General features: G+C 53.4%; 42 protein-coding genes, 2 tRNA genes and 1 pseudogene. 27 read left to right on the top strand and 18 right to left on the bottom strand.

All coding sequences use genetic code 11. The features are described 5' to 3' along the window. The first annotated feature begins 305 nt into the window (after window positions 1-305). Both WCX19_RS10505 and WCX19_RS10510 read left to right on the top strand, forming a co-directional pair. Window positions 306-959 (top strand): ArsR family transcriptional regulator, encoded by a 654-nt coding sequence (locus tag WCX19_RS10505; RefSeq protein WP_373007875.1) that lies wholly within the window; start codon window positions 306-308, stop codon window positions 957-959. Next, a complete protein-coding gene (locus WCX19_RS10510; RefSeq protein ID WP_373007877.1) occupies window positions 928-1347 on the top strand; it encodes a hypothetical protein in 420 nt (139 codons plus the stop codon). Before WCX19_RS10505 ends, WCX19_RS10510 begins: the two co-directional genes overlap by 32 nt. Window positions 1348-1503: 156 nt before the next feature. On the opposite strand, the gene WCX19_RS10515 is transcribed toward WCX19_RS10510, so the two are convergent. From WCX19_RS10515 to WCX19_RS10525, 3 genes are all read right to left on the bottom strand, one after another. Next, window positions 1504-2451 carry a hypothetical protein gene (locus WCX19_RS10515; protein WP_373007879.1) on the bottom strand — a complete coding sequence of 316 codons (948 nt, stop codon included), beginning with the start codon at window positions 2449-2451 and terminating at the stop codon, window positions 1504-1506. Between the two features lie 236 nt (window positions 2452-2687). After that, window positions 2688-4874 carry an anaerobic ribonucleoside-triphosphate reductase gene (gene nrdD, locus WCX19_RS10520; protein WP_373007881.1) on the bottom strand — a complete coding sequence of 729 codons (2187 nt, stop codon included), beginning with the start codon at window positions 4872-4874 and terminating at the stop codon, window positions 2688-2690. After that, on the bottom strand, window positions 4874-5143 hold the full coding sequence (locus tag WCX19_RS10525) for a glutaredoxin family protein (protein ID WP_373007883.1): 270 nt from the start codon (window positions 5141-5143) through the stop codon (window positions 4874-4876). Before WCX19_RS10525 ends, nrdD begins: the two co-directional genes overlap by 1 nt. Before the next feature lie 121 nt (window positions 5144-5264). Between WCX19_RS10525 and thpR the strand changes: the two genes are divergently transcribed. Together thpR and cca are read left to right on the top strand one after the other, a co-directional pair. Next, window positions 5265-5816, top strand: coding sequence for an RNA 2',3'-cyclic phosphodiesterase (gene thpR / locus WCX19_RS10530; protein WP_373007885.1), 552 nt, complete (start codon window positions 5265-5267; stop codon window positions 5814-5816). After that, window positions 5810-7201 carry a CCA tRNA nucleotidyltransferase gene (gene cca / locus WCX19_RS10535; protein ID WP_373007887.1) on the top strand — a complete coding sequence of 464 codons (1392 nt, stop codon included), beginning with the start codon at window positions 5810-5812 and terminating at the stop codon, window positions 7199-7201. Before thpR ends, cca begins: the two co-directional genes overlap by 7 nt. A gap of 103 nt (window positions 7202-7304) precedes the next feature. On the opposite strand, the gene WCX19_RS10540 is transcribed toward cca, so the two are convergent. The 6 genes from WCX19_RS10540 to WCX19_RS10565 all read right to left on the bottom strand — a co-directional run bounded on the left by WCX19_RS10540 (window position 7305) and on the right by WCX19_RS10565 (window position 12657). Then, on the bottom strand, window positions 7305-7559 hold the full coding sequence (locus WCX19_RS10540; RefSeq protein WP_373007889.1) for a hypothetical protein: 255 nt from the start codon (window positions 7557-7559) through the stop codon (window positions 7305-7307). A gap of 249 nt (window positions 7560-7808) precedes the next feature. Continuing rightward, on the bottom strand, window positions 7809-8147 hold the full coding sequence (locus tag WCX19_RS10545; protein ID WP_373007891.1) for a P-II family nitrogen regulator: 339 nt from the start codon (window positions 8145-8147) through the stop codon (window positions 7809-7811). 178 nt (window positions 8148-8325) lie between these two features. After that, the gene (locus tag WCX19_RS10550) at window positions 8326-9345 is read right to left on the bottom strand and encodes a Coenzyme F420 hydrogenase/dehydrogenase, beta subunit C-terminal domain (protein ID WP_373007893.1); all 1020 of its coding nucleotides are present in this window, start codon (window positions 9343-9345) and stop codon (window positions 8326-8328) included. 5 nt (window positions 9346-9350) lie between these two features. Then, window positions 9351-10094, bottom strand: coding sequence for a hypothetical protein (locus WCX19_RS10555; RefSeq protein WP_373007895.1), 744 nt, complete (start codon window positions 10092-10094; stop codon window positions 9351-9353). 2 nt (window positions 10095-10096) lie between these two features. Beyond that, complete coding sequence (locus tag WCX19_RS10560; RefSeq protein ID WP_373007897.1) at window positions 10097-11611, bottom strand: glutamate synthase-related protein; 1515 nt, start codon at window positions 11609-11611, stop codon at window positions 10097-10099. Then, entirely contained in the window at window positions 11608-12657 is a 1050-nt protein-coding gene (locus WCX19_RS10565) for a glutamine amidotransferase family protein (protein ID WP_373007899.1), read from the bottom strand. The genes WCX19_RS10560 and WCX19_RS10565 overlap by 4 nt, the downstream gene beginning before the upstream one ends. A 148-nt stretch (window positions 12658-12805) precedes the next feature. On the opposite strand from WCX19_RS10565, the gene WCX19_RS10570 reads away from it, so the two are divergent. The 17 genes and pseudogenes from WCX19_RS10570 (at window position 12806) to artA (ending at window position 32003) form a co-directional block, all read left to right on the top strand. After that, the gene (locus WCX19_RS10570) at window positions 12806-14131 is read left to right on the top strand and encodes a glutamine synthetase family protein (RefSeq protein WP_373007901.1); all 1326 of its coding nucleotides are present in this window, start codon (window positions 12806-12808) and stop codon (window positions 14129-14131) included. A gap of 238 nt (window positions 14132-14369) precedes the next feature. Next, window positions 14370-15566: an ammonium transporter gene (locus WCX19_RS10575; protein WP_373007903.1), complete on the top strand. Its 1197-nt coding sequence runs from the start codon at window positions 14370-14372 to the stop codon at window positions 15564-15566. A gap of 423 nt (window positions 15567-15989) precedes the next feature. Beyond that, a complete protein-coding gene (gene glnA / locus WCX19_RS10580; protein ID WP_373007905.1) occupies window positions 15990-17465 on the top strand; it encodes a type I glutamate--ammonia ligase in 1476 nt (491 codons plus the stop codon). 362 nt (window positions 17466-17827) lie between these two features. Further along, window positions 17828-19401, top strand: a pseudogene (locus WCX19_RS10585) (IS1634 family transposase). Between the two features lie 81 nt (window positions 19402-19482). Beyond that, complete coding sequence (locus WCX19_RS10590) at window positions 19483-19668, top strand: hypothetical protein (protein WP_373007907.1); 186 nt, start codon at window positions 19483-19485, stop codon at window positions 19666-19668. A 521-nt stretch (window positions 19669-20189) separates the two neighbouring features. Next, window positions 20190-21020: a nitrogenase iron protein gene (nifH, locus tag WCX19_RS10595; RefSeq protein ID WP_373007909.1), complete on the top strand. Its 831-nt coding sequence runs from the start codon at window positions 20190-20192 to the stop codon at window positions 21018-21020. Window positions 21021-21080: 60 nt separating this feature from the next. Further along, the gene (locus tag WCX19_RS10600) at window positions 21081-21407 is read left to right on the top strand and encodes a P-II family nitrogen regulator (RefSeq protein ID WP_373007911.1); all 327 of its coding nucleotides are present in this window, start codon (window positions 21081-21083) and stop codon (window positions 21405-21407) included. 17 nt (window positions 21408-21424) lie between these two features. Continuing rightward, window positions 21425-21844 carry a P-II family nitrogen regulator gene (locus WCX19_RS10605; RefSeq protein WP_373007913.1) on the top strand — a complete coding sequence of 140 codons (420 nt, stop codon included), beginning with the start codon at window positions 21425-21427 and terminating at the stop codon, window positions 21842-21844. A 16-nt stretch (window positions 21845-21860) separates the two neighbouring features. Beyond that, window positions 21861-23501, top strand: a complete 1641-nt coding sequence (nifD, locus tag WCX19_RS10610; protein WP_373007915.1) for a nitrogenase molybdenum-iron protein alpha chain — start codon at window positions 21861-21863, stop codon at window positions 23499-23501. Then, complete coding sequence (locus WCX19_RS10615; protein ID WP_373007917.1) at window positions 23494-24861, top strand: nitrogenase component 1; 1368 nt, start codon at window positions 23494-23496, stop codon at window positions 24859-24861. The genes nifD and WCX19_RS10615 overlap by 8 nt, the downstream gene beginning before the upstream one ends. A 44-nt stretch (window positions 24862-24905) precedes the next feature. Then, a complete protein-coding gene (nifE, locus tag WCX19_RS10620) occupies window positions 24906-26303 on the top strand; it encodes a nitrogenase iron-molybdenum cofactor biosynthesis protein NifE (RefSeq protein ID WP_373007919.1) in 1398 nt (465 codons plus the stop codon). Further along, window positions 26293-27690 (top strand): nitrogenase component 1, encoded by a 1398-nt coding sequence (locus tag WCX19_RS10625; protein WP_373007921.1) that lies wholly within the window; start codon window positions 26293-26295, stop codon window positions 27688-27690. The genes nifE and WCX19_RS10625 overlap by 11 nt, the downstream gene beginning before the upstream one ends. Window positions 27691-27694: 4 nt before the next feature. Further along, a complete protein-coding gene (locus tag WCX19_RS10630) occupies window positions 27695-28003 on the top strand; it encodes a 2Fe-2S ferredoxin (protein WP_373007923.1) in 309 nt (102 codons plus the stop codon). A gap of 24 nt (window positions 28004-28027) precedes the next feature. Further along, window positions 28028-28654 carry a Fe-only nitrogenase accessory AnfO family protein gene (locus WCX19_RS10635; protein ID WP_373007925.1) on the top strand — a complete coding sequence of 209 codons (627 nt, stop codon included), beginning with the start codon at window positions 28028-28030 and terminating at the stop codon, window positions 28652-28654. Between the two features lie 492 nt (window positions 28655-29146). Beyond that, entirely contained in the window at window positions 29147-30352 is a 1206-nt protein-coding gene (locus tag WCX19_RS10640; RefSeq protein WP_373007927.1) for an ammonium transporter, read from the top strand. Window positions 30353-30370: 18 nt separating this feature from the next. Continuing rightward, window positions 30371-30700: a P-II family nitrogen regulator gene (locus tag WCX19_RS10645; protein ID WP_373007929.1), complete on the top strand. Its 330-nt coding sequence runs from the start codon at window positions 30371-30373 to the stop codon at window positions 30698-30700. Between the two features lie 400 nt (window positions 30701-31100). Further along, a complete protein-coding gene (gene artA, locus WCX19_RS10650) occupies window positions 31101-32003 on the top strand; it encodes an archaeosortase A (RefSeq protein WP_373007957.1) in 903 nt (300 codons plus the stop codon). A gap of 132 nt (window positions 32004-32135) precedes the next feature. On the opposite strand, the gene WCX19_RS10655 is transcribed toward artA, so the two are convergent. The 4 genes from WCX19_RS10655 to WCX19_RS10670 all read right to left on the bottom strand — a co-directional run bounded on the left by WCX19_RS10655 (window position 32136) and on the right by WCX19_RS10670 (window position 36314). Beyond that, window positions 32136-32903: an ABC transporter permease gene (locus WCX19_RS10655; RefSeq protein ID WP_373007931.1), complete on the bottom strand. Its 768-nt coding sequence runs from the start codon at window positions 32901-32903 to the stop codon at window positions 32136-32138. Between the two features lie 187 nt (window positions 32904-33090). Continuing rightward, entirely contained in the window at window positions 33091-34164 is a 1074-nt protein-coding gene (locus WCX19_RS10660) for a glycosyltransferase (RefSeq protein WP_373007933.1), read from the bottom strand. A gap of 22 nt (window positions 34165-34186) precedes the next feature. After that, a complete protein-coding gene (gene gmd / locus WCX19_RS10665) occupies window positions 34187-35239 on the bottom strand; it encodes a GDP-mannose 4,6-dehydratase (protein WP_373007935.1) in 1053 nt (350 codons plus the stop codon). Between the two features lie 79 nt (window positions 35240-35318). Next, window positions 35319-36314, bottom strand: coding sequence for a GDP-mannose 4,6-dehydratase (locus WCX19_RS10670; protein WP_373007937.1), 996 nt, complete (start codon window positions 36312-36314; stop codon window positions 35319-35321). Between the two features lie 217 nt (window positions 36315-36531). On the opposite strand from WCX19_RS10670, the gene WCX19_RS10675 reads away from it, so the two are divergent. Together WCX19_RS10675 and WCX19_RS10680 are read left to right on the top strand one after the other, a co-directional pair. Next, entirely contained in the window at window positions 36532-37689 is a 1158-nt protein-coding gene (locus tag WCX19_RS10675) for a glycosyltransferase family 2 protein (RefSeq protein WP_373007939.1), read from the top strand. Then, on the top strand, window positions 37682-38869 hold the full coding sequence (locus WCX19_RS10680; RefSeq protein ID WP_373007941.1) for a glycosyltransferase family 4 protein: 1188 nt from the start codon (window positions 37682-37684) through the stop codon (window positions 38867-38869). The genes WCX19_RS10675 and WCX19_RS10680 overlap by 8 nt, the downstream gene beginning before the upstream one ends. A 101-nt stretch (window positions 38870-38970) precedes the next feature. Here the strand turns inward: WCX19_RS10680 and WCX19_RS10685 are convergent, their stop codons facing one another. The 5 genes from WCX19_RS10685 to WCX19_RS10705 all read right to left on the bottom strand — a co-directional run bounded on the left by WCX19_RS10685 (window position 38971) and on the right by WCX19_RS10705 (window position 45013). After that, complete coding sequence (locus WCX19_RS10685) at window positions 38971-41640, bottom strand: oligosaccharyl transferase, archaeosortase A system-associated (RefSeq protein ID WP_373007943.1); 2670 nt, start codon at window positions 41638-41640, stop codon at window positions 38971-38973. A 777-nt stretch (window positions 41641-42417) separates the two neighbouring features. Then, on the bottom strand, window positions 42418-43518 hold the full coding sequence (locus WCX19_RS10690) for an SPFH domain-containing protein (RefSeq protein WP_373007945.1): 1101 nt from the start codon (window positions 43516-43518) through the stop codon (window positions 42418-42420). A gap of 3 nt (window positions 43519-43521) precedes the next feature. After that, window positions 43522-43980 (bottom strand): NfeD family protein, encoded by a 459-nt coding sequence (locus WCX19_RS10695; RefSeq protein ID WP_373007947.1) that lies wholly within the window; start codon window positions 43978-43980, stop codon window positions 43522-43524. A gap of 77 nt (window positions 43981-44057) precedes the next feature. Then, window positions 44058-44912, bottom strand: coding sequence for a DUF89 domain-containing protein (locus WCX19_RS10700; RefSeq protein WP_373007949.1), 855 nt, complete (start codon window positions 44910-44912; stop codon window positions 44058-44060). A 27-nt stretch (window positions 44913-44939) separates the two neighbouring features. Continuing rightward, window positions 44940-45013, bottom strand: a tRNA-Pro gene (locus tag WCX19_RS10705). A 333-nt stretch (window positions 45014-45346) separates the two neighbouring features. Here WCX19_RS10705 and WCX19_RS10710 point away from each other — a divergent pair. The 4 genes from WCX19_RS10710 (at window position 45347) to WCX19_RS10725 (ending at window position 47266) form a co-directional block, all read left to right on the top strand. After that, window positions 45347-45706, top strand: coding sequence for a roadblock/LC7 domain-containing protein (locus WCX19_RS10710; RefSeq protein WP_373007951.1), 360 nt, complete (start codon window positions 45347-45349; stop codon window positions 45704-45706). Beyond that, window positions 45707-46336 carry a response regulator gene (locus tag WCX19_RS10715; RefSeq protein ID WP_373007953.1) on the top strand — a complete coding sequence of 210 codons (630 nt, stop codon included), beginning with the start codon at window positions 45707-45709 and terminating at the stop codon, window positions 46334-46336. Between the two features lie 141 nt (window positions 46337-46477). Further along, complete coding sequence (locus WCX19_RS10720) at window positions 46478-47107, top strand: response regulator (protein ID WP_373007955.1); 630 nt, start codon at window positions 46478-46480, stop codon at window positions 47105-47107. 85 nt (window positions 47108-47192) lie between these two features. Then, a tRNA-Lys gene (locus tag WCX19_RS10725) sits at window positions 47193-47266 on the top strand. Window positions 47267-47315: the final 49 nt, after the last annotated feature.

A 47315-nucleotide genomic window follows, 5' to 3' on the forward strand; every position in this document is an offset into this window, starting at 1 on the left:
CGGCTCGTCGATCTCTTTATCGTCTCCTCTTTCTTTGACTTCACATCAAGAAAAGGAGACGATGTACCTTAGATCTTTCGGTCGTCGGTACATTCGTTTTTGGTTTAGGTTTTCTACAGAGCAGAAAATAAAACAGTTTTCCTACAAAATCGGGTGATACGCTGTCGGATTTTGTTATTATAGCCTTCTACCAGGGATGTCAAAATCAATCCAGGAGCCATGCAAAACGTATCAATCAACCGTGATTTTATCAGAACCCCTTCTGCCCTTTCTTTATAAACTCGCAGCACTAACATTAAGTAAATATGGAGGATCTCGCAGAAGTTGCCCGGCTCCTGGATATCCTCGGGAACCGGAACCGGCGGCGTATTATCCGGCTGTTGCGGCAGAAGCCGTGCTTTGTCACCGAAATATCGGAGACGCTCATGATCTCACCTAAGGCAGTCATCGACCATCTCCAGCTCATGGAGCGGGAGGAGATCCTCTCCTTCCAGATGGACGACCGCCGGCGCAAGTATTACTACCTCGCAAACGACATCCTTGTGGACGTCAGCCTCAAGAACCTGCAGATCGTCATGACCGGGCAGGAAGACGCGACACCAACCGCGGCTGACGAGCGGACCCGGAAGGCCGTTGTCATGCTTGCAAAGATGGTCCAGGCCCACGACCAGATGGTCGAACATCTCGAACAGCTCAACCATGATATCGACACGAAAGTTGCTGATCTTGCCCGTAACCATAATGATTTATTCAGGAGCGAGCGAGAACTATCTGTAGCAATTGCCCTCTCCCACGAACCCCTTGCACCCGCTGAACTCGCGGAGGCCACCGGGTACCCTGATGAGGAGCTCGGGCCGATCCTTGCAGAGTTCGAGAAGAGGGGCATTGTATCAAGAAAGAAGAACCGGATACACTTAAGAGGAGTCCATGCAGACGAATCCCAACAACCCCTACGATGAAGTGTTTGGCAACCTCTCAAAGATAGTGGAAGAGATCGTCCGGAATATGCCCGAAGCCGAGCACGCCCGCATCATCGGGTACACCATCGTGACCCGGCACGCTTCCGGCGAACCCGGGGTCTTCCCCGGTGGGGCAGACAACGGAGACGACGATATCCCGTACGAAGTGGTGGAGACCGACACCCAGATCTTTATCACCGCCGCAATCCCCCCCGAAGCCGAGCACGCTCCCTATGCGGATATCCAGACAAACGAAGTCCGGATCTGCGTGGACAACCGCTCTACCACCGTCATGCTCGAAAAGCCCATCGATATTATCCACAGCACCTACCGGGTGCACCGCGGCGTTATGGATATCACGCTCCGGAAAATCCCGGACTATCGATAATTTGATCTTTTTTTGTCGTCCGCGTTTCCTCTATCAAAACCACAAAGGAAGGTAAACGGTCGTAGAGCACAAATCCCGTGGTAGTACTACCCGGAATGTAAGATGATGCCGATGGATGAAATTCTATAGTTGCCGGATTAAAAAAAAATAAGATTTTTATATCGTTGGTACCAGTTCAGCACCCGGGTAATTTGGTGAAGTGATCACCTTATTTATGGGATCATACGTAAACGGAACCGACCACAACCTGTACGACGCCGTGCCCTCCGTGTCATCCGCATCCATCGTGTACAGGAAAGAGATCGTCGGGTAACTGTCAATCGTTGCCGAGCCGGTGTCATCCGGGTAGAGTGTCACGGTGCCGGTATGCGATGAGCCCCGTAGTGTCCAGGTCTGGGGTAATGCCATCGCACCACTCACCGGGTCAGGTACCGTTGGAGAACTTCCCTGAGAATTAAAATTTAATGTACCCACATCAAGCGCCCCATTCACCTCTGTCCCGGTGATAGTTGCAGAATAGATATTCTCGGGCACCAAAGAATTCCACGAGTAGATGTCTGGCACATACAAGGTTTGCCCGGTGGTTGTATAAACGGAATAGTGCCCGTAGGCGCTCGAAGTTGACCGTACCGTAAATTCAAGAACGTAGGGGTATGCTGATCTCTGAACTCCTCCTTTTAACGAGGGGACCGTGATACGCGAGGCAACGCGATTAACCGTTGCGACATCAAGCGCACCGTTCGCCTCTGCCCCGGTGATAGTTGCAGAATATGTGTCCCGCGGGAGCAAATGATTCCACGAATAGAAGTCTGGCATATACAAGGTTTGCCCGGCGGTTGTATACACGGAATAGTGCCCGTTTGCTACCGTCGTTGATAGTACCGTAAATTCAATGATTGTCGGGTACACGGTCTGTGCAACGGTTGGTTCGGGAATTGTATCAGGTGCAGCCTCAGGGATCACGGTCTGTTCTGCCTGCAGGCTGCTGTAACGATCTACGATACTCATCCCCACCATGCACCCGATGATTGCGATGCCTGCGATAGCAAAAAAGTAGAGAACTGCTTTTTTGATCGTGTCCGTTTCTACGACGATTTGGGACATTAATGTACTCCGAACTTTACACCTTATTTGGGTGTAAGTTACTCGCGTTGGCGTTATCTATTCCCTGGATTGTGGTGGTGACCACATTGAACCGCCGGGTTAGTACAATAAAAACAGGAAGAATCTATTGGTTTATGCCGTGTCTCTGTGTGCCCGGACTACGATCAGATGATACCGGATTAAGGTTAACTTTGTACCGGGCTCAGGCAAAAACTGCGCCTGAAAAAAAAAAGGATTTACGCCTTTGCCGGGATATCCGTTGGCACCCACTGGCTGATCGTCTTCTTGTCCGGCCGGTACTCACGGAACTGCCTGAGTGAAACCGTGAGGTCTCGGGTAAACGCGAAGTACCCGATCTGCGTGTTCCGGCAGAGGTTCATCGCCATGTCCATGAGGCCCCGGGGGTCGGGTCGGGCCTCGCCGAGCCAGATATGGAAGATGTTCCCGCCGTCCACGATCGGGAAGAAGACATGCTCGATCTCCATCCTTTTTGTGAGCGGGACGTTTGCGCCCGGCGCGACGTGGGTACCGTTCGTGTAGTAGATGGGCAGATCGCGGGTCTTTCCCAGGTTTTCGAGCGCGTAGTCGAGGTCGCCCTTGATCACCTTTGCGGCAAAGTCGTGGTACCGCTTGTCGATGAGGTCGGCAACCGCAAAGCGCTGGCCGGTCGTCTCGGCCGGGGTACGGGCAAGGGCTATCGTCATGTTGTTCTTTTCCGAGAGTTTTCTCGCGTAGAGTTCCATCTCGGTCATCGCCCGTATGGCAAGCTTGAACGCGGCCTTTGACTCGTGGGTCTGCTGGCCGGTGTGGTGCTGGACCATCTCGTTGACCCCCACCACGCCAATCGTGTACACGAGACCTTCGAGGTCGACGGCAATCGCCCCGCGCTCACCGGTGTTCGGGTCCTTTGGCCGCTGCATCGCGAATGGCATCCGGCCGCTCGCCCGGATATTGTTCATCCACCGGCGCTTGATCTTGAAGAGCTCAATGGCGACATCCATGAGCGCCCGGAGTTCGGCAAAGAGCCGCTCATCGCTCCCTTGTGCCTTGTAAGCCGCACGCGGGCAGTTGACCGAGACCACCTGCCACGAGCCCATCGAGAAATGCTTGCCGTCCTTGAAGATCAGTTTTTTGTCAAAGTCCGAGTCCTTGTCGGCCACGGCCGAGAACTGGTAGGCGCAGCACTGGTAGCAGGAGATGCCCTTCCCTGCGCCACGGTAGGCCGGGAGCTGGTTGTCGTAGTACGGCGTCCCGAACTTGGAGGCGAGCTCGAAGGTCATGAGGTACAGGTCGCGGAATGTCGGCAGGTCCGGGTGGGCCCGGTTGAACTCCTCGCGTTCCTGCATGAAGTCCGGCTCGATACTGATCTCGGGTTTCGGGAAGTTGAATGGCTTCCCCCAGTAATCGCCTTCGATCATAACATCCATGAGCGCCTTGAAAAGCAGCCGGACCTCGCGCTCGAACTCGCCGTACGTGCGGCGCGGGGCCGCTTTCCCGTCCCAGACTTTTCCTTTAAACACGCAGGGCTTGTCCTGCCAGAGTGAGGGGACGCCCGGCGAGAGCTGGACGGATGAGAAGACAAGCTGGCCGCCCCGGGCCACCATCATCTGCGTCATCTCGTAGACAAACATCTGCATGTTCTGCTTGATCTCCCCGTAGTCCATACCCTCCATGTAGGGCGCGAGGAACGTGAGGAAGTTGTAGTAGCCCTGCCCGCCGGCAAAATTCGTCTGGGCACTCCCGAGCGCCTTTACCGCGTGGAGGATCGCAACCTCCGCCCTTTTTGCCGGGCCGGCGACCGAAGCCTTTGTCCCGTTCCCGTCCGGCATGAGGCCGTAGTAGAAGAAGTAGCGCAGGTCCCAGTCCTGGCAGAAGGGTCGCGTCCCGAAATATTCGAGGTCATGGATGTGCATCTCGCCGCAGAGATGGTGGTCGGCAAGTTCCGGGGGGAGCTGGAGCAGGTACTGCTCTTTTGAGATCTTGTCCGCCTTTTTCTTGTGGCTGGTCTCGGCGTTCTCCTGGAGGTTTGCGTTGTCGTGCGCCTCAAAACCCTTCCCCACATCGATCTGGTGGGCATCGTAGACCGGCGTCCCGACCCGGGTGCAGACGTTCCGGTACTGCACCATGCCCTTCTCAAGGAGCGTGATGTTCATGATCTCCCGGATGAGCGGGCCCGAGAGGGATTTTAAGCCAAGGGAATGGATGCGCTGCTCGACAAGCCGGGCGATCTCCTGGGCGGTCGCATCGTCCGCGCCCTCGTACCCGTAGAAGTCCTCGACGAGTTTTGTCTCCTTTTTTATCTGCTCGACAATCCGGTTCCGGTCCCACTCGATGATGTGGCCGTCGGTCGTGCGGACCGGGGGAAGGGCTGGACTAAAGCCGCCGTCAAAGGTCAGCTGCCGGGTCTCCCGCCGCGCCGCCATTATGCACCCGAGAGGACGCTTCCGAGTTTTTTCTCATCAAGCGTTCCTGTCGGGAAGAGGTCAGCGGTGGTGTAGAATTCCTCGCCCCGCTGGAGGACGGGCGCTTCGTTCACAAAGACACCGTTGAGCCGGAGCTCCGTGAGGGCCTCGGCAGTCGAAAGGTCGCGTTCGGAAAATTTGTAGCCGCCTTTTTTCAAAGATTTCTTGAGCATTTCGCAATGCGGGCAGGTATCGAGCGTATACACGATCAACTCAACCGTTTTCGTCATAGAAGGCACCCTCTGCTATCTAGGACTACGCATTTAGTGGATAAAAAAATCGTGGTTTAGTACTATTGCCGACGCATTGCACAGCAGCATCGAGCGATCACCATTTGTAGGTGAATGGACAATGAGTACCCTGATGGTCAGGGCGTTTGTGGCATTCGAGTTGTCCCCTGAAATGCGGCAGGATCTGGCAGCGGCGCAGGGAGTGCTGCGCAAAAGTACTGCCCGGCTCACCTTTGTCGATCCCGCGATCATCCACGTCACGGTCAAGTTCCTTGGCGAGGTGGATGAGAAGAAGGTCCCGCAGCTTGTCGCAGCACTCAAAACCGTGAAGGCTGCACCGTTCCCGGTGACCGGGAACCGGATCACGGTGAACAATCCCCGGAGCCCGCACACGGTCTGGTGCGCACTGGACGATGCAGGAAAAGGCCGTGAGGTATTTGCCGCAGTGGAAGCCGCGCTGGTGCCGCTCGGGTTTCCCCGCGAGACCCGGGGCTTTACTCCCCATGCGACGCTCGCCCGGGTCAAGGAAGCAGACCCGTCGCTCTTCCGGTGCCTTGAAGAACTCAAAGGTGTGCCCTGCGGCGGCTGCACTATTGCCGGCCTGAAACTGAAAAAAAGTACGCTCACGCCCCGGGGGCCGGTGTATGAGGATATCGCGGAGGTGACATGGTGAACGGGAACGGTGAAGGAACCGGCAGGCTGCCGCTTGAAGAGAAGATCCTCGCGGAGCAGCTTCGGCCGTCTGCGGAGGAGCGGGAGTACATCCACAAGGTTGCCGGCCGGCTGCTCGCGGCGATCAAAGAGAGCGGGAAAGCGGAGGGGATGATTGTCGGCTCCATCGCCCGGAACACGTGGGTGAAAGGCGACCGGGACCTCGACGTCTTCATGCTCTTTTCGCCCGACCTGCCCCGTGAGGCGCTTGAAGCGGAAGGACTCGCGCTCGCCCGCAATATTGCGCGGACGTTCACGGATACGTTCTGCGAGAAGTACGCCGAGCACCCGTACATCAACGCGACGATCGATTCTATCGATGTGGATCTCGTGCCCTGCTACAATGTCGCGAGTGCCGCCCATATCCAGAGCGCGGTGGACAGGACACCGTTTCACACCCGGTACATCACGGACAAGATCAACGGTCTTGTTGACGATGTGCTCCTCTTGAAACGGTTCGCAAAGGCCGGGGGGATCTACGGTTCCGACCAGATGACCGAGGGGTTCTCGGGCTATCTCTGCGAACTTTTAGTGCTCCACTATGGCGGGTTTACGCAGCTCCTTCACGCCGCGTCCGCATGGGGCCCGCACCTGAAGATTGATATCGCACACCACGCGGCAAAGGAATTTGACGAGCCGCTGATCGTGATCGACCCGGTTGACCCGCGAAGAAACGTGGCGGCGGCGGTCTCGATGGACCGGATGGCGGAGTTTATCGAACTCGCCCGGGGCTACCTTGATGCGCCATCGGAAGCGTTCTTTACGCTGCCCAAGGAAACGCCGGTGAGCGAAGAGGAACTGGCCGCGCTGCTCGCGTCGCGGGGGACCTCCCTCTACGCGGTCACGTTTGCGACCCCGCCGTTTATCGAGGAGGTCGTGGTGCCCCAGCTGAAACGGAGCACGGGCGCGATAAGCGACCTGCTCACCCGGAGCGGTTTTGTCGTCCACCATGCCCACTACCGGATGGGAAAGGAGCGGTGCATGCTCCTCTTCGAACTCCTGACTGATGACCTCCCGCCTATCCGGCGCCACGAAGGCCCCCCGGTCTGGAACCGGATGAATGCGGAGAAATTCCGGGAAAAGTACCGGGAAGCGACGCTCCCCGGGCCGTTCATCGAGAACGGGCGGTATATGATGGAGGTGCCCCGGGAATTTATGCGTGCGGCAGACCTCCTCTCCTCCCCGGCGCTCTTAAACGTGGGTGTCGGCCGGCATGTCCGGATGTCGCTTGAAAAAGACTGGTGCGTGTTTGAGGGGGTGGACTGCTGGCAGGAAGAGTTTGCGGGATTTATTGCCGGGTTTTTTGACCGGTGTTCGCCGCTGGTCCGGATTTCCCGGGGCCGGTAAGGGCATTTTTTTTAGAGCGCGCTCTTGGGGGCTGTTGCCCCTGCCGCGCTGGCATCCCACAAAGTGTGATGTGCATAGGATCCAGAAAGTCCTGAAATAAATTTTACCACACTGTTGCATTTCCTGATACTGCGATCACTCCCTTGAGTGTAATACAATAAAGATCGTTTGATGGTCCTGCCTTGGTTGAGATGGGAAAAATACCCGCAAAATCGTCTGTTTTGTCGTCCTTAAAAAATACGGGATTATGTTGCCCTGTTTTTAAAAATACGTCTAAATTGAGCTCCATATAATGCCTTTTGCCAAGCCATATTCGCGTTCTGACAGCGGTCATTTTCCCCATCAACAGAAAACCCATACAGACCCGAAATACCCCTTCAAAATGCGTTTATGTGAACCCTTTATTTTGTCCGATTGGCAAAATAAACCGGATTTGAGGTTATTTTTAAATGGATCCCGATACGGGCTTCGTTTTGAGTGTGAAAATGGTGATCGGGGCTCGGATTGAGCCCGGATTTGTGGGAGTCTGTTATGGGGCTCACAGGAAAAACGGCTGTATCAGGCCCGGATTGGGTCTGATCCCAGTACGATAACGGGCACCCGGTTTTTAGATGCCCTTGGAACCCCGTTCCCCGGTCCTGACCCGGATCGAGTCCTCGACCGGGAGCACGAAGATCTGGCCGTCGCCGATCTTGCCGGTGTATGCGGCAGTCTTGACGATCTCAATCACCTTTTCTGCTGCCTCATCCGCAATCACGATCTCGATCTGGCGCTTGGGGATCAGGTCGGTGATATATTCGGCGCCGCGGTACTGCTGCTTGATGCCTTTCTGGATGCCCCTCCCCTCAACATCGAATACAGTCAGTGCTCCGAATCCTGCCTCGTCCAGTGCCGTCTTCACTGCCTCGAACTTCTCGGGACGTATCATTGCCTTAATCATCTTCATGGTAATTCACCGTGTGTCCCGGGATCGCTGTTCGGATCTACCGCACAACAACGTTTCCTGGAACTGTCAGATAATATACAATGAGGAAGCCTTCACTTAAATCCATTCTTAAAAAAACAAAAAACAGGAGTGGTACCGGAGTGTCCGGCATGGAATGCAGGGAAAAAAAGAAAAAATTTTACCGGGAATTTTTCTTAATCTTCGATTCTGCAAGTTTCTCTATTGCAGCAGTATCCACGCTCTTTTCGGTCACAAGTTTGTGGTTGCGGATGGCGCTTTCCACAAATCCCCTGCCGGTCTCGTTCCTTATGAGAAGCGTAGTAAATCCTGCCGGGCTCCCGACTGCTCCAGCCGAGAGATCGGCCGAGAGCGATGAGAAGTCCGTGCAGATCCGGCAGCCCGGCCGGATCGTGTCTTCGAGCTCCGCGAGCGGAATGGAAAGGTGCGTGTCGTCCTGCTTTAAGATATCGAGCTTGCCTTTCACGTCCAGTTTTTTTATCTCGTGGGGCGCGAGCTTGTACTTCTTTTCCAGTTTCCCGTGCACGAGGCCTGCGTAATCGAAGGTCTCTGTGCAGAAGAGGCCGATCACGAGCCGGATCGATTTCGCATACGGGCGCAGGAGGTCGTTCTCGCTTGCCCGGATCCGGGCCGCGGCCTGCACAGCGCAGGGGACACCGATCACGGCAATCTTCGTGTACTTCCGGGTGATCGTGGCATCTTTGAGCGCTGCAAGGAGCGGCACCCACCAGCTGTACCGGCTGCCGGCTTCCCGGATGAGGACATCGGACTTCGTGATAACCACGGATGTGGGTTTGAGCGTCCAGGGATCTTCGGTCACCGTGACCACAGCGTCGATCATTCCCTCGTCAAGGGCATTTGCAAGGATTGCCGTGACCGCCCCGCCGCTCTGCCGGTGCGGGATCTCAAAGGCCGCTTTTGCCGAGAGCAGTTCGAGGTATGCGCCGAGTGTCTCCTTCGGCTGGTCGCCGGTCCGGGGACAGACCGCGTAGCACGCCCCGCAGGGAACATTGTCGGTCGCCTGCTTGCAGTAGCCGTTACTCTTCGGGCTGGCCACCATCTCCCCTTCAGCAAAGGAAAGGGCATCGGCCGGGCAGACGGCGACACATGCGCCGCATCCCGAGCATTTCCCGGTGTCCCAGACCTCGGTTTTTAAATCCTGGTATGTTTTTGCTGCCATCGCCATCACTCCGGTGTATACTTGTTCGCAAACGGCCGTGCGCTCGCTGCCGCGATCCGGGAGTACTGTGCGGAAATCAGGGGCTCGGGATCGATCCCGAACGCCTTTGCAAAATCCTCGATGATGGGGTGAATCATCGCCATCTGTTCGACCGTCGCCGGCAACTGCTTTGCGCCGACCCCGAGGTATTTATCCTCAACCGTTCCCCTGACGAAGATCTCGCCGCCGTGGATGCCGCTCCCGACACCCCTTTCTGCGACCGGTACCTGCCCGTTCATGCCAAGGACAATCAAAAGGCCCCCTGCCATGTACTCGCCGAGGAATGCACGGGCGGAACCGCCGACCACAAGGATCGGGCGCTTCTCCATGTACTGTTTCATGTGGATGCCGCCCCGGTACCCGATGCTGTCCCGGACATAGACCCGGCCGCCCCGCATGGAATGGGCGGTCGCGTCACCGCCGCTCCCATGGATGATCACTTTTCCCTGGTTCATCGTGTTGCCCGGCGCATGGTCCGCGTTCCCGTGGACGATAATAGTCGGGCCGCTCATGAACATCGCGAGGTCGCCGCCCGGGACGCCGTTTACCGTGATCGTCACGTCATCGCCCCGGAGCCCGTCACCAATGAACCGCTGGCCGAGCACGTTGTCGATCACGATATCTTTTGCGCCGTCACAGATGGCTTTCCTGATCTGCTGGTTGAGCGGGGTGTAGTGCAACTCCTTTGCATCGATGCGTACTGCCGCCATCTTCACGCCCCCACGGTCTTTACGTCCAGCACGTTCAGCAGGTTCTCGTCGAGCATGTAGCCCCGGAGCCGGTCCCGGTTGCCCCGCAGGCTCTCGATTGAGTTGATGCCGGCCGCGCCCATAAGTTCAGCGAGTTCGTCGGTCCACGCGTGGATCAGGTTTGCGACCTGCACGGCGTTTGTCTCCGGGTCAAGTCTCTTTGTGAGCTCCGGCTTCTGGGTTGCAATCCCCCAGGCACAGGTGCCCCGGTTGCAGGTGCCGCAGACCCGGCAGCCCATCGCAACAAGTGCCGAAGTACCGATGTAGACTGCGTCGGCACCGAGACAGATGATCTTGGCAATATCGGCGCTCTGCCGGATCCCGCCGCTTGCGATGATCGATACTTCGTTCCTGATCCCCTGCTTGCGGAGCTTTGCATCGACACTCGCAACTGCCGCCTCGACCGGGATGCCCACGTGGTCGCGGAAGACTCTCGGGGCAGCGCCCGTGCCACCCCGGAACCCGTCGACGACCACGGCATCCGCGCCCGAGCGTGCGATCCCGGCCGCGATTGCCGCCGAGTTGTGCACCGCGGCAATCTTCACAAAGACCGGCTTCTTCCACTCGGTTGCCTCCTTGAGGCTGTGCACGAGCTGCTTTAAGTCCTCGATACTGTAGATATCGTGGTGGGGTGCCGGGCTGATCGCGTCGCTCCCCTCCGGGATCATCCGGGTGCAGGAAACATCTGCGCAGACCTTCTCGCCCGGCAGGTGCCCGCCGATCCCGGGCTTTGCTCCCTGACCAATCTTGATCTCGATGGCGGCCCCGCGTTCGAGGTAATTGATATCGACCCCGAACCGGCCGGAGGCGACCTGTACTATCATGTGGCTTTGGTACGGGTAGAGCGACTCGTGCAAGCCACCTTCCCCGGTGCCCATGAACGTCCCCATCTTGGTGACTGCTTTTGCAAGGGCGGTCTGGGCATTGAGGCTGATCGCACCGTAACTCATGTGGCCGATCATGATCGGCGTTTCGATCTTCAGGTTCGGGGCGAGTTTGGTGAGGAGTTCCGTGTCACCGTTCTTATGTTCCTTTACGGAAAGTGCCGCAGGCTTCTTCCCAAGATACGTCCGCAATTCCATGGGTTCCCTGAGCGGGTCGATAGAGGGGTTTGTGACCTGGCAGGCGTCAAGGACGAGCCGGTCGAAGATCATCGGGTAGGGGAGGACGTTTCCCATCCCGGCGACGATAATCTTACCGGACTTTGCCTGGTTGAAGACCGCTTCCCGGATCTCGCGGGTCCAGACCGGGTGGCTCCGGTAGTCCGTGGGCTTCTCGTAGATGTCGATCGCATCGCGGGGACAGAACGCAAGGCAGCGGTGGCAGGCGACGCATGCCCGTGAGTTGGCAACAACAATAGTGTCGCCCTCTTTACGAAAGACGCCATACGAACAATTCTCGACACACCGCCCGCATTTCATGCAGCGTTCGGTGTCAAGGTCGACCTTGAACCGGAGTGGGGTGCTGCCGATGCTCATGCGATAACCCTCCCGATCACGGGCTCGCCGGCTTTCGGCATCCTGACATCCTCGATTGCCGGTTCGATGCGCCGGATCGCGGCCTCTTCACTGGAGATGTAGAGCCGATCGTTGTGTTCACCGGTAACGAGCGGGCGCAGTTTGATCCGGTCTGTGAATCCCACGAGCGTGTCGGCCGTCGCGACGCAGATGGCAAACGGGCCGTTCATGAGCGCCGGGCCGTACGTGAGCCGGAGTGCACGGTTGAGTTCCCGTTCCTTCTCCGGCATAGCATCGATCTCATCCCAGAACGGAGGAGCAAGGGCACGCACCGCAAGCTTTTCGGAAAGACCGTGCTTTCGTACCAGCAGATCGACGAGATACGCGACGACTTCCGTATCAGTGTACATCGAGCAGTCGTACCCGTAGCTCTCAATGTAGCGTCGGTTGGTACCATAGGAGGTGATCTCGCCGTTGTGAACAACGCTCCAGTCAAGGAGATTAAAGGGATGTGCCCCGCCCCACCAGCCGGGCGTGTTCGTGGGGTACCGGTTATGGGCGAGCCAGAGATATCCCTTGTAGTCCTGTATTCGGTAAAGATCAGCAACCTGCTCGGGCCATCCCGCGGCTTTGAAGACACCCATATTCTTTCCCGATGAAAAAATGAGGCTGCCCTTGTGTGCGGAATTTACATTCATGACCAGCCGCATGACAATATCGTCAGCGGTGGTAAGTGGTTCCTGTGCACGGGTAATATCAGGCTTGAAAAAAAAGCGCCACGGAGTATGGACTTTTTTAATCCCTGCTTTGTAGATCGGGATCGCTTCGCAATGGACGATCCGCCCCCATTCTTCAAGATCTTTGACAAGCTCCGGTTTGTTCTCCCGTACATTATCAAAGAAGACATGTATGGCGTAGGAATCTGCAAATTCCGGGTAGATCCCGTAGGCTGCATACCCGGCGCCTTCGCCACTTCCCCGCTCGTCCATTGACGCGAGTGCCTCCCGTATCTTACTGCCGTCCATGCACTGGCGGCGTTTGTCGATGACCCCTATAATTCCGCACATAGTATATCACAATCGGGATGTTCTATAGTAGTAAACTTTATCCTGAACTCTAATGCCGGCATTCGTTCAAAACTGAAACGTGTACCATTGTTTCTAAAGAGTTGGTTGAGAAAATATAAATGTAATTGGTTGGAAACTTATTTCCATTATGTCAGCGGACGTATCAAAACTGCTCAAGAAAATTGAGGCCGACAATGTAAAATTTGTCCGGCTCCAGTTCACCGATGTGCCAGGTATGCCAAAAAATGCGGCAATCCCGGTCGTTCAGGCTGAAAAAGCTTTAACTGAGGGGATCTGGTTCGATGGGTCGTCCATTGAAGGATTTACCCGGATCGAGGAGTCTGATATGCTCCTCAAGCCTGACCCGGCATCGTATACAACCCTGCCCTGGCGGCCCCAGGAGGGAAAGGTCGCCCGGTTCATGTGTGACGTGTATACGTACGGAAACAAGCCCTTTGAGGGTGACCCCCGGTTCGTGTTAAAGAATGTTGAGGCCCAGGCAGCAAAGATGGGATATACCTTCAACACCGGGCCCGAACTTGAGTTCTTCCTTTTCAACCTTGTCGACGGCAAACCGACTACGCAGTTCATCGACCAAGGCTGTTATTTCGATCTGGCCCCCCAGGACCAGGCAGAAGACGTGCGCCGTGACATCGTGCTCGCGCTCAATAGTATGGGATTTGAGATCGAGATGTCCCATCATGAAGTTGCTGCAAGCCAGCACGAGATCGATTTCAAGTACGCGGATGCACTTACGACCGCAGACCGGGTCATGACATTCAAGTTTGCGACCAAAGCAATTGCGCTTAATTACGGCCTGCACGCATCGTTCATGGCAAAGCCGATCGCCGGCATCAACGGAAGCGGTATGCATACCCACGGGTCGCTTGCAAAGAACGGTAAGAATTCATTCTACGATGCAAATGCGCCCGACGGTCTTTCTGATACCGCACTTTACTATATCGGTGGTCTCTTAAAGCACGCTAAGGCGATCACGCGGGTTGCCAATCCGACGATCAACTCCTACAAGCGACTCGTCCCCGGCTACGAAGCACCCTGCTACATTTCGTGGAGTACTACGAACCGGTCTGCTCTGATCCGTGTCCCGGCCGCCCGCGGTAACAGCACCCGTGCCGAATTCCGCAGTCCTGACCCGATGTGTAACCCATACCTTACGTTCGCCTGTATGCTCGCTGCCGGTCTTGACGGTGTGAAGAACAAGATTATGCCGCCTGATTCGACCAACGTCAACATCTATCATCTGAGTGCAAAAGAGCGCAAGAAGATGAAGATCGATATGCTGCCGGGCAGCCTTGCCGAGTCCCACCAGTACCTGTTAAAAGATCAGGTACTTTGCGATGCGCTCGGCCCGCACATTATCGAAACCCTGACAAACATTGCCGAAGCGGAGACCGATGCATTCCGTCTCGCGGTTCACCCGTGGGAACTGGATCGGTATCTCGCTACCTACTAATCTCATAAATTTTTTTAAAAAGGCGACAGGGTACAGTCCGGACTTTTCATCCGGTAACTGCCTCAATATCACTCTGGTTACGGCTGCCGTGGGGTATGTGCGGATAATAACACTGGATGGGTGGGACTGCCCGTCTTGAGATGCGCACTGCAGGGTTTCCTGCTCACTCCCATATCGACGACCAGAGTGGTTGTGGGATACGTGATCGTCCCAAAATCAACAGTTACGGGAGAAAAATATGGCTCTGGATACCGGTGTTACAACTTGGCTCATGGTCTCGGCGCTTCTGGTCATGCTGATGACCCCGGGGGTCGGGTTTTTTTATGGCGGACTTGTCAGAAAGAAGAATTTTATTTCGATGATTGCCCTCTCGTTCGTGGTGCTGTCGCTCGTAAGTATCCAGTGGATCCTGGTCGGGTACTCGCTAGCGTTTGGCCCGGATGTGGGCGGTTTTATCGGCAACCTGCAGTATCTCGGACTTAATGGCGTGAGTGCAGATGCCGGGAGTGCGGCATATCCGCCGCTCATCTACATGGTTTTCCAGCTCTTCTTTGCATCTGTTACGATCACGATTGTAACTTCCGCAGTTGCAGAGAGGATCAAGTTGACGTCTTTTATCGTGTTCGTGCTCGTATGGCTGACGGTTGTTTACTGCCCGCTCGCACACTGGGCATGGGGCGGCGGATGGGCGCAGCAGATGGGGCTCATTGATTTTGCCGGGGGTACCGTTGTCGAAATCTGTTCGGGATTTGCCGCGCTTGCACTGGCACTCGTGATCGGAAAGCGGGCGGGTTTTGGCGAATATTCGCTTGAGCCCCACAATATCCCGATCGCCCTTCTTGGTGCGGCCCTGCTCTGGTTTGGTTGGTTCGGGTTTAATGCGGGAAGCGCCCTTGCGGTGAACGCGAGCGCAGTTACCGCGTTTGTGAACACGAACACCGCAGCGGCAGCCGGTGCGCTTGCGTGGATGTTTGCAAGCTGGTACCACGGCAAACCCAGTTCCCTTGGGATGGTCAGCGGTGCGATCGCGGGCATGGTGGCGATTACTCCTGCGGCTGGCTTTGTCAGCCCACTTGTAGCCATTCTCATTGGTGTGGTTGCCGGTGTGCTCTGCTTTGCAATGATGCTTTGGCGGATTCGCAGACGGCTTGACGAGAGCCTTGACGCGTGGGCAATTCACGGCATGGGGGGTCTCTGGGGGACGCTCGCGACCGGCCTGTTTGCGGCAGCGGCAGTTGCCGGGTTCTCCGGCCTGTTTGAAGGAAATGTCCACCAGTTCCTCGTAAATGCAGTGGGTGCGTTTGCGGCCATGATCTATGCATTTGTTATGACATACGTGATTGCGACCATCCTCGATCGCTGCATGGGCCTGCGGGTTACCCCCGATGAGGAGTACGTGGGCCTGGATATCTGCCAGTATGGCGAGCGGGCTTAAAAGAAAGCCTGCCCGCTTTTTCCTTTTTGTTAAAGATCCCTTGGCGACTGTGAATAGGATTGACTAAAAAATGTGAGAATTTTTCAGTTTTTTTTTCAACGTTGTTGTATCAGGAAATATTTTTCGTGATCCGGGCCGGATCTGGATAACGTACTTTTTGTCCGGTTCACCTGTTGTGGGATATCATACCTGCAAGCATTGATTTTGATTATCCGGTTATCCAAACGAACGATTTTTTTTAAGATCAAATTAATGACTCTGTTTTTCCTCAATAATCTACTAATTTTAAAACAACTCATATTAAATACTATAACTAGGAAACATACTTCCTACCACTCAACAGGCATTTGACACGGTTCACACTGGTTTCCCGGATTATCACGCGTGCATGAACATGCCTGTCGGGTATGAAAAGGTGACTACATGGGACAAAAGAGCAAGAACACCAAGATAACAAGCGTGACAAAAGAGCAAATTAATTCGGTCCACACCCTCATTAAAAAGAACGATATCAAGATCGTGGATTTGAAATTCAACGACCTGCCCGGTCTCTGGCAGCATTTCTCTATTCCAGCAACAGAACTCAGCAGTTCAACCAGCCCCGATGCGGGGATCTGGGCGGAAGGGATCGGGTTTGATGGATCCTCCATCCGCGGGTTTCAGAAGATCCAGGAGTCGGACATGCTCCTGTACCTGGACACCGCGACTGCCGTGGTCGACCCTGTCTGCGAGATCCCCACCGTCAGCATCATCTGTAATGTATATGATCCGGTAAATAAATCTGCATATACCCGCGACCCGCGGTACATTGCACAAAAAGCAGAGGCGTACCTGAAGTCCACGGGTATTGCCGATAAGAGTTTCTGGGGACCTGAGTACGAGTTTTTTATCTTTAACGATGTGAGATATTCCCAGTCCGTCAACCAGGGATTCTACTCGGTCGATTCGATCGAAGGCAGCTGGAACTCGGGCAGGGACGAGCATCCAAACCTCGGGTACAAACCACGGTACAAGGAAGGTTATTTCCCTGTGCCTCCGCACGACTCGCTCCAGGATATCCGCAGCCAGATCATCTTAAAGATGATCGAGACCGGGATCCCGGTCGAAGTCCACCACCACGAAGTCGCTACGGCAGGTCAGTGTGAGATCGATATGCGGTACAGCTCGCTTGTCAACATGGCCGACAATTGCATGATGTACAAGTACATCGTCAAGAACATGGCCCAGCAGTTTGGCATGGTTGCAACGTTCATGCCAAAACCGCTCTTTGGGGACAACGGTTCGGGCATGCACACCCACCAGTCGCTCTGGAAGGGAGACCAGAACCTGTTCTTTGATGCGAAGGGCTACGGCATGATCAGCCAGCTTGCAAAATATTATATCGGTGGTCTGCTCGAACACGCAAACGCGCTCATGGCATTCTGCGCCCCGACTACCAACTCGTACAAGCGCCTCGTGCCGGGATACGAAGCACCGGTCAACCTTGTGTACTCGATGAGGAACCGGTCTGCGGCCGTCAGGATCCCGATGTACACCGAGAATCCGAAAAGCAAGAGAATTGAGTTCCGACCACCAGACCCGATGTGCAACCCATATCTCTCGTTCTCTGCCCTCCTCATGGCAGGTATCGATGGTATCAAAAAGAAGATCGACCCGGGCAAAGCGTTCGAAGGCAACACCTACGATCTCCACGGTAAGGATGCAAAGAAGATCCCGACTGTTCCCGGATCGCTTGAACAGGCAATTGATGCGCTCGAAGCCGATCACAAATTCCTGTTGCAGGGCGACGTCTTCACGCAGGATGTCATTGATGTCTGGATCGATTACAAGCGTGACGAAATGGACGGTGTCCGGCTCCGCCCCCACCCGTGGGAATATCATCTCTATTTCGATATGTAAAGACCGGACAAAATTTTCATTTTGCCATAAAACTCGGATTCTAAAAAAACCCGCATGAAGGCAAAGATTTCGCACCAAAGCAATAAAAATTTTGCACTCCAAACTCGAATTTCCATTTGCCTGTTCTATCGACTGAAGTTTTCAAAATTTTCATGACAAATCCCTGTTATTTTTTAGGATAAATTCTAAAAAATAAAACGGGAACCGACCTTTCGCAGGAAGATTTCCGAATCATGGGAATACCCTCAATACTTAGAAATATATCTTAGTACAGCAATAAGCAAAATATGCCAGATTTTTCTGGATTAACCTCACAGAATTTTACGTCGAAGCAAATAGGACATTTGGGGCTTGTTGCCGGAATGATCGATGAACTCGGTATCACCGGGATTATCGACGAAGCATTACCCAAGACCCGGAACCATGTCCTCCCGCATTCAGCCATAATCAAGGCAATGCTCCTGAACGGATTAGGATTCAACGAACGCCGGCTGTATATTTTTCCCGGTTTTTCAGCAATCTCGCAACCGAACAGTTATTCGGCCCCGGAGTTACGCCAGAGCATCTCAACGATGACGTTCTCCTACGGACATTGGATCGCATCTACGAGTATGGCTCCACCGATCTCTTCAACAAGATCGTCATGGAAGTAATGAAAAAATTCAAGTTCGGCACCCATTTACTCCACGCAGATACCACCAGTTTCAGCGTCTATGGAGACTATGAAGATGAAGACGAGGTAGACTTTCGCACCATCCGGATAACCTATGGCCACAGCAAAGATCACCGGGATGATCTCAAGCAGTTTGTCATGAGCATGGTATCCAATCAACATGGCATACCTCTGTTCACCCAGCCGTATTCCGGCAATGAATCGGATAAGAAAATACTCCTTGAAACGATCCTGAAAGTACGACAAAATCTCAATTTGAAGGACCGGGCTTATTATATCGCGGACAGCGCGTTTTATACCGAGAAGAACCTCCAAACTCTGGGTCGGCATACGTTCTGGATAAGTCACGTACCGGCGACACTATCACCGGCAAAATCTCTTCTATCTGCCGAAATTCCGATGGTGCCGGGACAGGATCCAGGATATTCATTTCACGAATGCGTGATGGATTATGGGGAAATCCCTCAGAAATGGGTGCTGGTCTCTTCGGAAAAAGGCCGACAGCGCCAGGAAAAAACCTTTGAGCGAAACCTGAAGAAACGTATTGAACTTGCTCGGAAATCTTTGAAAAAACTCAAGGCAAAACCGTTCGCATGTGAACCGGATGCTCGCCGGGCGGCTGAACGCTGGTTTGCTGACCATCCCTTCCTGCGTCCTGATGGTATCCGGATCACAACTTCTCAAAAGAAAACCAATAAAAAACGGGGTCGTCCACGTAAAGAGGACATCGTTGAAACCGTTTTTTCATTCGATTCTCCGTTAGAAGTCATTCCTGAAGTTATCGAACGGGAAAAACGCTGTCTTGGCCGGTTTGTTCTGGCAACGAACGACGTGGATCTTGATGCCGATACTATCCTGAAATACTACAAAGGTCAGCAATCCGTTGAGCGCGGATTCCGGTTTCTCAAGGACAAGAGTTTCCGGGTCGCTGAAGTGTTTTTGAAGAAAGAAAGCCGTATCGAAGCCTTATCCATGCTCATGGTACTCTGCTTGTTTGTTTATGCTGCTGCTGAATGGTTCCTCCGCGCCAAACTCAAAGAGTCCGGGGCGACGGTCAAAAACCAGTTGAAGAAACCGGTTCAGAATCCTACCATGAAATGGATCTTTACTGTCTTTATGAGACCGGCTGAAGTTATTCTCTCCGTGAATTCTCAAAGCAAACGGTTTATCGTTAATCTGGAGGACGAAACGCTGGATATCCTCAATGTTATGGGGCCATCGTTTAGAAATTATTATTTCGTGAGGGAGTCCTGCGAAATGTAGGCGGGAAGGCAGTCTCCCTTTTTTTAAGTTCACGCCACTCTCCCAATAATCCCGTCAGGCTCTAATGGCATCCCTAGGATCATGGATGGTGCAAAACAATCCAATCCAAATCCTGTCAATCGCCTGGATAAGAACGATCTTATGAACAGGTCCGGGCATTCTCTTTTTCTTGGAATCGATAATTGGTTATCGGGACATCCGGTTGGGTTGTTTCCCTGCGCCATCGTCATCAAAGACACTTATGCTGTTTTTTCCCGGTATATTTGATCAGTATTTGTACTAAACCAAGATGGAAGGAATTTTCCTACTAATACATATAAATATTTGTGAAACCCATGGTACTGTGTAACAGGAGGAAAGATGCGACAACCAACACATGCGTCAGAGGCGACACCGGGAGACCGGCGGCTGGCTGCGATGCAACATCTTCGGGCAGGGAGGCATTGTCTGTCCCGCCCGTTTGCTGCATTGTACAATCTGAAGCTGCCGATCTAATCCTGGGCGGAATGACACAGAGGCTTAAAAACCGGAACAATTGTCCCGGCAGGCATCAGTTGCATGCAAAGCCAAAAGTCCCGAACCGGGAATTGGATGCGGCAGGCAGTGGGAACAGGGATGAAAAGTATCCCGATTCGTTCCTAAAAAAGATCCCTGCACGATAAAGAACGATCTCTTGGGGATCTCCTGCACTAAACGGATGGCGGATACCGGACTCATGCGACCATGCAGGTCCAGGGCCCGGGAATAATTTCACGAAAAAATAGTGGAACCGAACGAAAAGAGGCTTTTTGATGAAACGACAGGTAGCAATTTACGGAAAAGGCGGTATCGGCAAATCGACCACAACCCAGAACACGGTCGCAGCACTTGCAGAAGCCGGAAAGAAGATCATGGTCGTCGGCTGCGATCCAAAAGCGGATTCAACCCGGCTTTTGCTGCACGGGCTCTGCCAGAAGACCGTGCTTGATACGCTCAGGGACGAAGGAGACGATATCGAGCTCGATGCGATCTTAAAACCCGGGTTCAAGAATACGATGTGTGTGGAATCCGGTGGACCAGAACCCGGTGTCGGGTGTGCCGGCCGCGGGATCATTACCGCTATTAACATGCTCGAATCACTCGGGGCGTACACCGATGATCTCAACTATGTCTTCTACGATGTGCTGGGGGATGTGGTCTGCGGGGGATTTGCGATGCCGATCCGGGAAGGAAAAGCCGAAGAGATCTATATCGTCGCGTCCGGGGAACTCATGGCCCTGTATGCGGCAAATAACATCGCGAAAGGGATCCAGAAATACGCGGTAAACGGCAAAGTCCGGCTCGGCGGCATCATCTGCAACAGCCGCAAGGTCGACAACGAACGGCCCCTCCTTGAGGCATTTGCAAAGGAACTCGGGTCGCAGCTCATCTACTTTGTCCCGCGTGACAACCTTGTCCAGCGTGCCGAGATCAACAAGAAGACGGTCATCGACTTCGACCCCACGTCAAACCAGGCAAACGAGTACCGGAACCTGGCAAAGGCCATTGACGAGAACAAGATGTTCGTCATCCCAAAACCGATGACCCAGGACCGGCTTGAAGAACTCATGATGCAGCACGGGTTCATGGATGCCCTTTAAAAAAAAGTGGGAAAAACCGCAGGTTTACAAAAACAGACTGACGAAAACGAGGCTGGAACAATGTTACTTATGAGGGCAATAGTACGACCGGAAAAGAAAGATGAAGTCCTTGCAAACCTTTCCGCAGCGGGATTTAACGCGGCGACCATGGTGGATGTGGTCGGCCGGGGCAAGCAGAAGGGGATCAGGATCGGCGGGATGGTGTACGATGAGATCCCAAAGGTCCTCATCCTCATGGTCATTCCCGATGAGGAGAAGGACAGGGTTGTAAAGATCGTGCTCGAGACCGGGCGGACCGGGGCAAACGGAACGTTCGGCGATGGGAAGATCTTCGTGAGCCCGGTGGACGAAGTCTACACCATCTCAAGAAACACCAAAGGACTTTAAGAAAGGGGGAACTGGCAATGAAAGAGATCATGGCCATTGTCCGGATGAAAAAGACCGGCGCCACCAAAAAAGCCCTTGTTGAAACCGGCGTTGCCGGCTTTACCGCGGTAAAGGTGCTCGGGCGCGGGAAGCTCATCACGGACCCCGGCGTTCTCGAAGAGTGCCGGCAGAAACTCCTCTCGATGGGAGCAGACGACTTCAGCGATTCATCGGAGACGGAAAAACAGGTCACGTCATTTCTTGACGGATCGCGGTTCTTCCCCCGGCGTCTCTTTACGATCCTCGCGCATGACGAGGATGTCCCGCGGATAGTCGAGGCGATCACAAAAGCCAACAAGACAGAGCACGGAATCGGTGACGGGACGATCTTTGTCCTGCCGGTGTACGATGCGGTCAGGGTCCGCACCGGAGAGACCGGAGAGGCCGCCATCTGGTAAAGGAGGTACGGGACACATGGACGGAATGGATACAACACTGGAAGAGATCTACACGCAGTATCCGGAAACGGTGAAGAAAAACCGGAAAAAACATATTGTCATCAAATCTAAGGCGGACGAGGCCTGTCCCCAGATTGAGGCAAACACGCGTACGATCCCGGGTATCATCTCCCAGCGGGGCTGCGCTTATGCCGGCTGCAAAGGCGTGGTCGTTGCGCCGATCAAGGATATGATCACCATCACCCACGGCCCGGTCGGCTGCGGGTACTACAGCTGGGGAACGCGGCGGAATAAGGCACGGGCTGACAGCACAACGCCAAAAGACAAGATCTATTCGCAGCTCTGCTTTACCACCGACATGCAGGAACCGGATATCGTCTTTGGCGGGGACAAGAAACTCGCGAAGATGATCGACGAACTCGTCGCTGCATTCCACCCCCGGGCCATCAATATCTGTTCGACCTGCCCCATCGGGCTCATCGGCGATGATATCGGTGCGGTTGCAAAAGCGGCAACGGAACGCCACGGGATCCAGGTTCTTGCGTACGCCTGCGAAGGCTACAAAGGGGTCAGCCAGTCGGCAGGCCACCACATCGCGAACAACAACATCATGCAGAACGTGATCGGGAAGGGAAACGAGAGGAAACCCGGAAAACACGTGATAAACATCCTTGGCGAGTACAACATCGGCGGGGACGGCTGGGAGCAGGAGCGCATCCTAAAAGACTGCGGCTACACGGTCAACTGCGTAATGACCGGCGATGCAAGTTACGAGGATATCAAGAACCTCCACCTTGCAGACTTAAACCTCGTCCAGTGTCACCGGTCGATCAACTACATCGCCGAGATGATGGAGACCAGGTACGGTATTCCGTGGCTCAAGGTCAACTTTGTCGGTATCGAAGCAACAAACGAATCCCTGCGCCAGATGGCAAAATGTTTCAACGATCCCGAACTTGAGAAGCAGACCGAGGACGTCATTGCACGGGAGACCGCCCGGATCGAACCGGCGCTCGAACAGTTCAGGAAGATCTGCCTGGGCAAAAAAGCATTTGCCTTTGTCGGCGGGTCCCGCAGCCACCACTACCAGCACCTGTTAAAAGATCTCGGCATGGAGGTCGTCGTTGCCGGCTACGAATTTGCCCACCGCGACGATTACGAAGGCCGGCAGGTCATCCCGACCATCAAAAGCGATGCGGATTCCAAAAACATTCCCGAACTTCACCTCAAGCCCGACGAGAAACTGTTCAGGGAAGGAAACGAGTATCTCAGTCTCTCAAAAGAGCAGTTTGAGGCCCTGAAAAAAGAGGTCCCGCTCAACTACTACGAAGGGATGTACCCGGACATGAAAAACGGGGACATCATGATCGATGACTGCAATCACTACGAGCTTGAGGAGCTCATTAAAAAACTCAAACCCGATCTGATCTTCACCGGCGTCCGCGACAAGTACATTGCAGAGAAAATGGGCATCCCGGCAAAACAGATGCACTCGTACGATTATGCCGGGCCCTATGCCGGGTACAACGGCGCGATCAACTTCGCCCGCGATGTCACCCATGCTTTGTCGACCCCGGCCTGGAAGATGATTGTGCCGCCCTGGGAACGAAAAGAAGAACCCGATGCAGAAAAACAGGAAGGTGCGACCCATGCTTGAATGCGTGCCCGAAGGAAAAATCGAACACACTGTAGGTAAGATCAACCCGGCAAAAACCTGCCAGCCGATCGGGGCCATGTATGCAGCCCTCGGGATCCACGGGTGCCTTCCGCACAGCCACGGCTCACAGGGCTGCTGCGCCTACCACCGTATGCACCTCACCCGGCATTTCCGCGACCAGGTGCTTGCCTCCTCAAGTTCGTTTACCGAAGGGGCATCGGTCTTTGGCGGGGCAAGCAACCTGAAAACCTCCGTCAAAAATATCTTTAAGATCTACAACCCGGACATCATCGCGGTCCACACGACCTGCCTGTCGGAAACGATCGGGGACGATGTCCCAAACATCATCAAACAGTGCGAGATCCCCGAAGGAAAGATCGTCATCCACACAAACACCCCCAGTTACGTCGGCTCGCACATCACGGGTTTCTCCAACATGTGCAAATCGATGGTCGCGTACCTGGCAGTGGCCGAAGGCGAGACCAAGAAAGAGCAGGTCAATGTCATCCCGGGTTTTGTCAACCCCGGCGACATGCGCGAGATCCGGCGGATCGTCACGGCCCTCGGGATCAAGCTCGTCATGTTCCCGGACACCTCCGGTGTCCTTGACGCACCGCTCACCAGCAAGTACCAGATGTACCCCGACGGCGGCGCGACCGTTGCCGAGATCCGGGATTCGGGCAACTCCGAAGTCACCCTTGCCCTTGGTGCGTTTGCATCGAATGCGGCAGCCGATCTCCTCCAGGAGAAATGCGGTGTCACCGGTATCCCGTTAAAACTCCCGATCGGCCTCAAAGCCACTGACGATTTCGTCATGGCGTTGAAAGACTGGTTCGGCGTCGAGATCCCCAAAGAGATCGCCATCGAACGCGGCCAGGTCATCGACACGCTGATCGACACGCACTTCCACTACCAGGGAAAGACCGTCGCGATCTTCGGCGATCCCGATCATGTGATCGCCATGACCGAGTTTGCGATAACGATGGGTATGGTCCCGAAGTATGTCCTTACCGGGACGCCGGGAAAAGAGTTCGAGGCAACGGTCCAGAAGATGCTGGACGAGGCCGGGATCACCGGAAGCAAAGTCAAAGCCGAAGGAGACCTCTTCGAGCTCCACGAGTGGATCCGGGAAGAAAAAGTCGATCTCATGATCGGGACAACCTACGGGAAGTACATCGCGCGAAAAGAGGATATCCCCCTTGTCCGGTTCGGCTTTCCGATCCTTGACCGGGCCGTGCACCCGCTCATGCCGGTGGTCGGCTACCGGGGCTGCCTGCGCCTGATCGAGCAGATCAGCGATGCGCTTCTCGAACGCCGCGACCGCGACGCCCTTGACGAAGATTTCGAACTGGTCCTGTGAGAAAAAAATCTGTGAACAGAACAAAAAGGAGGTGACTATTCACTATGGAAGAATCATGCACGCTTTCGCCGGCTGCGACCGCGTGTATCGCTGAGCGCCAGGACTCCATCCTGACCGCGGGAAAAAGCCGCTCGCGCATCCACTGCACCACCGATAGCCTTGCCGGCTCGGTCAGCCAGCGGGCCTGTGTCTTCTGCGGGGCCCGGGTGGTCTTAAACCCGGTGACCGACGCCGTCCACCTGGTCCACGGCCCGATCGGCTGTGCAACCTATACAATGGACATCCGCGGAAGCCTCTCAAGCGGTTCGGAACTCTTCCGGACCAGCTTTTCGACAGACATGAAAGAAAAAGACGTCATCTTTGGCGGCGAGAAGAAACTGGCGGCGTGTATTGACGAAGTGGTGGAGAAATACCACCCCCCCGCCATCTTTGTCTATGCCACATGCGTCTCCGGTATGATCGGCGACGACATTGTTGCCGTCTGTAAAGCAGCATCCGCCCGGCACCATACCGAGGTGATTCCGGTCGAGTCGAGCGGGTTTATCTCAGGCAACAAGGTTGTCGGATACCGTGCGGCGGCTGAAGCCCTGCTCAAACTGATCCGGCCAAAAGAGGGCGAGATCATCGAGAAGAACCGGAAGGTCAACTTCCTTGGGGAGTACAACCTTGCCGGCGAGATGTGGCTTGCCCGCCGCTACCTTGCCGAGATGGGCATTGAGATCAACGTGGCATTCACCGGTGACTCCTCGGTTGCAGCGCTAAAAAAGGCGCCGTCCTCGTGCCTCAACCTTGTACAGTGTACGGGCTCCATGCACTGGGTGGCGACAAACCTCGAACGCACGTTCGGGACACCCTATATGGACGTGAACTTCTTCGGGCCCGAGAACACGGCCGAGAGCCTGAAAAAGATCGCCGCATTCTACGATGATCCCACGATCACGGAACGGACCGAGGCGCTGATTGCCCGGGAGATGGCCCGTATCCGGCCCGAGATCGAGAAATATCGTAACAAACTCCGGGGCAAACGCGCCGCGATCTACCTGGGCGGTGCCTACAAGGCTATTGCGATCATCCGCCAGCTCCGCGGACTCGGGATGGAGATCGTCCTCTCCGGCACCCAGACCGGAAATGTCGACGAGTACGAGAGCATGAGCCGGATCCTTTCTGAAGGAACAATCATCATCGACGATGCAAACCCGGCGGAACTGGAAAAATTCCTCCTGGAAAAACATGTCGATGTCATGATCGGCGGTGTCAAGGAACGGTTCCTTGCCTACAAACTCGGGATCGGCTTTGTCGATCACAACCATGACCGGAAAGACGGGCTTGCCGGATTTGACGGTGCGGTGCGGTTTGCCCGCGAGGTCTGTCTGACCACCTGTTCGCCGGTCTGGAAATCGCTGCGGACACCGGTCCCGGGAGGCAGTGCCCATGGCCAGTGAAGCAGCCGCCCCTGCCCCGGCACCGGGGCGCGTCAAAGAGGTAAGCGAGAACCAGTGTACCATGTGCATGCCCATAGGTGGTGTTGTCGCGTTTAAAGGGATCGAGAACGCGATGGTGCTCATCCACGGCTCGCAGGGCTGCAGCACGTACATGCGGCTCTTTAATGTCGAGCACTTCAATGAGCCGGTTGACATTGCCTCATCCTCCTTAAACGAGAAACAGACGATTCATGGAGGGGAGGCTAACCTCAAAAAAGCCATGGACAATGTGATTCGGGTGTACCAGCCAAAAGTTCTCGGCGTGCTGACCACCTGCCTTGCCGAGACGATGGGTGAGGATATCGACCGGATCGTTAAGTCCTATATCGAAGAGAAAAAAATTGCCGGGATCGATATTGTCCCGGTTCCGACACCCAGTTACAGCGGCACGCATGCCGAAGGCTACTGGGCCGCTGTACGGGGGATTGTTGCCTACTATGCACGTCCCGCGCAGTCCCACCGGCGTATTAACGTGATAGTACCCAACATCAGCCCGGCCGATCTGCGGGAGATCAAACGGATCCTTGGCCTCATGGGCATTGAGTACACGCTGCTCCCGGATATCTCCATGACGCTCGACCGCCCGTTTGGCGGGAAGTACCAGAAGATCCCGACCGGGGGAACCCCGACCGCAGCGATTGCGGAGATGGCGGGTGCGCCTGTCACGATCCAGTTTGGCTCGACCTGCCCGGACAGTCTTTCGCCCGGGAAATATCTTGAGGATGAGTACCATGTCCCGCTCATAAACCTCCCGCTTCCCATCGGCCTGAAAAATACGGATCTCTTCATGGAGGCCCTTCATACCATCAGCGGGAACCCGGTACCGGACGAGCTTGTGATCGAGCGCGGGTGGCTCATGGATGCCATGGCCGATGCACACAAGTACGATGCGGACGGCGTGCCGGTCGTGTATGGCGAACCTGAGCTCGTGTACGCGCTCACGTCAGTGTTGGCCGAGAACGGTGCAATGCCGGCCGTCATCGCGACCGGTTCGAAATACAGCCTGCTTGCAAAACGGCTGGAGCCCGTCATTGCAGACGCGGACGCTCCCCCGGTGCTCATCGAGGAAGCGGACTTTGCGGCAATTGAGGACGCCGCGATCCGGGCCGGGGCAAATATCGCGATCGGCCATTCGGGAGGAAAAATGCTTTCCGGGCGCCACGACATCCCGCTCCTTCGTATCGGGTATCCCATCCACGACCGTATGGGTGGCCAGAGGATCCTGTCCGCGGGCTACCGGGGCACCTTAGCGTTCCTCGACAGTTTCACCAACACGCTTCTTTCCCACAAATACGCCACGTACCGCCAGAAGATCAAACAACAGTTCTGTACCCCGGAGGGGATGTAAGACCATGCAAAAACCAAAACACCACATCTTTGTCTGTACCAGCTCCCGTGCGAACGGGCAGCAGAAAGGATTCTGCCACTCAAAAGAGGGCGTTGATATCATGTCGCGCTTCATGGAAGAGATCGAAGAACGGGATTGCGGCGGGGAAGTTTTCCTCTCAAACACCGGCTGCTTTGGGATCTGCGACAAGGGACCGATTGTTGTCGTGTACCCGGACAATGTCTGGTATGGCGCCGTGACGCCCGACGATGTGACCGAGATCATGGACGAACACATCGAGGGCGGCAAAATCGTTGAACGGCTGGCGATATAAAAAAAGTAAAAATGGAACGTACGAATGGCAGAAGAGATCGCAGTCATCCTTGGAGATGACGGGACAACGGGAAGGCTGGGTGACCCGGGGACGCTTGAGGTATTTGGCCGCAGCGCCGGTACCTGGTCCCGGGTACGTGGGATGCCTGTTGCTCTCGATCCGTCGCAGGGCCTCAAAGGGATGCGCACGGCAGCTGCCGGCATTGCTGCATTCCTTGGTGACTGCCGGGTCCTGGTGACCCGGTCGGCAAGCGGGGCCCTGTACTTCGAACTGGAAAAAGCAGGGTGCACGCTCTGGGAGATTGCCGGGAAACCCTATGAGTTCCTCGATTCAGTCTGGGCCGATGAGGAAAAGGCAAAGGTCCCGGCCATAAAACCCGTAGCAGCCGATATCCCCCGGCCCAAAGAAAAAACCCCGGGGAACTTCTTTATCTCGATAAAGGACGTCCAGGGAAAACGGCCGGACATGTCGAGCAAGCAGGTCCTCCAGCAGTTTATCCAGAGCGGGGGCTTTCTCGTCCTCGATATCGTATGCAGCCATGTTCCCCCGTGGATAGAAGTCGAGGCGGAACGCCGGGGCTATACCCTTGAGACCGAACAGCAGGACAAGGATACCGTGAAAGTCCGGCTGACAACTAACACCGGTCGGTAATCTTTTTTTATCACTGTGGTAGCATCCTGCCTTTTGTCATGAAAATTTTGAAAACTTCAGACGATGGAGCCGGCAAATGGAAATTCGAGTTTGGAGTGCAAAATTTTCATTGCTTTGGTGAGAAGTCTTTGTCTTCATGCGGGTTTTTTTAGTACCTTTATTTTTTGTTCGTGCGCGTTTTCTCAAGGCAGGTAATCTGGACAATATGTGTGTTCTGTTTCCTTAGCAAGGGGAAGACCAAACAATAAAATTTATAAACGTAGGAATAGAACTTCCTTCCTACAATCTTAGTGAACATTAGTTAATCCAAGGACCTGAAATGATGCAGAAAAACCAGATCACACGACGAGAACCGGACTTCTCATCCGGAACCACTCACGGGTCTTTTGGTACATTACAGTTCCGGGGGAATGATCCTATGTTCGCCCGTATATCCGAAAAATTATATGGGGTATGGCATAAAAGCAGCATTGATCTTATCAGGTGAATTAAATGGTTATGGATTCTGGAGCAATTGCATGGGTACTCGCCTCAACGGCGCTTGTCATGATCATGACGCCGGGAGTCGGGTTCTTCTATGGCGGTCTTGTACGGAAGAAAAACTTTATCGACATGATCACTCTCTCGTTTGTGGCCTTTGCCCTCGTAAGCATCCAGTGGGTGCTGATCGGGTACTCGCTTGCGTTTGGCCCTGACGTGGGAGGATTTATCGGTAACCTGCAGTACCTCGGCTTAAACGGTGTAGGTATGGACCCTGGTCCGTACAGCACGGCAATACCCGGGTTGCTCTACATGGTATTCCAGCTCGTGTTTGCAACGGTTACGATGGCGATCGTCACGTCCGGTTTTGCCGAGCGTATCAAGTTCAGTGCGTACCTTGTCTTTGCACTGCTCTGGACAACGATCGTCTATGACCCGCTCGCTCACTGGGTATGGGGCGGCGGCTGGACAGCACAGTTCGGCTCGATCGATTTCGCCGGCGGCACTGTCGTTCATATCAGTTCAGGGTTTGCAGCGCTTGCGCTTGCGCTCGTGATTGGGAAACGTGTCGGATTTGGCAAGTACGCGATGGAACCGGCCAATATCCCGTGGTCGATCCTTGGTGCTGTGCTCCTCTGGTTCGGCTGGTTCGGGTTTAACTCGGGAAGCGCCATTGCAGCAAACGGCCTCGCGGTGAGTGCCTTTGTCACCACTAACACGGCGGCAGCAGCCGCAGCAATGACTTGGCTCCTCGTCTCATGGGCACACGGCGGCAAGCCGAGTTCGCTCGGGTTTGTTTCCGGTGCAGTGGCAGGTCTTGTCGCTATCACGCCGGGTGCCGGGTTCGTAACCCCACTCGCTTCGATCGTGATTGGTGTAGTGGCCGGCGCACTCTGCTACGGTATCATGCTCTGGAGACAGGGCAAAGGCATTGATGAAAGCCTCGATGCATGGGCAGTCCACGGTATGGGCGGCCTCTGGGGTGCAATCGCAACCGGTATCTTTGCATCCGCCGCAGTCAACGGCTACTCGGGACTTCTCGAAGGGAATACCCACCAGTTCATCGCCCAGATTGTAGGGGCCGGTGCAGCTGTCATCTACGCGTTCGTGGTCACGTATATCCTTGCGATTATTGTGGACAAAACAATCGGACTGCGGGTGAGTGAAGAAGAGGAATATGTCGGGCTCGACATCTCCCAGCATGGTGAGCGGGCTTAAGAAGAACGGGTGATTACCATGAAAATGATCACAGCAATCATCAAACCCGAACGATTCGAGTTCGTGAAAAAAGCGCTTGAAGACAAAGGCTATGTCGGCATGACTATCACGGAGGTTAAAGGCCGGGGCGAGCAGAAGGGGATCTCCTTAGAGTACCGCGGCGGCAAGATGACCGTCGATCTCCTGCCCAAAGTCAAACTTGAGATCGTTATCCGTGACAAGGATGTCGATGATCTGGTCGCGACCCTGACCGGGGCCGCACGGACTGGAAAGATCGGTGACGGGAAGATCTTCGTTGTGCCAGTCGAGAAATCCATACGGATCCGGACGGGTGATATCGAGACATAACACACTAAAAATTGCTTGTCTACTGCCCAACAGATGCAGCAAACTAAAAATTCAGGATGGCGGGATCTTCCACCCCCGCTCCTGTTAAAAAAAAAACGTTTCAACCAGCCACATTTCTCTTCCGGCCAAAAAATATCGGTCGGGATTTTTTTATTCCGCATCCAGAAGCACACGAAGTTTCTTTTCGATGTGCGGTGAGATGTGAATATGTCCGGGCATGGATAATACGTCCGTGTCGTATTTTACCGCGTCCTGCCATTAGATTTGACTATCCTTTTCCCGGTCACGCCGGTAAATGTCGCCGATAGTGCCATCAAATTAGTAATCGGTTAGTTTGAGCTAATTGGAGAGTCTCGGTATTAGAGAATCCTTTTTTTGATTAAGCGTAAATACATCTATGATGATCGAGTATCTCGTCCTGATATCCTGTATTGGATTTCTGGCATTCCTGATACCCGGTCGCCACCGGAAATACGCAGCGATCACCGGCTGGGTCTTTATCGTCCTCTTTCTCTTTGCGACGCTGCCAGAATATTTTGCCGAGAACAATTTCCTCTACCCCGTTATGGCGGTGCTTTCAGTGCCGTTCCTGTTTATCACGACGAAATACCTGCTCGTTGATGACATACGGGTTCTGCACCTGTCACGGGCCGCCGCCGTAGCATTCCTTATCTACGCGCCGTTTGAGTACCTGCCCGTGGTCGGGAACTGGCTCATTTCAATGGTCGTGGGCCAGGTTGTCTGGCTGCTTCAGATCCTTAACTACCCGGTGAGCCTTGACGCGTGGAACATTATCGCACAGCACGGCTTCCGGGTTGAGATCATCCTTGCCTGCACCGGCATCCAGAGCATCGCGATCATGCTCGGGGTTGCCGCTGCAGTGCCGACAACGTTCCGGCAGAAACTGTATGCGGTCCTTCTCGTCGCCCCGACCATCTACATTCTTAACCTGTTACGGAACGTCTTTGTGATCATGGCCTACACCAGCCAGTGGTTCCCTTACTGGCCTGACATTGCCGGGAACGGTGAGATCGGGTACGAGAGCTTCTTCTGGGCGCACAACGTGATTGCGGAGATGCTCGCCCTTGTTATCCTGATCCTGATCGCGTACGGCCTCTTTACACTCATTCCCCGGCTCGGGACGTTTGCCGATGAACTGTTCCAGTTATATTACGGTGAGATTATCAGTGCATTTGGCCGGGGCAAAGGCAACGGGCCGGCCAAGACTGAACCGTCTCCAGAAACGGCAAACGGGTTCGAGCCGGCGCCTGCGGAAATGCCGGACGAGACGGGGAAACAGTGACAGACGGGCCGGGTGCGCCGGCGGAATAATCCCGTTCTTTTGCTTTTTTTAGAGAATCCCACGTGTTAAACAGAACAAAAACGCCGGACTTTCTCTTGAAAAAAAAAGAGTATTTCCGCAGGCATGACAAGATCAGATGAAATCGCGGATATCCTTCTCGAGTTTTTTGAATATTATATAATCCACAACGATCAGGGCAATACTCGCGATAAGGACCATCAAGAGGAATCCAAATGAGGGAATTCGCTGGTAAACAAAAATATCATGATATGCCGACACTACGGCAAGCATTGGGTTCCAGTACAAAACATTCTGTACCACGGTAGGAAGAATATCAAAAACGTAAACGATGGGTGTCATCCAGAACCAGATCTGGAATGCGAGGGCAACCACCTCTTTGAGATCCCGAAGGAATACCACAAACATTGCGAAAAAAAATCCAAGAGCATAGGCAAACACTTGCTGAATAAGGTACAGGACCGGGATCAGCGCCAGGTACCATGAGAGGGAAACCCCGGCAATAAGAAGAATCGCAAGAAAGATGACGAGCGTGACCACGAATGTGATGGATTCCGATATCACAATAAAGAGCGGGAGGGTGGGAAGATCCACATGGATCTTTGCAATGATATTTTTCTTATCGAGAAACACCGTGGAGGCCCTTGTAACCGTGTTTGCAAACGCTGTCCAGGGAATTAGACCGGCAACCAAGTAGACCCCGTATCCCCAGATCGAGGTCATGCCTTGCAGCCGCGCACCCATAAGGCTCCCGAAGATGACCATATAGATAAGGATGTTAATCAAGGGATAGATAAATGACCAGACAAAACCAAGTGCCGAACCAGAATACCGCTCGATAAAATCACGTTTGGCAAGTTCAAGAATCAGGCTGAAATTCACGATCGCGCTCCCGGTGGCAGTGTTACTCTCTTGAATTTGTAGTACTGACCTTTTACATTGAACTGTTTTCTAACTTTCTCATTGATTGTGGAGCAATAATCAACCCTGCACCTTCAGGATAAGGTGATCATGAGCTGGGAAATCCGGGCAATAACTCCCGGTTCAGCCACATCCTGTTCCCTACGGATCAGGAGACCGGCCTAAAAACCGCACGTCTCACGTGCTCCCGGAACCCGGCTATATCAAACTCCCGGGCCCGCGCCTCGCAGGCTGTGCGGTACCGTTCCGGATTCCGGGTGATTTCCCTGACAGCAGAAACAATTGAATCCGAATCCGGTTTTACAAGCATCCCGGTTTCTGGGGTCACCGTTTCACGGTATCCTCCTTCATCAATGGCAACCACCGGCTTACCACTCGCCATCGCCTCCAGGGGAGTAAGCCCGTAATCCTCATCAAGTGCGGTACAGATGTGTCCCCGGCACCGGGCATACAGATCGACAAGTTCATCCCCGTTTACTTCCCCAAGAAGCGTAACATTCCCGGGCAGGTTCCGACCAATCTTCTCCGCGTACGCTGCAGCATGATCCCCTTTGGCATACCCACCTACGATAACCAGCCGCTCTTCAGGTATCTTTCGGAACGCTTCCACCTGGAGATCGATCCTTTTTTCCGGGTAAAGCCGGTTTACCGAGAGCCAGAAATCCCCGTACTCCGTGCACCGGTACCGGGCCATATCAACCGGGGGATAAATAAGACCAGCCTCCCGGTTGTGAAACTCGCGGACCCGGCCCTGCACATTTTTTGAGATCGCAATGATCCGGTCAATGTGCCGCACGGAGCGCTGGTCAATTATTTTGTGAAAAAATACCCAGGTGCGGAACAACAGCCGGGTGACCGATCCCTGCCGGGAAATAAATGTCGGATAGAGATCATAGAATGCCCGGACCGGCGTATAGCAGTACCAGAGGTTGGGACGATGCCGGAATGAGGCCATGTGGCTCCAGTTCCCGGTAAAAATAAAGAAATCATACTCTTTTGAAAAATCGCAGAGCCTGAAACGGGCCGCAGCCGAAATTTGTTTGAGCGGCGGGAATTTTACCGTTTTTCCAAGAGAGATGACATGGACCGATGGATCGATCTTGTGCACCGCATCAGTATCGGTTGTGATTATATCAGCACCCAAGCACTTAGCCATCTCAAGAACAACGGTCTCCCCCCCGCCAATCGCACCGAAATAATCATGGAAGATCGCAACTCTCACGGCCGGTTCACCCAAACGCTCACTAATCGCCTTTCCACCACTTGTGCGGGAATTTCTTTGCGATAATTGCATCCCCTTCGCCCGGCGCCTCAAGGCTCGCCGCACGGATATCTGAGTCCAGCATGATTTTGACCAGATCGGCAAATTTCACATCTGGTTTCCAGCCAAGGACGCGTTCTGCTTTTCCTGCATCTCCGATGAGTACATCCACCTCGGTCGGCCGGAAATACCTGGGATCAATCTTCACGTACTTATCCATGTCGAGATCCACGTAAGCAAACGTGGCCTCCAGGAACTCCCGTACAGAATGCGTTTCACCGGTCCCAATAACAAAATCATCCGGTATTTCGGCCTGGAGCATCCGCCACATCGCTTCCACATACTCGGGTGAGAATCCCCAGTCCCGTTTTGCATCAAGGTTTCCCAGGTACAGGGACTGTGCTTTCTTTCCTAAAATCGCAGCGATCCCCCGGGTGATCTTCCGGGTCACAAACGTTTCTCCCCGACGGGGAGACTCGTGGTTGAAGAGAATCCCGTTTGTCGCAAACATCTCATACCCTTCACGGTAATTGCGGACCATCCAGTACGCGTAGACTTTCGCACATGCGTACGGGCTTCTCGGGACAAACGCAGTTTCTTCGTTCTGTGGGGGCTGTGCCCCGCCAAACATTTCGCTTGAAGAGGCCTGGTAAAACCGGATCGGGTTCCCGCTTCTTCGGATCGATTCAAGGATACGTGTAGTGCCAAGCCCGGTTACATTCCCGGTATATTCCGGACTGTCGAAGCTGACCCGCACGTGGCTCTGGGCGCCAAGGTGATACACCTCGTCCGGCCTGATATTATAGATAATATTTGCAATCTGCTCGGAATCCGAGAGATCGCCATAATGGAGAAAGAGCTGGGCACCCGGTTCGTGGGGGTCCACGTAGATATTGTCGATGCGCCCGGTATTAAATGTCGATGCCCTCCGTATCAGACCGTGGACCTCATATCCTTTTGAAAGGAGAAGTTCGGCAAGATAGGAACCGTCCTGCCCGGTGAGCCCGGTGATCAGTGCTTTTTTCTGGTGTGCCATGATAAAATTCCTCGTTTTTTTTGTGGAAAATCCCGTGTAAATTCCAAAACGTCGGGAATTCACAGATCTGTGATATCTGTCATTTTTTCCCCAGCAATAATTCCTGACTGATGCGGTGATCCCAGTAATCATAAAGGGACAGGAGACTCTGTTCAAATGGGATCACCGGCTTCCAGCCAAGATCGCGCCGGATCTTCTGGTTGCTCCCGATGATCCTGGGATTGTCGATTGGGCGGATCTCTGCAAGTTCCTGGTGTACCCCAACCTTCATACCCTTAAGCTCCGCAAGCAGGGTCACGATCTCCCCAATGGTATGGCCCGTACCGCTGCACACGTTATAGACTTCGCCGCGTTTCCCGTTTGAAATGAGAATCTCGTAGGCAGCAATGACATCATGCACATCAACGAAATCACGCACGATAGACCCGTTCCCGATATGGATCACCGGTTCCTGGAGACCGTGAGCGATTTTGACAAATTGCTTTGCGATTGCACTCACAACGAACCGGTCACTTTGGCCCGGACCGCAGTGGTTAAAGGATCGCGTGCAGCAAATATCAAGGCCGTAACCGTCCGCATAAATTTTTGCCAGTTGTTCCTGAGCGACACGGGCCACCGCATAGGGATTTGCCGGATGCTGGGGACTCTCCTCAGTTAACGGGAGGTCTGCGGCAGAGACGACCCCATACTGTTCCGATGACCCTATAGAGAGTACACGCGCCCCATTGTCGTTTTGCCGGACCGTATCAATAATATTTAAAAAGATATTCGTGTTGTTCATGAACGAGAAAACCGGTGTCTTCCAGCTCTCTGCAACAGAACTCTGGGCAGCCATGTGGAGGATATACTCCGGCTGGATTTCTTCTAGGAGCGATTTGATCCGTGGGATATCGAGCAAATCTGCCTGGTGGAAATGATGGCAGTTGAACAGTCCCGATGCAGGGGATATAAAATCCCATGCGGGTTTTGAGCGGCTGATGCCGTGGATCTCAAACTCATTTTTATGGTTTGCCAAATAGGAGACAATATGTCCCCCGACAAAACCGCTGATGCCGGTAATCAAGAGTCGCTTCATACGCATTTCCTGTGCAGATTTAAAAAGATCGGATGAGGTAACCCCCAAATAAATGCCGTCAATCGGGATTCCATTCTATCGTATATATTTACCATTGAACTCACATGAATATTCGTGTTACCTGCCCACTTCAAGTTCCACAGGATTTTCCCATGGATTTATTGATTGTAAATGTCCATTATGTTCATACATCCCATAAAATTTCAAAGGATTAACAATGGAGCCCCATCCCCAAAAGGAGTCTGTACCTGAAGTATCAGTTGTCCTTCCTGCGCTGGACGAAGAGCGCACGATCGGCGAATGCATCTGCAAAATACAGGAAGTATTTACCAAAAATGCGATCGATGGCGAGATTATTGTTGCAGATTCGTCAACAGATAAGACCTCACAAATAGCAGCCGCACTCGGAGCCCGTGTCATCCGGCCGAAAAAGAGCGGGTACGGCAATGCATACCTTGCCGGCTTTGCAGAGGCACGGGGCCACTACATCGTGATGGGTGATTCAGACAATACCTATGATTTCTATGATATCCCCAAAATGATCGCCCCGCTGAAGACGGGCGCGGATTTTGTTGTCGGTTCCCGGTTCAAAGGCATCATCCACACAGGATCAATGACTGCTCTCCACCAGTATATAGGCAATCCCCTGCTCACCTGGATGCTCAACTTTATCTTCCACACCCAGTATTCCGATACGCACAGCGGGTTTCGCGCGATCACCCGCGAGGCTCTCGACCGGCTTCCCTTGAAGACCGTCGGAATGGAGTTTGCTTCCGAGATGCTTGTCATGGCTTCAAAGGAATGCATAAAAATTACAGAAGTGCCCATCGATTATTATCCCCGGGTGACCCCCTCAAAATTGCACAGTTTTGCCGATGGCTGGCGCCACATCCGGTTTGTGCTGCTCATGAAGCCGCTCCCGTTTGTTGCAGTACCCGGGTTCTTGTTCTTTGTTATCGGTCTGCTGCTGATGGGATTTTTTGCCCTTCAAGGAGATGTCGAATCCTCGCACCTCCACACGTTCATTTTGGGCGCGATTCTTGTTATGGGTGGCATGCAGGTGATCCTGACGGGTTTTCTCATGAAGACCTACTCGGTCGTCCACGGGTACGAGACCAAGGCGGGGATCATCGTTGACCTAATGCAATACAGCAACCTGGAAAAGTTCCTTGTGCTGGGCGCCGCACTTTTCTTTGCCGGAGTAATTGTCGGGCTCAACATCCTCATCCACTGGGTCGCGGTCGGGTTTGGTTTTCTATCTGAGATATCCACAGCGATTATATCCCTTATCCTGATCGTGAGTGGCATCCAGGTTTTCCTCTTTGCAGTCTTCCAGAGTATGATGCTCTTAAATGAGAACAACGGCCATGCCTGAACCGGATCGAATGAAGATTGCGTTTGTCTATGATGCGATCTACCCGTACGTGAAAGGGGGCGTGGAAAAACGCGTGTGGGAACTTGCCGTGCGTCTTACAGGACGGGGCCATGAGGTCCATATCTTTGGTATGAAATACTGGAATGGCGATGACATCCTTATCCGCGAGGGGATTATCCTGCACGGGGTCTGTCCGGCACGTCCTCTCTATGCCGGGGGTAAAAGGACCTTGGGGGAAGCGATCAATTTCGGCCTCCGGCTCATCCATCCTCTGGGAAAGGGGCGGTTTGATATTATTGACTGCCAACAGTTCCCCTTTTTCTCATGCATCTCCGCAAAATTCATTTTCCTTATCAAGAGAACCCCGCTTGTCATCACATGGCACGAGGTGTGGGGTGATTACTGGTACACGTACCTTGGTCAGGGCGGAGCATTTGGCAAGTATATCGAGCGTCTTGTTGCCAGGCTCACCCCTCACATGATTGCAGTGTCTAGGATCACATCAGAACAGCTCACACCATTGAGCGGCCTGAAAACGATCGTGATCATTCCCAATGGCGTAGATCAAAGTCGCATCTCCGCAATACCCCCCGCAGCTGACCGATCGGATATCATCTTTGCTGGGCGCTTGATAAAGGAAAAACATGCAGACCAATTGGTCCGGGCGTTCGCACTCCTGTCAAAAGAACAACCGGCGATTAGGCTCCTGATCATCGGGGACGGGCCGGAACGGGAAACGCTCCTTGGTCTCATCAGGGAAAAAGGACTTCTTGACCGGGTCAGTATCCGGGATTTTGAAGCGCGGCACGACGACCTGATCACGCGGATGAAATCCTCATGTGTCTTCGTGTTGCCGTCAACCCGGGAGGGATTTGGAATCACCGCACTCGAAGCACTGGCTTGCGGGCTCCCGGTGGTCACAGTCGATCACCCGGCAAACGCGGTCCGGGAACTCATCACGGAGAAAACCGGTTTTCTCTCGTCCCCTTCAGCAGAGGATCTTGCAGATAAGATCCGTGAAGCGCTTGCGCACCATGAGGAGATGCGCGAGGCATGTCTCTCCATGGCAGCAGCATTTGACTGGGATCGCATTGCGGCAGAGTGTGAGGAGTATTACCGGTCGGTGATTGCAAAAAAGGGCACAAGGGACCGAATCAAAAACAGGGATCCGCGAACGTAACGATCAGGTTATTTCCCAAAAGCGCCGGCAATCCTGTACCCGATCGAAATTACAGAATCAGAAGAAGACCTCCGAAAAAAATGACAGTAAAAAAGATTGATTCAGGAAACCCGGTTACCCTGCATCACATCGCTATCAGTCACGTTGATGTACCGGTCAGTTCCGAGAATATGGTACAGCCCGGTTGCCCTGACTTCATACGGTGAAACCGACACAGGATATGGAACGATAAACGTCCCCTTCTCGCTTGCCTGCCGATAGACAAAGGTCCGTCCCGTGTTGGTAATTACGGGGACCTCAATAATCCCGTCACCGGTGATCTCTGCCCCCTTGACATATTCAAAAATTTTAACCGATTTTATACCGGGAAGTGTAACCGTGTCCGACTCCGGGAATGCAGCAGCAGTCGCATTGTCCGGAGATTCATGGATGAGCCGGTAATGTTTCAGGGCCGGGACTGTCGCAACCGCCTCGTAGGGGAGACTGGAATAGAAGTTAGCATAGTTCGATGCTGATAGTGTCTGGCCCTCACGTATGAGCGTGAGATTACCTGTTCCTGATGAAATGTCAACCGGCGCATCTACTGAAATCACCCGCGCGTAACCGTTCACATCCTCCGCAGATTCGCCCGCTGTCGGCACCTGCCGGATATTGTATTGAATATATTCCGCATTCATGGGGGTGGTCATGGAGCCGTCAAAGTTGTAGAGACGCGAGACCGTGGTCTGGAAATACCCCTCATTAAACCGGTGGACCTTGTCGAGAACTTTGGTATTACCGGGTTCCGGGAGCATAAACCATGAGATGTAGGGCGAAATATCTGTCGAGCCGTCTGCCCACGGGACAAGGTTCGTGAACGTGTCCACAGCGAGGTTTGAATCGACAATAACGTACCGACCCCCGAGTCCTGCAAGGATTGCATCTGCCTGGGACTCGTTTTGTGCAAGGAAGTATGCGGCAGCACCGGTACTGCCGGCAAGGTTGTCCTGGAACGGATTGGTAATGGGGATCCGGTGCGCAAAGAAGGTAATCCAGTGGCCGGCATCCCACGATGCCATGACACCGTAGGCCCCGTCAGGGTAGGAATATCCGGGAGACTGGTACTCCCCGAAATAATCGACACCGGTGACCGGTGTGTTATTTGCGAGCCAGGTTACTGATTCGACCCAGTCTGGTGACAGTCCATGATCCGGTGTCCTAAATCCAAGATCGAGATCCTTGTAGATGGAAACGCCGACAAGAACTACTGTAAGGAGAAGGACCAATGCCAGGCAAAATACCTTAAATGTCCCCGTGGCATTTCGGTCATCCCCGGATTGGTTTTTTTTCTTTTTCTTGCCGGAACGTTCAGGAGAACTGGATGTTGTTCCCTTGATATCTTCCACCTCGGGCCCGGTCGGAGAAGTTGGGACAATTCGGGATACGGCGGATGAGATTTTTGTACTCACACTGACATCCTGCCACCGGAATGGCTCCGTGATGCAGATGGCACTTAAAAGTACGATGTTGACCGTGCTGTAATAGTCAAACCGCTGGTACCGGAGGGTCAGAAGGATCATTACGACGGACCAGATCAAAAGAAAGATCCATTCGGTTTGTGGTTTTTTTGTGATATAATATCCAAGAACCAGAAACCCGCCTCCGGTAAGGAGAAGAGAAAACCCGAAATAGTCCCATGCTACAGGCAGGGTAAGTGGAAGTGTCTCGACAACACCCACCGAAAACTGCATGGAGCCAAAAAAGAGAGTGAATGCCTGTTGTCCGATCCCGGTAAACGGTGGGTACAGGAAGATTGCCCCACAGCCTGCTATCCCAAGGACTGCAAGGCTAAGCAGGTACGGGATTTTTTTCGCACAAAATACCTGGGAGAGGAAAAAGAGCACACCGGTCTCAGCGAGCAGTGCAAGGAGAACATACACAAGTCCGGGTGAATACTGCGTGATTGAGATTCCGGTCGCATGAAACCCGAAAAGGACGATTAAAACAGCCGAGAGCGAAAGGAAGATCCCGTTTGTGACCAGCAGGTCTGTGGATGAACGGCCGGCCCACTGATCCAGGATGCACTGAACGAGGGTGTAGATCCCGATCACCACAAGCATGAGGATCACGGTCGGTGATGCAAGAAGCGCGCAGAACCAGCACACTCCCACAAAACCGGCAAGCAGGATCAGCACATAAAATGTGCGAAGATTTTTCCAGTCCAGCCCGTGTTTTCGGGAGTACACAATGGTGGAGAGATAAAGTAGCAAAAATATCGTGCTGATAAAAACTTCAGCAATGTGATGGCCGATCAGACCATACGAAGAGAGAAAGAAATAGTGGTAGGATATCACAGCAACAAGGCCGGCAGCAACAATCCCGGTCTGCCAGTCCCGGATCGTCTTGCCGAAATAGTACACAACCGGAACCATGAGCGCGGCCATGACCGGGGAAACCCAGCCGGCCGCAGAAACAATCGCTGCCTGCGATGTCACCCCGGTGATCAGGCAGAGAACTGCTGCAATGAGCGGATACAGCGGCCCCCAGTCAATAAATTTCCCGGTAGGATATGCGGTCATGGGGTCAAACCAGTTATACTGTGGGAAATGGTGCACCATCACTTCGATCTGTCGCAGGGAATACCAACCGTCTGTGTCATAAGTAAAAAGGAACCCGGTATTTCCTGTGAAAAAAGCAGGAATTAACCGGAGTATGAGGGCAACCGCCATGAAAACGAGCAGAATTATTCCGACCCGGATACGCGGGTTGCTTTTCAGGTTACTGATATCCATGAGACCCCCATTTCATGAAAACAACGGTATTAGATTATGGAATGCAGGGTATATATTTCCCGGTTATCCTTTCACGTATAGGGAGTCCCGGAATGGCGAACTAATTTTTTCACCATCTGACCTGCAACCTGAGATTAGGTCTGGCATTTCTATAAGATCTCCTTTATAAAACATCAGAATTTTTTAATAGGACTTCCCGAAGAGATTCTCGTCCATTGGGGGTACCCCCCTCCACCAGCTTAGAGTGGCACCCCCGCTCCCAAAAACGGGAGGTACCCCTACCCCCGACCAATTTTTTAAAAGCATGATCCCCCCACCCCCCCTCTTGTAGCCCGGAGGTGGGGGTACCCCCCCATTCCTGCATTTCCAAAGCCTGTGCTTCGCGTGGAGTTATCCTCTAAAGGCATATTTTGCCGTCCGATGGCTTGGGGGGGTAGGGGCCTCTTTTCTTGCAAGGGGGTACCCCCCCGCTCCCAAAATTGAGAGGTACCCTGACCCCCGACCAATTTTTTAAAAGCATGATCCCCCCACCCCCCCTCTTGTGGCCCGGAGGTGGGGGTACCCCCTCCTGCCCTAAAGGGCGGGTGGCTGCTGCCAAAAAATGGACACTCCCGTTTCCAGATCTGGCTCATACGAATTTTTGGTGGTTGTTCTTTCAACTTGAAAATTGAGAAGTTCTGAAGTTGGTAAATGAACACGGACGTTTTTGAAATAAGGATTTCAAACGGATAAAAAAACTGCGGAAACTGTGCTGATAAAAAAAAGGAATTCTGTTTTTTACGCCACCGGTATCGTGGGGTCATCATTACCGGTTTTTTCTACGGTGAGCCGGCGCTTGCTTGTGTCTTTAAGTTCATCCTCGGTGACTTTGGGCACGGCGTCTTGGATCTCCTTGAGGATCGCATCCACGGCTTCCTGTTTTGGGATGACACCCAGAATGCTTTCATCCATAACGGGTCTGCCTGCGACTTCTTCAGCGGTCTCTTCATCCGCCCCGAGGAATTTTGCACCCTGCCGGATCAGCTGGGAGATCTCGAAGGGGAAGATGATCTTTGTTGACTGCCCGTTTGCCATCGCCTTTAACGCATCCAGGGAGAGCACCGTAATCGCACGCTTGTCAAGCGGGGCTGCACCGACAGAAAGGATGCGCAGACCCTGTGCTTCTCCCTGTGCCTGAAGGATCCTCGAAAGCCGTTCCCCTTCAGCCCTGAGTACCTTACTCTGGCGTTCCCCTTCTGCTTCGAGGATCATACTTTGCCGGAGACCCTCTGCCTTCAGGATCGCAGAACGCTTCTCCCCATCTGCACGCAGGATGGCAGCTCGCCGTGCCCGTTCTGCAGCGGTCTGCTCGGTCATCGCGTTCTTGACGGCCTCGACCGGGTCGACCTCTTTTATCTCGACCCTTTCAACCTTGACACCCCACTGGTCGGTCTCGCGGTCGAGGATGTCCCGGAGTTTCGTGTTGATAACGTCCCGGTTGTAAAGGACTTCATCGAGTTCCATATCCCCGATGATGCCACGGAGGCTGGTCTGAGCGAGTGCGATAGTTGCGATCCGGTAATTCGCGACCTCGAAGTATGCCTTCTCGGGATCGATCACCCGGATGTAGACAATCGCATCCACGTTGGTCGGGGAGTTGTCCTTTGTTATGACTTCCTGGCTCGGGACATCCATAACCTGTGTTCTCAGATCCAGTTTGGTCACGTCGCTGACGAACGGGACGATCCATCGGAAGCCGGGATTCATGCGCCCGATATATTTCCCGAGCCGGATCTGGAGCCCCTGCTCGTACGGCTGTACGATGACGACACCTTTTGCAAATATGACGACGATAACAAGGATCAAAAATATTGTAATTAATGTCTCGATAAATGCCATGGATTAGTTAACCTCCTCTACAACGATATGTACACCTTCCGAATCTACCACCCGAACAGTTTTACCTGTAGGTATGGCCGGGCCGGTGGAGTGGGCACTCCATTCTGTTGTGCCGATACGGACTTTTCCTCTGATTGTTGTTGCATCGATGTCAGCAATAACCTGCCCTTCTTTACCGATGAGCGAGTCCCGGCTAATTGTTGTCGGGCTTCCATCCGGTGTGATCCTGCTGTACATCCAGACGGTTACTCCGGCAGCACAAAGGGCAACGGCCACGCCAATTATAACACCCCACCCGGAGTTGAAAATATCAACTCCGAGAAGGAGCAGTACACCAAGGATGATAAGCACAGTCGCCGGTACTGTGGCAAAAAAACCCGGGCTGTGCACTTCTACAAGGAGCAGAATTGCACCAAGAACGATAAGGAGCCATCCAAGGGCAATCCCTTCAAGGAGTACCATGAATAATGAAGGGCATGAGTGAATAAAATCCTATGGAGGCGCACTCATTTTTATGGTGTGATCAGCCCTGTTGAGAATTATACCCGAAGCAACGCGATCTTTGAACCTGCCGGGACACCCGCTTCGTTGGCAACCGGCTGACACTTTGCCGCCATCAGGTACGCGACAGGGGGGAGATCGTTTCGCTCAAAGAGAGATTCAAAATTTGCCATGCCCTTTGCGATGATGAGCGTGCAGCGGGAGATGGCTTTTGTAAGCGCAGGTGGGGTCTCTTTCGGGCAGAGCCCGATCTCAGCGCCGTTGCAGTTTGTGGTGAGGCAATCAACAATGCGATCCAGTCCGAGCATTTTTGCATCCTCAAGAGTCGCATCGTTGAGCATCGGCCGGGCTTTGACCGCAAGTGTGATGTGAGACCCACGTGATTTCAGGTACTGGATAAGAAGTCGGTCAAAGACTATCTCCCCGCAGTTGTCGCTTAAGTAAACGACCCGTGACGCCAAGGGAAGGATCCGGTCCGTATCGTCAATGACCAGTCCTTTTTTAAATTCCTCCCGGAAAAACGCGGAAAAGTTACTGGTGACGGTATGCCCCTTGACCCCGTAATCAAAGGTATTCCCAATGACGGCGGCAAGAACGTAGTCCCGGAAGGTTACAATAGTTGGACGTACCGCTTTGCAGACTGCGATCGATTCGGCATTACCCTGATCTTTCAGGTCACAAAAAGGATCGGGATTTTTAAGCAGTTCATATGCGCGGCGATGGATACGGCTTGCGATCTGGGGGTGAGTTAACGGGGCGTCTTTGAGCGCAAAAAGAAGACTTCGGCAGGATTCTGCGGTTTGCTGTGTAGTTTTGGGATCTGCCCCGACAAGCCCACACTCGAGTTGCACCCGGGAGATCAGGCAGTCAACACAGGTGTCAGTAATCTTCACGGTAAGACCCCGTAAAAAACAATGAAATGGGGCCATCGCGATTTGAACGCGAGTCAGAAGACCCCCAGTCTCCTAGGATGGCCAGGCTACCCTATGGCCCCGTTCTCATACTATTTGCACATATTCCATATCTATTTTGTTATGCCGCAAAAGTAAAAGTTGATCCCAGTGCAGGACAAATAAATCTCCAAAATGGTGTTCCGATTAAATTCTTTGACTTTTTGGATCAGGCTGTCAAGTTCATGAATCAGTAATCTTTATTTGCGTCTTTTTGTTTATTGGATTAAGTGAGGAATAAACTTCCCCGAATATGCGGAATTGTGATTACTTTCTGTGTAACGGGATGATCGTGCCAGAAATAAAAAAGATATGTATATATGGTGTCATCTGAAATTATGAAATATAGCGAATAGTGTGACACGGGAGCCATGGCTATGTTAAAGGATAAAATTGCGGTATTTATTGAAAAAATACGGGCAATCGATGGAGTGACAGGCTGCGCCCTTGTGTCACGGGATGGTATCATTACCGGAAAATATTTTGACCGAGAACTCAATGAACCATGGTTTGGTGCTTTGGCCGCGACTATTCTTGCATCAGCGGAGTCTGCAGGAACACTTATTGGCATAAAATCGCTTTCGGCGATTACGATACGGGCAGCAGATTCATCTATTCTGGTCATGGGGGCAGGAGATCATTTTCTCATTGCTGCGGTCATCAAAGGTACTGTAAAGCAGGACGTGGTGTGTTCCCATATTGGTGCTGTTGCTTCAGAGATAGGACGGGTGATGTGAGTGTACACAATTCTTGTGGTGGATGACAGTCCCTTTATTGTTGATGTGTTTGTTACGATGCTTGAACGGGGGGGATACCGCACCGTTGCTGCATACGGCGGTGAAGAATGCCTGGAGATCCTCAAAACGGTCACGCCGGATCTCATCCTTCTCGATATTATGATGGAGCCTATGGACGGGTGGGAGACGCTTGAAAAGATCAAGGAGTGCCCTGTCACAAAAGAGATCCCCGTGCTCATGCTCACGGCAAAACAGCTGACTCCGACTGAGGCGCAGGAATACGGGATCTTTATAGAAGACTACGTACTCAAACCCATCACACATCGCGAGCTCTACGATGCGATCGAGCATGTGCTCAGCCGCAGGCAGACGATCCGATCTGATATGGATCGGGCCCGTCAGTCCGGGTTTGAGCCCGAACTTGTCAATGAGTATGCCCAGTTGTCAAAAAGTATCGATATCAACAAGCGTCTGATGAAGATTCTTGAAACCACATACAATTTCAATGATTCAAAAGCCCGGGTCAGCGATGATATCACCCGGACCTTAAAGAGCATGGATACCACCATCAGGTTTCAGGAAGCCCGCTTCCAGCAGATCAAAGGTGACCTTGCCGGGAAAATCACATGAGAAAACTTCACGTGGAATAAGCGATCTTATTAACATTTGAATAGTACAGGGGCGTATAACCAAGGATGCGGGGTAGATTCTCTATAACGGCCTGCCGCAGCAGCATCCTGCCTGTATGCCCCCAAACGAAGGAGAAAATTCATGGATTTGACTATTCTGATCGTTGACGACAGTTCTTTTATCGTTGACGGACTTGCTGCCATACTTAAACGCAAGGGATATACGACCCTTGCTGCTCATGGTGGAGATGAATGTATCAGAATCCTCCAGACCGTAAAACCCGATCTCATCCTCCTTGATATTATGATGGAACCGATGGACGGGTGGGAGACACTGGGAAAGATTAAGGAAAATTCTGTGACAAAAGAGATCCCGGTGCTTATGTTCTCGGCAAAGAAGATTACACTCGCTGAAGCGCAGGAGCACAGCATGAATCTCGATGATTTTGTCTCAAAACCGGTGAGCCCGTCTCAGCTGCTGGACTCGATACAGCGGATATTTTCCCGGAGAAATGATGTGAAAGGAGAGGTGCTCGTTGCACAGAGCAAGGGGATTGACCCTGTGGTGATCGATGAATACAGCGCGCTCCGGAAGAGTGTAGAAGTGGACAAGAACCTGCTGGTGGTTTTAAGGTCATCCCGCGGGATGGATATCCCAGGGCGCGATGTCCTCCCTGAAGATGTAGATGCAATCCGGAAACTTGAAGACAAAATTTCCACGTCTGAACGGCGGTTGCGGGAGATCAACGAACTACTTGCCAAAACTGCTTGATCTGGCATCGCATACCTGAATCCGATCATAACAACATTTATATAGTATTTTGGCATTGTTATAATGCTGTACATCTGATTCCAAGGGGTTCGTAGCTCAGTTCGGTAGAGCGCCTGGCTTTTAACCAGGTGGTCGGGGGTTCAAATCCCTCCGGGCCCGTTACCACGATCCAATCGTGGATTTTTTGCGGTGATGCATCTGATAGGCA

The sequence above is a fragment of the Methanoregula sp. genome, from assembly GCF_041663825.1.
Classification (GTDB): Archaea; Halobacteriota; Methanomicrobia; order Methanomicrobiales; family Methanospirillaceae; genus Methanoregula.

What these genes read in the sequence shown, in the direction of transcription:
- WCX19_RS10505 (WP_373007875.1), top strand. Translation starts at nt 306, where the DNA reads ATGGAGGATCTCGCAGAAGTTGCCCGGCTCCTGGATATCCTCGGGAAC.
- WCX19_RS10510 (WP_373007877.1), top strand. Translation starts at nt 928, where the DNA reads ATGCAGACGAATCCCAACAACCCCTACGATGAAGTGTTTGGCAACCTC.
- WCX19_RS10515 (WP_373007879.1), bottom strand. Translation starts at nt 2,451, where the DNA reads ATGTCCCAAATCGTCGTAGAAACGGACACGATCAAAAAAGCAGTTCTC.
- nrdD (WP_373007881.1), bottom strand. Translation starts at nt 4,874, where the DNA reads ATGGCGGCGCGGCGGGAGACCCGGCAGCTGACCTTTGACGGCGGCTTT.
- WCX19_RS10525 (WP_373007883.1), bottom strand. Translation starts at nt 5,143, where the DNA reads ATGACGAAAACGGTTGAGTTGATCGTGTATACGCTCGATACCTGCCCG.
- thpR (WP_373007885.1), top strand. Translation starts at nt 5,265, where the DNA reads ATGAGTACCCTGATGGTCAGGGCGTTTGTGGCATTCGAGTTGTCCCCT.
- cca (WP_373007887.1), top strand. Translation starts at nt 5,810, where the DNA reads ATGGTGAACGGGAACGGTGAAGGAACCGGCAGGCTGCCGCTTGAAGAG.
- WCX19_RS10540 (WP_373007889.1), bottom strand. Translation starts at nt 7,559, where the DNA reads ATGGGTTTTCTGTTGATGGGGAAAATGACCGCTGTCAGAACGCGAATA.
- WCX19_RS10545 (WP_373007891.1), bottom strand. Translation starts at nt 8,147, where the DNA reads ATGAAGATGATTAAGGCAATGATACGTCCCGAGAAGTTCGAGGCAGTG.
- WCX19_RS10550 (WP_373007893.1), bottom strand. Translation starts at nt 9,345, where the DNA reads ATGGCAGCAAAAACATACCAGGATTTAAAAACCGAGGTCTGGGACACC.
- WCX19_RS10555 (WP_373007895.1), bottom strand. Translation starts at nt 10,094, where the DNA reads ATGGCGGCAGTACGCATCGATGCAAAGGAGTTGCACTACACCCCGCTC.
- WCX19_RS10560 (WP_373007897.1), bottom strand. Translation starts at nt 11,611, where the DNA reads ATGAGCATCGGCAGCACCCCACTCCGGTTCAAGGTCGACCTTGACACC.
- WCX19_RS10565 (WP_373007899.1), bottom strand. Translation starts at nt 12,657, where the DNA reads ATGTGCGGAATTATAGGGGTCATCGACAAACGCCGCCAGTGCATGGAC.
- WCX19_RS10570 (WP_373007901.1), top strand. Translation starts at nt 12,806, where the DNA reads ATGTCAGCGGACGTATCAAAACTGCTCAAGAAAATTGAGGCCGACAAT.
- WCX19_RS10575 (WP_373007903.1), top strand. Translation starts at nt 14,370, where the DNA reads ATGGCTCTGGATACCGGTGTTACAACTTGGCTCATGGTCTCGGCGCTT.
- glnA (WP_373007905.1), top strand. Translation starts at nt 15,990, where the DNA reads ATGGGACAAAAGAGCAAGAACACCAAGATAACAAGCGTGACAAAAGAG.
- WCX19_RS10590 (WP_373007907.1), top strand. Translation starts at nt 19,483, where the DNA reads ATGGATGGTGCAAAACAATCCAATCCAAATCCTGTCAATCGCCTGGAT.
- WCX19_RS10600 (WP_373007911.1), top strand. Translation starts at nt 21,081, where the DNA reads ATGTTACTTATGAGGGCAATAGTACGACCGGAAAAGAAAGATGAAGTC.
- WCX19_RS10605 (WP_373007913.1), top strand. Translation starts at nt 21,425, where the DNA reads ATGAAAGAGATCATGGCCATTGTCCGGATGAAAAAGACCGGCGCCACC.
- nifD (WP_373007915.1), top strand. Translation starts at nt 21,861, where the DNA reads ATGGACGGAATGGATACAACACTGGAAGAGATCTACACGCAGTATCCG.
- WCX19_RS10615 (WP_373007917.1), top strand. Translation starts at nt 23,494, where the DNA reads ATGCTTGAATGCGTGCCCGAAGGAAAAATCGAACACACTGTAGGTAAG.
- nifE (WP_373007919.1), top strand. Translation starts at nt 24,906, where the DNA reads ATGGAAGAATCATGCACGCTTTCGCCGGCTGCGACCGCGTGTATCGCT.
- WCX19_RS10625 (WP_373007921.1), top strand. Translation starts at nt 26,293, where the DNA reads ATGGCCAGTGAAGCAGCCGCCCCTGCCCCGGCACCGGGGCGCGTCAAA.
- WCX19_RS10630 (WP_373007923.1), top strand. Translation starts at nt 27,695, where the DNA reads ATGCAAAAACCAAAACACCACATCTTTGTCTGTACCAGCTCCCGTGCG.
- WCX19_RS10635 (WP_373007925.1), top strand. Translation starts at nt 28,028, where the DNA reads ATGGCAGAAGAGATCGCAGTCATCCTTGGAGATGACGGGACAACGGGA.
- WCX19_RS10640 (WP_373007927.1), top strand. Translation starts at nt 29,147, where the DNA reads ATGGTTATGGATTCTGGAGCAATTGCATGGGTACTCGCCTCAACGGCG.
- WCX19_RS10645 (WP_373007929.1), top strand. Translation starts at nt 30,371, where the DNA reads ATGAAAATGATCACAGCAATCATCAAACCCGAACGATTCGAGTTCGTG.
- artA (WP_373007957.1), top strand. Translation starts at nt 31,101, where the DNA reads ATGATCGAGTATCTCGTCCTGATATCCTGTATTGGATTTCTGGCATTC.
- gmd (WP_373007935.1), bottom strand. Translation starts at nt 35,239, where the DNA reads ATGGCACACCAGAAAAAAGCACTGATCACCGGGCTCACCGGGCAGGAC.
- WCX19_RS10670 (WP_373007937.1), bottom strand. Translation starts at nt 36,314, where the DNA reads ATGAAGCGACTCTTGATTACCGGCATCAGCGGTTTTGTCGGGGGACAT.
- WCX19_RS10675 (WP_373007939.1), top strand. Translation starts at nt 36,532, where the DNA reads ATGGAGCCCCATCCCCAAAAGGAGTCTGTACCTGAAGTATCAGTTGTC.
- WCX19_RS10680 (WP_373007941.1), top strand. Translation starts at nt 37,682, where the DNA reads ATGCCTGAACCGGATCGAATGAAGATTGCGTTTGTCTATGATGCGATC.
- WCX19_RS10685 (WP_373007943.1), bottom strand. Translation starts at nt 41,640, where the DNA reads ATGGATATCAGTAACCTGAAAAGCAACCCGCGTATCCGGGTCGGAATA.
- WCX19_RS10690 (WP_373007945.1), bottom strand. Translation starts at nt 43,518, where the DNA reads ATGGCATTTATCGAGACATTAATTACAATATTTTTGATCCTTGTTATC.
- WCX19_RS10695 (WP_373007947.1), bottom strand. Translation starts at nt 43,980, where the DNA reads ATGGTACTCCTTGAAGGGATTGCCCTTGGATGGCTCCTTATCGTTCTT.
- WCX19_RS10710 (WP_373007951.1), top strand. Translation starts at nt 45,347, where the DNA reads ATGTTAAAGGATAAAATTGCGGTATTTATTGAAAAAATACGGGCAATC.
- WCX19_RS10720 (WP_373007955.1), top strand. Translation starts at nt 46,478, where the DNA reads ATGGATTTGACTATTCTGATCGTTGACGACAGTTCTTTTATCGTTGAC.